53 protein-coding genes, 1 tRNA gene and 1 riboswitch are annotated in these 51,501 nt (G+C 44.8%); of the genes, 25 read left to right on the forward strand and 29 right to left on the reverse strand.

Going from position 1 to position 51,501, the window contains the following annotated elements; genetic code table 11:
- The 3 genes from AB4161_RS13960 to AB4161_RS13970 form a co-directional block, all read right to left on the reverse strand.
- Nucleotides 1-374 (reverse strand): DUF2796 domain-containing protein (locus tag AB4161_RS13960; RefSeq protein WP_372083493.1); only part of this gene is annotated, 374 nt, incomplete at its 3' end.
- A gap of 41 nt (nucleotides 375-415) precedes the next feature.
- Nucleotides 416-706, reverse strand: a complete 291-nt coding sequence (locus AB4161_RS13965) for a DUF2607 family protein (RefSeq protein WP_017063722.1) — start codon at nucleotides 704-706, stop codon at nucleotides 416-418.
- A gap of 90 nt (nucleotides 707-796) precedes the next feature.
- Nucleotides 797-1,348, reverse strand: a complete 552-nt coding sequence (locus AB4161_RS13970) for a YtfJ family protein (protein WP_048605931.1) — start codon at nucleotides 1,346-1,348, stop codon at nucleotides 797-799.
- A gap of 253 nt (nucleotides 1,349-1,601) precedes the next feature.
- Between AB4161_RS13970 and AB4161_RS13975 the strand changes: the two genes are divergently transcribed.
- Nucleotides 1,602-1,802, forward strand: coding sequence for a DUF1107 family protein (locus AB4161_RS13975; RefSeq protein ID WP_019821424.1), 201 nt, complete (start codon nucleotides 1,602-1,604; stop codon nucleotides 1,800-1,802).
- 113 nt (nucleotides 1,803-1,915) lie between these two features.
- Here AB4161_RS13975 and msrA read toward each other — a convergent pair whose 3' ends face one another.
- Nucleotides 1,916-2,545, reverse strand: a complete 630-nt coding sequence (msrA, locus tag AB4161_RS13980) for a peptide-methionine (S)-S-oxide reductase MsrA (RefSeq protein WP_048605928.1) — start codon at nucleotides 2,543-2,545, stop codon at nucleotides 1,916-1,918.
- Nucleotides 2,546-2,740: 195 nt separating this feature from the next.
- On the opposite strand from msrA, the gene AB4161_RS13985 reads away from it, so the two are divergent.
- From AB4161_RS13985 to AB4161_RS13995, 3 genes are read left to right on the forward strand one after another with little or no spacing between them, the layout of a single operon-like run.
- Nucleotides 2,741-4,453 carry an autotransporter assembly complex family protein gene (locus tag AB4161_RS13985; protein WP_372083494.1) on the forward strand — a complete coding sequence of 571 codons (1,713 nt, stop codon included), beginning with the start codon at nucleotides 2,741-2,743 and terminating at the stop codon, nucleotides 4,451-4,453.
- Nucleotides 4,450-8,208 (forward strand): translocation/assembly module TamB domain-containing protein, encoded by a 3,759-nt coding sequence (locus AB4161_RS13990; protein ID WP_372083495.1) that lies wholly within the window; start codon nucleotides 4,450-4,452, stop codon nucleotides 8,206-8,208. The genes AB4161_RS13985 and AB4161_RS13990 overlap by 4 nt, the downstream gene beginning before the upstream one ends.
- 18 nt (nucleotides 8,209-8,226) lie before the next feature.
- On the forward strand, nucleotides 8,227-8,583 hold the full coding sequence (locus AB4161_RS13995) for a gamma-glutamylcyclotransferase (RefSeq protein WP_017069403.1): 357 nt from the start codon (nucleotides 8,227-8,229) through the stop codon (nucleotides 8,581-8,583).
- A gap of 87 nt (nucleotides 8,584-8,670) precedes the next feature.
- On the opposite strand, the gene fbp is transcribed toward AB4161_RS13995, so the two are convergent.
- Complete coding sequence (gene fbp / locus AB4161_RS14000) at nucleotides 8,671-9,681, reverse strand: class 1 fructose-bisphosphatase (protein WP_017063728.1); 1,011 nt, start codon at nucleotides 9,679-9,681, stop codon at nucleotides 8,671-8,673.
- Between the two features lie 270 nt (nucleotides 9,682-9,951).
- Between fbp and mpl the strand changes: the two genes are divergently transcribed.
- From mpl to thiQ, 5 genes are all read left to right on the forward strand, one after another.
- Nucleotides 9,952-11,310, forward strand: a complete 1,359-nt coding sequence (mpl, locus tag AB4161_RS14005; protein WP_017071296.1) for a UDP-N-acetylmuramate:L-alanyl-gamma-D-glutamyl-meso-diaminopimelate ligase — start codon at nucleotides 9,952-9,954, stop codon at nucleotides 11,308-11,310.
- A gap of 38 nt (nucleotides 11,311-11,348) precedes the next feature.
- Complete coding sequence (locus AB4161_RS14010) at nucleotides 11,349-11,972, forward strand: flavin prenyltransferase UbiX (RefSeq protein WP_016787846.1); 624 nt, start codon at nucleotides 11,349-11,351, stop codon at nucleotides 11,970-11,972.
- 43 nt (nucleotides 11,973-12,015) lie between these two features.
- Nucleotides 12,016-12,135: riboswitch (TPP riboswitch) on the forward strand.
- Nucleotides 12,136-12,188: 53 nt separating this feature from the next.
- A complete protein-coding gene (gene thiB, locus AB4161_RS14015; RefSeq protein WP_102320274.1) occupies nucleotides 12,189-13,181 on the forward strand; it encodes a thiamine ABC transporter substrate binding subunit in 993 nt (330 codons plus the stop codon).
- 92 nt (nucleotides 13,182-13,273) lie between these two features.
- Complete coding sequence (gene thiP / locus AB4161_RS14020; protein WP_017058907.1) at nucleotides 13,274-14,887, forward strand: thiamine/thiamine pyrophosphate ABC transporter permease ThiP; 1,614 nt, start codon at nucleotides 13,274-13,276, stop codon at nucleotides 14,885-14,887.
- The gene (thiQ, locus tag AB4161_RS14025; RefSeq protein ID WP_017071293.1) at nucleotides 14,887-15,591 is read left to right on the forward strand and encodes a thiamine ABC transporter ATP-binding protein; all 705 of its coding nucleotides are present in this window, start codon (nucleotides 14,887-14,889) and stop codon (nucleotides 15,589-15,591) included. Before thiP ends, thiQ begins: the two co-directional genes overlap by 1 nt.
- A 125-nt stretch (nucleotides 15,592-15,716) precedes the next feature.
- Here the strand turns inward: thiQ and yjgA are convergent, their stop codons facing one another.
- Entirely contained in the window at nucleotides 15,717-16,241 is a 525-nt protein-coding gene (gene yjgA, locus AB4161_RS14030) for a ribosome biogenesis factor YjgA (protein ID WP_102394283.1), read from the reverse strand.
- Nucleotides 16,242-16,359: 118 nt separating this feature from the next.
- Here yjgA and pmbA point away from each other — a divergent pair, with 118 nt between their 5' ends.
- Nucleotides 16,360-17,703 carry a metalloprotease PmbA gene (gene pmbA / locus AB4161_RS14035; RefSeq protein WP_017058910.1) on the forward strand — a complete coding sequence of 448 codons (1,344 nt, stop codon included), beginning with the start codon at nucleotides 16,360-16,362 and terminating at the stop codon, nucleotides 17,701-17,703.
- Nucleotides 17,704-17,798: 95 nt separating this feature from the next.
- On the opposite strand, the gene mgtE is transcribed toward pmbA, so the two are convergent.
- From mgtE to AB4161_RS14095, 12 genes are all read right to left on the reverse strand, one after another.
- Nucleotides 17,799-19,154, reverse strand: a complete 1,356-nt coding sequence (gene mgtE, locus AB4161_RS14040) for a magnesium transporter (RefSeq protein WP_017058911.1) — start codon at nucleotides 19,152-19,154, stop codon at nucleotides 17,799-17,801.
- A 148-nt stretch (nucleotides 19,155-19,302) separates the two neighbouring features.
- Nucleotides 19,303-19,578 carry an HPr family phosphocarrier protein gene (locus AB4161_RS14045; RefSeq protein ID WP_017066670.1) on the reverse strand — a complete coding sequence of 92 codons (276 nt, stop codon included), beginning with the start codon at nucleotides 19,576-19,578 and terminating at the stop codon, nucleotides 19,303-19,305.
- Nucleotides 19,579-19,580: 2 nt separating this feature from the next.
- Nucleotides 19,581-20,450, reverse strand: a complete 870-nt coding sequence (gene rapZ, locus AB4161_RS14050; protein WP_017063735.1) for an RNase adapter RapZ — start codon at nucleotides 20,448-20,450, stop codon at nucleotides 19,581-19,583.
- A gap of 1 nt (nucleotide 20,451) precedes the next feature.
- Nucleotides 20,452-20,913, reverse strand: coding sequence for a PTS IIA-like nitrogen regulatory protein PtsN (gene ptsN, locus AB4161_RS14055; RefSeq protein WP_004738707.1), 462 nt, complete (start codon nucleotides 20,911-20,913; stop codon nucleotides 20,452-20,454).
- A gap of 1 nt (nucleotide 20,914) precedes the next feature.
- Nucleotides 20,915-21,202 carry a ribosome hibernation promoting factor gene (gene hpf, locus AB4161_RS14060; protein ID WP_009847742.1) on the reverse strand — a complete coding sequence of 96 codons (288 nt, stop codon included), beginning with the start codon at nucleotides 21,200-21,202 and terminating at the stop codon, nucleotides 20,915-20,917.
- Nucleotides 21,203-21,264: 62 nt separating this feature from the next.
- Nucleotides 21,265-22,725, reverse strand: a complete 1,461-nt coding sequence (locus AB4161_RS14065) for an RNA polymerase factor sigma-54 (RefSeq protein WP_017058913.1) — start codon at nucleotides 22,723-22,725, stop codon at nucleotides 21,265-21,267.
- Nucleotides 22,726-22,779: 54 nt separating this feature from the next.
- A complete protein-coding gene (gene lptB / locus AB4161_RS14070; RefSeq protein WP_004735304.1) occupies nucleotides 22,780-23,505 on the reverse strand; it encodes an LPS export ABC transporter ATP-binding protein in 726 nt (241 codons plus the stop codon).
- A gap of 2 nt (nucleotides 23,506-23,507) precedes the next feature.
- Nucleotides 23,508-24,002 carry a lipopolysaccharide transport periplasmic protein LptA gene (gene lptA / locus AB4161_RS14075; RefSeq protein WP_017058914.1) on the reverse strand — a complete coding sequence of 165 codons (495 nt, stop codon included), beginning with the start codon at nucleotides 24,000-24,002 and terminating at the stop codon, nucleotides 23,508-23,510.
- Complete coding sequence (gene lptC / locus AB4161_RS14080) at nucleotides 23,983-24,546, reverse strand: LPS export ABC transporter periplasmic protein LptC (RefSeq protein ID WP_004735306.1); 564 nt, start codon at nucleotides 24,544-24,546, stop codon at nucleotides 23,983-23,985. Before lptC ends, lptA begins: the two co-directional genes overlap by 20 nt.
- Nucleotides 24,543-25,100 (reverse strand): 3-deoxy-manno-octulosonate-8-phosphatase KdsC, encoded by a 558-nt coding sequence (gene kdsC, locus AB4161_RS14085; protein ID WP_017058916.1) that lies wholly within the window; start codon nucleotides 25,098-25,100, stop codon nucleotides 24,543-24,545. The genes lptC and kdsC overlap by 4 nt, the downstream gene beginning before the upstream one ends.
- Nucleotides 25,100-26,071, reverse strand: a complete 972-nt coding sequence (kdsD, locus tag AB4161_RS14090; RefSeq protein WP_017058917.1) for an arabinose-5-phosphate isomerase KdsD — start codon at nucleotides 26,069-26,071, stop codon at nucleotides 25,100-25,102. The genes kdsC and kdsD overlap by 1 nt, the downstream gene beginning before the upstream one ends.
- A gap of 34 nt (nucleotides 26,072-26,105) precedes the next feature.
- A complete protein-coding gene (locus AB4161_RS14095) occupies nucleotides 26,106-27,071 on the reverse strand; it encodes a calcium/sodium antiporter (RefSeq protein WP_017063737.1) in 966 nt (321 codons plus the stop codon).
- 264 nt (nucleotides 27,072-27,335) lie between these two features.
- Between AB4161_RS14095 and mlaF the strand changes: the two genes are divergently transcribed.
- From mlaF to AB4161_RS14135, 8 genes are all read left to right on the forward strand, one after another.
- Nucleotides 27,336-28,130 carry a phospholipid ABC transporter ATP-binding protein MlaF gene (mlaF, locus tag AB4161_RS14100; protein WP_017058919.1) on the forward strand — a complete coding sequence of 265 codons (795 nt, stop codon included), beginning with the start codon at nucleotides 27,336-27,338 and terminating at the stop codon, nucleotides 28,128-28,130.
- Between the two features lies 1 nt (nucleotide 28,131).
- On the forward strand, nucleotides 28,132-28,911 hold the full coding sequence (gene mlaE, locus AB4161_RS14105) for a lipid asymmetry maintenance ABC transporter permease subunit MlaE (protein ID WP_017058920.1): 780 nt from the start codon (nucleotides 28,132-28,134) through the stop codon (nucleotides 28,909-28,911).
- 2 nt (nucleotides 28,912-28,913) lie between these two features.
- Nucleotides 28,914-29,405, forward strand: a complete 492-nt coding sequence (gene mlaD, locus AB4161_RS14110; protein ID WP_017058921.1) for an outer membrane lipid asymmetry maintenance protein MlaD — start codon at nucleotides 28,914-28,916, stop codon at nucleotides 29,403-29,405.
- Between the two features lie 52 nt (nucleotides 29,406-29,457).
- Nucleotides 29,458-30,087 carry a phospholipid-binding protein MlaC gene (locus AB4161_RS14115; RefSeq protein WP_120459707.1) on the forward strand — a complete coding sequence of 210 codons (630 nt, stop codon included), beginning with the start codon at nucleotides 29,458-29,460 and terminating at the stop codon, nucleotides 30,085-30,087.
- A complete protein-coding gene (locus tag AB4161_RS14120; protein WP_017058923.1) occupies nucleotides 30,087-30,395 on the forward strand; it encodes a lipid asymmetry maintenance protein MlaB in 309 nt (102 codons plus the stop codon). Before AB4161_RS14115 ends, AB4161_RS14120 begins: the two co-directional genes overlap by 1 nt.
- Before the next feature lie 13 nt (nucleotides 30,396-30,408).
- Nucleotides 30,409-30,663: a BolA family iron metabolism protein IbaG gene (ibaG, locus tag AB4161_RS14125; protein ID WP_017058924.1), complete on the forward strand. Its 255-nt coding sequence runs from the start codon at nucleotides 30,409-30,411 to the stop codon at nucleotides 30,661-30,663.
- An 8-nt stretch (nucleotides 30,664-30,671) separates the two neighbouring features.
- On the forward strand, nucleotides 30,672-31,937 hold the full coding sequence (gene murA, locus AB4161_RS14130; RefSeq protein ID WP_372083497.1) for a UDP-N-acetylglucosamine 1-carboxyvinyltransferase: 1,266 nt from the start codon (nucleotides 30,672-30,674) through the stop codon (nucleotides 31,935-31,937).
- 152 nt (nucleotides 31,938-32,089) lie between these two features.
- Complete coding sequence (locus AB4161_RS14135) at nucleotides 32,090-32,815, forward strand: 1-acylglycerol-3-phosphate O-acyltransferase (RefSeq protein WP_017058926.1); 726 nt, start codon at nucleotides 32,090-32,092, stop codon at nucleotides 32,813-32,815.
- A 125-nt stretch (nucleotides 32,816-32,940) separates the two neighbouring features.
- Here the strand turns inward: AB4161_RS14135 and AB4161_RS14140 are convergent, their stop codons facing one another.
- From AB4161_RS14140 to arcA, 5 genes are all read right to left on the reverse strand, one after another.
- Nucleotides 32,941-33,330, reverse strand: coding sequence for a RidA family protein (locus AB4161_RS14140; RefSeq protein ID WP_004735319.1), 390 nt, complete (start codon nucleotides 33,328-33,330; stop codon nucleotides 32,941-32,943).
- 136 nt (nucleotides 33,331-33,466) lie between these two features.
- On the reverse strand, nucleotides 33,467-33,928 hold the full coding sequence (pyrI, locus tag AB4161_RS14145) for an aspartate carbamoyltransferase regulatory subunit (protein ID WP_017058927.1): 462 nt from the start codon (nucleotides 33,926-33,928) through the stop codon (nucleotides 33,467-33,469).
- Nucleotides 33,929-33,940: 12 nt separating this feature from the next.
- Nucleotides 33,941-34,870, reverse strand: a complete 930-nt coding sequence (gene pyrB, locus AB4161_RS14150) for an aspartate carbamoyltransferase (RefSeq protein WP_012604860.1) — start codon at nucleotides 34,868-34,870, stop codon at nucleotides 33,941-33,943.
- 287 nt (nucleotides 34,871-35,157) lie between these two features.
- The gene (locus AB4161_RS14155; RefSeq protein ID WP_017058928.1) at nucleotides 35,158-36,162 is read right to left on the reverse strand and encodes an ornithine carbamoyltransferase; all 1,005 of its coding nucleotides are present in this window, start codon (nucleotides 36,160-36,162) and stop codon (nucleotides 35,158-35,160) included.
- A 157-nt stretch (nucleotides 36,163-36,319) separates the two neighbouring features.
- Nucleotides 36,320-37,540, reverse strand: coding sequence for an arginine deiminase (arcA, locus tag AB4161_RS14160; RefSeq protein ID WP_017069412.1), 1,221 nt, complete (start codon nucleotides 37,538-37,540; stop codon nucleotides 36,320-36,322).
- Between the two features lie 576 nt (nucleotides 37,541-38,116).
- Here arcA and rraB point away from each other — a divergent pair.
- Together rraB and AB4161_RS14170 are read left to right on the forward strand one after the other, a co-directional pair.
- Nucleotides 38,117-38,533, forward strand: a complete 417-nt coding sequence (gene rraB, locus AB4161_RS14165; protein WP_017058930.1) for a ribonuclease E inhibitor RraB — start codon at nucleotides 38,117-38,119, stop codon at nucleotides 38,531-38,533.
- Between the two features lie 125 nt (nucleotides 38,534-38,658).
- Entirely contained in the window at nucleotides 38,659-39,453 is a 795-nt protein-coding gene (locus tag AB4161_RS14170; protein WP_017058931.1) for a glycosyl hydrolase 2 galactose-binding domain-containing protein, read from the forward strand.
- A gap of 49 nt (nucleotides 39,454-39,502) precedes the next feature.
- On the opposite strand, the gene AB4161_RS14175 is transcribed toward AB4161_RS14170, so the two are convergent.
- The 5 genes from AB4161_RS14175 to pepA form a co-directional block, all read right to left on the reverse strand.
- Nucleotides 39,503-39,997 carry a GNAT family N-acetyltransferase gene (locus AB4161_RS14175; RefSeq protein WP_372083498.1) on the reverse strand — a complete coding sequence of 165 codons (495 nt, stop codon included), beginning with the start codon at nucleotides 39,995-39,997 and terminating at the stop codon, nucleotides 39,503-39,505.
- 47 nt (nucleotides 39,998-40,044) lie between these two features.
- Nucleotides 40,045-40,449, reverse strand: a complete 405-nt coding sequence (locus tag AB4161_RS14180; RefSeq protein WP_017058933.1) for a DUF2061 domain-containing protein — start codon at nucleotides 40,447-40,449, stop codon at nucleotides 40,045-40,047.
- Between the two features lie 228 nt (nucleotides 40,450-40,677).
- Complete coding sequence (locus tag AB4161_RS14185) at nucleotides 40,678-43,551, reverse strand: valine--tRNA ligase (RefSeq protein WP_017063742.1); 2,874 nt, start codon at nucleotides 43,549-43,551, stop codon at nucleotides 40,678-40,680.
- A gap of 102 nt (nucleotides 43,552-43,653) precedes the next feature.
- The gene (locus AB4161_RS14190; protein WP_017066664.1) at nucleotides 43,654-44,103 is read right to left on the reverse strand and encodes a DNA polymerase III subunit chi; all 450 of its coding nucleotides are present in this window, start codon (nucleotides 44,101-44,103) and stop codon (nucleotides 43,654-43,656) included.
- Nucleotides 44,104-44,202: 99 nt separating this feature from the next.
- Entirely contained in the window at nucleotides 44,203-45,723 is a 1,521-nt protein-coding gene (gene pepA / locus AB4161_RS14195; protein WP_017058936.1) for a leucyl aminopeptidase, read from the reverse strand.
- A gap of 192 nt (nucleotides 45,724-45,915) precedes the next feature.
- Between pepA and lptF the strand changes: the two genes are divergently transcribed.
- A complete protein-coding gene (gene lptF, locus AB4161_RS14200; RefSeq protein WP_017058937.1) occupies nucleotides 45,916-47,016 on the forward strand; it encodes an LPS export ABC transporter permease LptF in 1,101 nt (366 codons plus the stop codon).
- Nucleotides 47,017-47,019: 3 nt separating this feature from the next.
- A complete protein-coding gene (gene lptG, locus AB4161_RS14205; protein WP_017058938.1) occupies nucleotides 47,020-48,090 on the forward strand; it encodes an LPS export ABC transporter permease LptG in 1,071 nt (356 codons plus the stop codon).
- 64 nt (nucleotides 48,091-48,154) lie between these two features.
- Here lptG and AB4161_RS14210 read toward each other — a convergent pair whose 3' ends face one another.
- Complete coding sequence (locus tag AB4161_RS14210) at nucleotides 48,155-48,631, reverse strand: RDD family protein (RefSeq protein ID WP_248385016.1); 477 nt, start codon at nucleotides 48,629-48,631, stop codon at nucleotides 48,155-48,157.
- A gap of 194 nt (nucleotides 48,632-48,825) precedes the next feature.
- On the opposite strand from AB4161_RS14210, the gene AB4161_RS14215 reads away from it, so the two are divergent.
- The 3 genes from AB4161_RS14215 to AB4161_RS14225 all read left to right on the forward strand — a co-directional run bounded on the left by AB4161_RS14215 (nucleotide 48,826) and on the right by AB4161_RS14225 (nucleotide 51,241).
- Nucleotides 48,826-48,910, forward strand: a tRNA-Leu gene (locus AB4161_RS14215).
- Nucleotides 48,911-49,496: 586 nt separating this feature from the next.
- Nucleotides 49,497-49,904, forward strand: a complete 408-nt coding sequence (locus AB4161_RS14220; protein WP_017055297.1) for a VOC family protein — start codon at nucleotides 49,497-49,499, stop codon at nucleotides 49,902-49,904.
- 83 nt (nucleotides 49,905-49,987) lie between these two features.
- Complete coding sequence (locus AB4161_RS14225) at nucleotides 49,988-51,241, forward strand: HD-GYP domain-containing protein (RefSeq protein ID WP_372083500.1); 1,254 nt, start codon at nucleotides 49,988-49,990, stop codon at nucleotides 51,239-51,241.
- Nucleotides 51,242-51,501 lie beyond the last annotated feature (260 nt).

Here is a 51,501-nt window from a genome sequence, read left to right on the forward strand (position 1 = left end):
TGGTCGTCATGACCGTGTTCTGCATGGTCATGGCCTTCATGGTCGTCATGATCGCCTTCTAAGGTGTTTGCCACTGACTTGAACTTCAGAGTACAACTCGCATTGTTAAAACTAAACAGCTCTTCTGGCTTGTTTAATTGTGCGATAGCCTGCTCAAACACTTTCTTCTGTTCTGCAGTTTCTGGAGCATGTTCAAACCCAACCACATCCGCGCCTGGAGCTGTTACTTCAACAAGCAGTTCTTGCCCATCTTGCGCGATGTTTACTTCAACTTGACCATGTACGTGTGCATCATGAGAGCGGAACTCTTCGTTAGCTAGAACATTTGTAGAGACAGTCATGCCGATAACAACGGCTAAAATAGTAGGTTTCATGTTTTTTTCCTGAATAAAGGTTAATTAAAAAGTAGTGGTAATTAAGCGATATTTACAGGAGGTGAGCGTGCCAAATAAGCGAAATATAGCCGCTGTAGTGAAGTTACTGACTCTGTGATAGCGACAGTAAATTCCGAATGGAACTCTGGAATCTGTGGTAGTGAGTGCGCTGTGATGAACTGATTAAGCGAAAACAGCTCACAATGGTGTGAGGTGTGGTGCTCTGGTGCGATATCCACGATGTGTGTTGCGGCTAACACGCTTAACATGAGCATAAGCCCAAGCAAGAAGCCTGTTTTTCGTTTCACATTGTTGGGTGTGTTTTGCCACATCAGGATGATTAACCACAGAATTAAAAAAGGATACTGTTATAATATAACAATATCCTTTGGTTAGGTCTCGAAAAAGACGCGAATATCTTATTAAAGACTCGCTTTAATCAACTCAATGACTTGAGTGACTTCTGATTCGTTTAATGCACCTTCTTTTACAAACAAGATTTTACCTTGCTTGTCTTGAACGATAATCGCTGAACTTTCTTCTTTTAGAGCCCATGATGACGCAACGGCGCCGTCTTCATCTAGGACCATAGAAGACCATGGAAATTCTTCTTTGCTGCTTTCGGCTGATGACTTAACAAAAGACCCAGTCCCCCAAATCGCATCATCTTGGTTGATGATGGTGGTGGTTTGGTAGCTGTCTTCTGAGAACTTCGATGCGGTAATGGCTGCCATCAGTGGTGCGTTGAGCTCTTTAGAGCTGCTGCGGCCAGCGATAGCTTGAACGACGCGAACTTTACCTAGAAGATCATTGGTTGCCCAAGCTTGATATCCAGTATTTCCGTCGTTTAGAACAATCTCACCATAGTTACTCACATCGACGGCAGGCAGGGTAGCGCCTACTGATAGGTTGTGAGCATTGGCGAAGAGTGGAGAGGCTGCGGCTAGAAAAGCCAGTAGAGTTTTGTTTTTCATTATATTTTTGTTCCGCTTATTGGTTTGCACAGGAAGTATAATATGAAATTTGAAAAATGCCTCTTTAACTTTTTTATCGTACGACGTAGAAAGAAGTTGCAGGCTTGTTACCAAAAGGTATAATGCATCAATATCGAGATGAACAATAGATTATCTTGCTGTTTGCTAAAGGAATTAGCGATTAAATGTGCTTTGAACAGCGACGCTGTTCAGGTATGTGACTGTAGTACTCAAATGGAATTGAGGTTGTATTATGTTAAGAAAATTTTCTACTTACCGTCCACATCAGGTGGCGCGTTTCGTTAAAGTCCTGTTCAAAGGCCAATTTGCTATTGAAGGTGTTGGAGAGTTTCGCTTCGACCAAGGCAAGGTGCTTCTTCCTGAAGTTTCAGACAAACAAAAGCTCACTATTTTTAAAGAAGTTAACGGCACGATTGCAGCGTTGCCGGTGTAACTGCGCTTTATCGATTTGTTTGCACTGAATAGATTAACAATGAAAAGGGCTTCCTAATTAATGGAAGCCCTTTTTTAATGCGTGTCGTTCTCGCTGGTATGTCGAACGGCACTTTATTGTGGAGGGAAGCAGACACCTGTTCCACCCAACCCGCAATACCCATTCGGATTTTTAGCCAGGTATTGCTGGTGGTAGGTTTCTGCGAAAAAATATTTTCCAGCAGGCAGAACTTCCGTCGTGATCTCGTTGCCTAAAGATTCAGTCATTGCTCGTTGATATTCACGTTTAGAGTGCTCAGCGATAGATTGTTGTTCTTCACTGAAGGTGTAAATCGCAGAACGGTACTGAGTTCCTAAATCGTTGCCTTGGCGCATTCCTTGAGTTGGGTCATGACGCTCCCAAAAGGTCTCAAGTATTCGAGCTAGAGAGGTTTGTTCACTATCAAATATGACACGAACGACTTCGGTATGGCCGGTTTGCCCAGTACATACTTGTTCATAAGTGGGATTAACTGTGTATCCGCCAGAGTAACCAACGGATGTTGAAATAACGCCATCCAATTGCCAAAACAAACGCTCAGCTCCCCAGAAGCATCCCATACCAAACAGGACTTCTTGTTGAGAGTCCGTAGGCGCATCGAGCAGGTCGGTTTGATTGACGAAATGGCGCTCAGTGATTCGAATTGGGTCAGCATTTCCCGGTAGTGCGGTTGCTGCAGAAACCAGTTGTTGTTTGTTTAGCATGTTATATTCCTTTTCGCATACGTTTACCGCGCTGGCTTTTATTTAACGTGGGTTCATATTAACTGTTGGTCAATATTGAATAAGTCTTTAAATTAGACCGTGTTATTCCAGGATTTATTACAGACTCAATGCCTATTTAGCGGTATTATTTCTTTTCACTTATTAACGTATTGATAACTTCTTCACCAATTAAACATGATAAGAAAAACTTTACCAGTTCTGATTGGCACTCTATTGTCATCGACGCTCGCTTTCGCTGACGTTTCCCTTGAAATCAAAGGGCTAGATGGAGCGCTTGAGGATAATGTTGATGCTTATCTGAGTGCGATCCCTGAAGAAGAGTATTCGGTTTCACTAAGATTCCAATCCCGCTTGGAATCTATGATTAAAGAAGCTCTGAATGCGTTAGGCTACTACCACCCTAAAATCACATTTACTCACTCCGAAGATGATACCGAAATGACCGTTACGGTTGAGCCGGGAGAGCCTGTTGTTATTTATACTTCAGATATCGTTCTGACGGGTGAAGCCAAAGATGACCCAGACTTTTTAGCCTTGATAGCGAAGAGTAGCTTGTCTAAAGGTTCGACTCTGAATCATGGTAATTATGACTCTTTGAAATCGTCGATCCGCAACCTTGGCTTAGCGAAAGGCTACTTCGATGGTGCTTATGATCTTAGTAAGCTAGAAGTCGCTCCTGAATTGAACCGCGCTTATGTTCGTCTTCATTATAACAGTGGTATCCGCTATCACTTTGGTACTACTCAGGTTACTGGTAGCCAGATAGAAGAAGATAAGGTGCAGTCACTTAAACCATTTGAGGATGGCGAACCTTACTCAATCACCAAAGTCGGTGAGTACAACCAAAACCTGTCCAATACGGATTGGTTCTCCTCGGTATTTGTTGAACCAGATTTAAGCCAGTTAGGCGAAGGCCGAGAGATCCCGATGAAGGTTAGCCTTGCTCCGCAAGCTCGTAACCAAATCGAAACTGGTATCGGTGTATCCACCGACCTTGGCGTAAAAGGCACTCTGAAGTGGAAAAAACCTTGGGTTAATGAACAAGGCCATAGCTTCAATAGCAGCCTGTCGATTTCTAAACCTGAACAGACGATTACCGCTACCTATAAAATCCCTCTGGATGACGTACTGAACGACTACTATCAAGTTAAGTACGGTATGAAAAACTTGGATAATCGTGATACCAAGAGTTTGGAGTCAAACTTAGCGCTAGAAAGATATTGGCGACTGGATAACGGTTGGCAACGCACGGTCTTCATTCGATACTTGGTCGAAAACTATGAGCAAGGTTTGCAGGATGATTTAGCGCAATTTGTGCTGCCGGGTATCTCTTTCTCACGCACTCGAACGCGAGGCGGTTCGATGCCGATGTGGGGCGATAAACAAACCATTATGGTTGAAGCGGGTGATGATACCTTGTTATCTGAAACTAAGGTTGTTCGTTTTCAAGGTCAAACCGCTTGGATTCGAAGCATTGGCGACAATCACCGAGGCTTAACTCGACTTCAATTTGGCGGCAACTTTGCCGATGAGTTTGATAAGCTATCTCCCTCCCTAAGATTCTTTGCTGGTGGTGACAATAGCATTCGTGGTTATGGTTATGAGTCGATCTCTCCTCGAGATGAAAGTGGCGCACTAACGGGTGCCAAATTCATTGCAACCAGCTCGTTTGAATACCAATACCGCTTGGTTGGAAACTGGTGGGGCACAGCATTCTACGACATTGGTGATGCCTTCAATGATAAACCTGAATGGAAACATGGTACCGGCGTCGGGGTTCGTTGGGCGTCGCCCGTCGGCCCTGTGAGCTTAGATTTTGCTTGGGGTCTAGATGCAGCAAAAGGTGATGAGTTCCAGTTACACTTTAGTTTAGGGCCAGAATTATGATCAAAGTGATGGGCAAGTGCATCAAGTGGACGTCGATCTCATTGACGTCTATTTTGCTGTTGTTGATAGCCTTGCTAGGTTTTGTTTTGTTCACCAATCCAGGGTTGAACACTGTGTTGTGGGGCGCTGAAAAAGCGTTGCCACAGCTTAAAGTGGAAAGCACTAAAGGGGCTCTGTTCCCGAGCTTTACGCTTAATAATGTTCAGTTTAAAGATGACAGCCTGCATATAGACACCAAAGTTCAAAAGCTGAACTTGGCGATTAATCCTCGCTGTCTGCTCGACCCTAAGTTGTGTGTCGATCGTTTAGCGATTCAAGGATTGGACTTCGCATTTACTGAACTGCCTCCGGCCTCTACAGAAGAAACAGAACCTACTCCGCCCGTAACATCGGTAAAAACACCGTTGCCAATCGTAATCAACCGTATCGCTTTGTCTGATATCAAGTTGAATATCTTAGGGCATGAAATTGAATGGAGCTTGTTCTCTACGGCTTTGAGTATGCAGGGCGAAAAGCTAACTGTATCGCCAACCTTATTCAATGATCTTAAGGTTAAACTCGCTGAGTCGACAGAAGAACCGCAAGCAGAAAAGGTTGAGCCAAAAGCTGCCGTTAAAACGGCTATCGAATTGCCGGAAGTCTGGATTCCTCTGCAGGTTGTGTTGGAGCGTTTTGACCTCAACCGTTTCACCTTAGAACAAGAAACACCAATCGTTGTTAACCACCTTGGGCTAGAAGCTCGCGCGGGCAAACACACGGTTGATGTTTCAACTCTCGAACTCGATATGCCACAAGCAAGCGCCAATCTAACCACGAAGGTTGAGCTCAAGGGCGGTTACCCGCTAGAACTTTCTTTGGATGCGTTGGTGAAAGAAACCGACCTTGTTGGGCAGAAGTTGTCTCTGAAAGCACAAGGCAGCGTGGCTAAGCTAAACCTAGACTCCCAATTTTCTGAGCTGATTGAGGCAAAGTTGTCTGGGGATATTCACCCCTTAGAACCGACTCTGCCATTTGACCTTCTTTTAGAGGGCGGACAAGCACAGTGGCCCCTTACCGGAAAAAGCGATTACCAAGCGACAATTGAGCAATTTAAAGCTGATGGCTCACTAGATGGTTTTAATGTTCTTCTTAAAGGTGAAGCCGATGGTAAGGAAATCCCTGAATTAGCCATCGATCTACAGGGTAAAGGCACGACGGAACAAATTGTTCTCGAGCGTCTAAAGCTCAACACGCTAGGCGGTGAGCTTAACGGTGTCGTTAAAGCGAACTGGAAGAGTCTCGTTAACTGGCAAGCTGACGTGACACTCAAAGATATTCAACCGGGTCTGCAGTGGCCAGAAGCTGAGGGCAACATTAGTGGAAACATCGTCACCTCAGGTGAGTTGACTGAAGCGGGCGGCTGGGCGATTGAACTGCCTAAATTGGATATTGAAGGGATCTTGCGAGAATACCCTCTGGATATCGAAGGTCAGTTGTCAGCGTCGGATCGCAGCGCGAGCGGTGAACCAAAACTGAAAACCAGTGGTTTGAGCTTAGCTCACGGTGTTAACTCGATTAAGGCTCAGGGTGAGCTTGATAAGAAATGGGACATGGGTGTTGAGATTCACTTCCCTGAGCTTGTAAAAAGCGTCCCTGATTTGAAAGGTAAAGTGATTGGTAACATCCAGCTCAGTGGTCCAACGAAAAAGCCTGAAGTCGATCTCGCTCTAAATGTGGATAAGGTAGATTGGAATAACGAAGCAACACTAGAATCCTTGTCGCTTAATGGTTCTGTGGTTCCTCTGCCATTGCCTGAAGCTCAAGCTGATCTTGAATTAAAAGCTAACAACCTAACCTATCAAGATCAGAGCGTAAAAAGCATTGATCTCACGGTGAGTGGTGGTGAGAAGAAACACACAGTGACACTTGATGTGATATCCGACATCGTGTCTACAAGCTTAGCTATTTCCGGAGAGTTGATTCAAAAGCCTTCTCTTATTTGGTATGGATCGTTAGACAGAGTCAAAATCACCACTCAGCAAGGCCCTTGGGTGTTAGATCAACCTGTCGCGATAAATGCGGATGTTGATAAACAGTTTGCCGATGTTCAAGCGCACTGTTGGAAACAATCGGGTTCGAGCGTGTGTTTGGATGAAGACGTTCGTGTCGGAAAATCGGGTGAGGCCAAGGTAGCCATCAATCAATTCGATTTCGAGCAGATTAAAGCCTTTGTGCCTAAAGAGACGCAATTACAGGGCTTAGTCAATGCGACTGCTCATGCAAAGTGGTCTGAACAAGATGAGCCTGAAGTCACGGTAAGCGTTGATATGCCGAAAGGTCAGGTTGTTCAACAAGTGGGTGAGCCAATCACACTGGGTTGGGAAAGCGTTGCATTGAATGCCCAACTGAAAGACAACAAACTGGATGCCGATTTTAAGTTGGATGTTTCCGACAATGGTGACCTGTCTGGCACGGTGTCGTTACCGGATATTCTTGCCGAAGACAAAATGGTCGATGCGGCAATTAAGCTGACCACGTTCCATCTTGATTTCTTACAACCAATTCTAGGTGAATACAGCTTATTGAAAGCCGACCTTGAGAGTGATCTTCAAGTTAAAGGCTCTCTGATGCACCCTCAAGTCTTTGGTCAATTCTCTGTTGATGGTATTCAAGTCAAAGGCGATGTTACGCCTGTTGATGTGAAAGATGGCCGCATCGACCTCGACTTTGATGGTTATAGTGCAAAACTGGATGCGAATGTCGAAACACCTGATGGTCACCTTGATATTGAGGGAACCGGAGATTGGCAAGATCTTAAAGCATGGCATTCGAACGTTAGAGTTTTCGCTGATGAGTTGATGGTTGATATCCCACCGATGGTTAAGGTGAAGGTCGTACCTGATATGACTATTGATGTCACACCAGATCTGGCGAAAATCACCGGTGATATTGCATTACCATGGGGACGAATTGTTGTTGAAGATTTACCACCGTCAGCGGTTGGCGTCTCTTCTGATCAGGTTATTTTGAATAAAGATCTAGAGCCAGAAAACGAAGATACGAATCCATTCAATGTGATGACGAATATTAATATCTCCATTGGTGATGACTTTAAACTGTCTGCCTTCGGTCTTGAAGGTGATTTGGTCGGTAAGCTCAACGTGGCTCAAAAAGACCAAGGTCCATTTATTACAGGTGAAGTGAACATCGTCGATGGTACTTATCAATCATTCGGGCAAGACCTCTTGATTGAAGAGGGTAAGATCCTAATGAATGGACCACCGGATCAGCCATACGTAGCCATCAACGCGATTCGTAATCCTGATAATACTCAGGATGACGTGACCGCTGGTATTCGAGTGACTGGCCCTGCGACAGAGCCTACCATCGAGATTTATTCTGACCCAGCGATGCCACAAGCGAACGCACTGTCTTATATTTTGCGTGGCCAAGATATCGACGGTGAGTCGAGCGGTTCGATGACAACGACTTTAATCGGTTTGAGTTTAGCGAAGAGTGGTAAGGTTGTTGGTGAAATCGGTGAAGCCTTTGGTGTAAAGGACTTGCAACTGGATACTGCAGGCTCTGGCGATGACTCTCAAGTGACGGTAAGTGGTTACATCCTGCCTGGCTTACAGGTGAAGTATGGTGTGGGTATCTTTAACTCGTTAGGTGAGTTTACCGTTCGTTATAGATTGATGCAGGATCTCTATGTTGAAGCTGTTTCTGGCCTAGACAGTGCTGTGGATCTTCTCTATCAATTTGAGTTCGAGTAGAGCCGTATGGGAGGGCATATGCAGCATCTTGTTTTTGTCTATGGAACCTTGAGGCAAGGTCAGTCCAATCACCATTATTTGCAGGGCTGCGATTTATTAGGGCAGTTTGATACACCTAAGGAATACGCACTTTTTGATTTAGGTGCCTATCCGGCGATGATTTTGGGAAAGAAAAGTGTCGCTGGTGAGGTCTATATCATTAACGACGAAATTTTAGAGTCGCTCGATCGGCTAGAAGATGTTCCTGTTGAGTATCGTCGCGAGCAAATAGAGACTATATTTGGATTAGCATGGGTATATTTGTATCAGCTTGATCTAACAGCTAATAAAGAAATACTTTCGGGTAACTGGTGTCAGCGGAACAATGATTCCTAACTAGTTAATCACCTTACGAGACAACAAAAAGCCAGCACTGAGGTGCTGGCTTTTTAATAGCGTTAGTTTGAGAATGAAATGAGAGGGTTACTCAGGGTTCAGCTCAAGAAACTCTTCTACTTTACGTACCATTTTTGTTGAACCAACGAAGAAAGGCACACGTTGGTGTAGCTCAGTTGGTTTGATATCCATGATACGCTGTGCACCGTCTGATGCAATACCGCCAGCTTGCTCCATAAGGAAAGCAATAGGGTTGCACTCGTAAAGCAGACGCAGTTTACCTTGAGGGTGACTTTGCGTGCTTGGGTACAAATAGATGCCGCCTTTCAAAAGGTTACGGTGGAAATCTGATACTAGAGAACCGATGTAACGTGATGTGTAAGGGCGGTTGTCGCTTGGCTCATTTTCTTGGCAGTACTTGATGTACTTCTTAACACCCGTAGGGAAGCGGATGTAATTACCTTCGTTGATTGAGTAAATCTTACCTTCGTCTGGAATCATCATGTTTTCATGAGATAGGCAGAAGGTACCCAGTGATGGGTCGTAGGTGAAGCCATTTACGCCAGCACCTGTTGTGTATACAAGCATGGTTGAAGAACCGTAAATCACGTAACCCGCGGCTACTTGCTTGTGTCCTGGCTGTAAGAAATCTTCTTGTGTTGGTGGTGTACCGATCGGTGATACTCGACGGTAGATAGAGAAAATTGTACCAACCGATACATTTACATCGATGTTTGATGAGCCATCTAGTGGATCCATCAGTACAACGTATTTTGCGTTTTTGTTGAGCTCTTTATTGAAGGCGACAGCTTCGTCTTCTTCTTCACTTGCAACACCACAAACTTGGTCACGGGCTTCTAGAGCCGCTTTAAATTTGTCGTTCGCGTAAAGGTCTAGCTTTTGCTGCTCTTCACCTTGCACGTTGTCTGTACCAACAGCGCCAGTGATGTCGACTAGGCCAGCCTTGTTGATCTCACGGTTAACAATTTTTGCAGCAAGTCGAATAGACGACAAAAGGGATGATAGATCACCGCTTGCATGGGGGAAGTCACTCTGTTTCTCAACAATGAACTCACCAAGGGTGCGCATCTCAGACATGTTATTTCCTTAAACTTCTCTCAATATTAGGGGGGATTTGAGCACTGTAGATTCGGCCTCTTGAGTGGGCTTTATTCATCTAGACGCTTACCTAAATTCTAAAGGTTAGATCTTTTTAATGGTAATGAACTAAGCGACACAGATCTCACTTACTATGTCGACTCAATTTGTTTTGCATTGCTGCTCGCTTTTAATCGCCATTTAATGATAATGAGTGCAAGCCGTTTTAATTAGGCACTGTTTATTTAGCCAAGCGTTTGGAAGCAATTTATGCATATTCATATCTTAGGAATTTGTGGCACCTTCATGGGTGGTGCTGCGGTATTGGCTCGTCAATTAGGTCACAAGGTTACGGGTAGCGACGCGAATGTTTACCCACCAATGAGCACCTTGTTGGAATCACAAGGGATTGAAATTATTGAAGGGTTCGACCCTAGCCAATTAGAACCAAGGCCAGATCTCGTGGTTATCGGTAACGCAATGAGCCGCGGTAATCCGTGTGTTGAGTATGTGTTGGATAACAACCTTAGATACACCTCTGGTCCTCAGTGGTTGCAAGAGTTCTTACTGCATGACCGTTGGGTGTTAGCGGTATCGGGAACGCACGGTAAGACCACGACATCAAGCATGTTGGCTTGGATCTTGGAAGACTGTGGCTATGCACCGGGCTTCTTAGTTGGCGGAGTGTTGGGTAACTTTGGTATCTCTGCTCGCCTTGGTGAAAGCATGTTCTTCGTGGTAGAAGCCGACGAATACGACAGTGCTTTTTTCGATAAACGATCTAAGTTCGTTCATTACCACCCAAGAACCTTAGTGATGAATAACCTAGAGTTTGATCATGCGGACATCTTTGACGATCTTGAAGCGATTAAGCGACAATTTCATCATTTGGTGCGTACTGTGCCAAGCAATGGTCGCATTTTCTCACCTAAGCAAGACAGCGCTATTGAAGATGTTCTAGCTCGCGGTTGCTGGAGTGAAACTGAATCGAGTGGCGAGCAAGGCGACTGGGATGCCAAGAAACTGGTCAAAGATGGCTCTCAATTTGAGGTTTACTTCCAAAATGAATGTGTTGGAACCGTAAATTGGGATTTAGTGGGCGACCACAACGTAAATAATGCTTTGATGGCGATTGCAGCTGCACGTCATGTGGGCGTGACACCTGACCTTGCTTGTGAATCACTAGCTACCTTTATTAATACTAAGCGCCGTTTGGAGTTTAAAGGCGAGGTGGCAGGTGTGTCTGTTTATGATGATTTTGCTCATCACCCAACGGCGATTGAACTTACGCTCGGCGGCTTACGTAATAAGGTCGACTCGAAAAAAATCATTGCCGTTTTAGAGCCTCGTTCCGCCACCATGAAACGTGGTGTGCATAAAGAAACCTTGGCTGATTCGCTTAAACAAGCGGATTCTACCTACTTATTCCAACCGGATAACATTGATTGGTCAGTTCAAGATGTTGCAGACGCTTGTCACCAACCGGCACACGTGAGTGATGACATGGATGCATTCGTTGCTAAAATTGTCTCAGAGGCACAAGCTGGCGACCAAATTTTGGTAATGAGTAATGGTGGCTTTGGTGGCATTCATCAAAAACTGTTGGATGGATTGGCACTCAAAGGCTAACGGCATCCACGACCTTATAATTTGAAGTAATTGAGAACATGACAAAACACGATAAAGCGATAACCCTTGCTTTCACTGGCGCATCCGGTGCGCCTTATGGCCTGCGTTTACTTGAATGCCTTTTGGCAGCCGATTATCAGGTCTACTTGCTGATTTCATCGGCAGCGCGAGTGGTATTGGCGACCGAGCATGAACTTAAGTTACCTGCTGGGCCAGATGCGGCGAAACAAGCTTTGGTTAAACATCTTGGCTGCGACCCTGAAAAGCTGGTGGTGTGTGGCAAAGATGATTGGTTCTCGCCGGTTGCCTCTGGTTCAGCAGCACCTAAACAGATGGTCGTTTGTCCATGTTCAGCGGGAAGCTTGGCTTCGATTGCTCATGGTCTATCAGATAACCTGATTGAGCGAGCAGCAGACGTAGTCATGAAAGAGCGAGGCCAATTGTTGTTGGTGGTTCGCGAGACGCCATTTTCGACGCTTCATCTCGAGAACATGCACAAACTTTCGACCATGGGCGTAACGATCATGCCTGCAGCTCCGGGTTTTTATCATCAACCCAAGTCAATTGAAGATCTGGTCGACTTTATGGTGGCGCGTATTCTAGATCACCTTGGTATCGAACAAGGTTTAGTGCCACGTTGGGGTTACGATCAACGTAATTGATCCAAACTTGATAGCTTATTGTTAAAAATCAAATTACAATTCTGAACACTCATCGGGGAGCGAACCATTCAAATAATGAATGCGAGCTGAGATCAAGCAGGTGCTTGGGACCCGTAAACCTGAACCAGATAATGCTGGCGTAGGAATTGAGTTAGGAACAACCTCTACCGTTCTCCTCCCTCAAACCTGTGCCGCTCAGACCATGGAGAGCGTCCAGTGAAATTCACATTAACTACCCTTGCTGTTACTACAGCTATTTCTTTTTCTGCCTTTGCCGCAGACAACACTTTGACTATATACACCTATGACTCTTTTGCTGCGGATTGGGGCCCTCGTCCTGCCGTTGAAAAAGCATTCGAAGAGAAGTGTGGTTGTGATGTGAATTTTGTCGCTCTAGAAGATGGCGTGTCTATTCTGAACCGTTTACGTCTTGAGGGCGGCAACAGCAAAGCCGATATCTTGCTAGGTCTCGACAACAACCTGATGGCTGAAGCGAAAGCGACGGGCTTATTGGCTGAGCATAATGTTGATACGTCATCGGTAACGCTTCCTAATGGTTGGAACGACAGCACTTTTGTACCCTATGACTTTGGCTACTTTGCTTTTGTTTACAATAAAGAGAAACTGGAAAACCCGCCGAAGAGCTTGAAAGAACTGGTTGAGCAGCGTGATGATCTTAAGGTCATCTACCAAGATCCACGTACATCAACACCAGGCCAAGGCATGATGCTTTGGATGAAATCAGTATACGGTGATGAAGCGACAGCAGCATGGAAGAAGCTTGCTCAGAAAACAGTGACTGTAACCAAAGGCTGGTCTGAAGCTTATTCTATGTTCCTAGAAGGCGAGTCGGATTTAGTGTTGTCTTATACAACGTCTCCGGCTTACCACATTATTGCAGAGAGCGATTCTAAGTATGCAGCAGCAAGCTTCGAAGAAGGGCATTACACTCAAGTGGAAGTGGCCGCTAAGGTTAAAGGCAGCAAGAACGAAAAGCTTGCTGATGAGTTTATGGCGTTTATCCTAAGTGATGAATTCCAATCGGCGATGCCAACAGGCAACTGGATGTACCCAGTGACCGATATTGAGCTTCCAAAAGGGTTCGAGCAACTTACGGTTCCTCAGAAAGCGCTAAGCTTTACGCCCGAAGAAATTGCAGCTAAGCGTAAGCCATGGATTCGTGAATGGCAGAGTGCACTTACTTTTTAATTTGCTTTTAAAAAATTAGCTTTCTAACTTTCTGTATTTAAAGGTTTGTTCGATGTTAACTGAGCGAACCATTTACGGTAAAAAATCAATCTATGATAAAGAAAACACCTAAGGTTGGGATTTGGGTAGCGATACTCATTACCGCCTTCGTGGTTTCAGCAGTTGGGGCATTGCTTAGCAATGCCCCTTCTCTTGATATCAGCCAAGTATGGTCCGATCCCTACTATTGGCATGTAACGAAATTCAGTTTTTATCAGGCGACACTCTCAACGGTGCTGAGTGTTGGCTTTGCTATACCTATTGCTCATGCGCTGTGTCGTAGACAATTTTTTGGACGCGCTTTGTTGTTAAGGCTGTTCGCGTCGACCTTAGTCCTGCCAGTGTTAGTGGGTGTATTTGGCTTACTTGCGATCTATGGCAATAGTGGTTGGTTAGCTAAGTTTTTGGCGAACTTCGATATTGAATTGCCATTTTCCATATACGGATTGAATGGTATTTTGCTGGCGCACGTTTTCTTCAACTTGCCTTATGCCAGTCGCTTACTTCTGCAAGCGTTAGATACCGTGCCTGCCGAGCAACACAAGCTTTGTGCTCACTTGGGTATGAGTCATTGGAACAAATTCAGATGGGTTGAATGGCCTCGCTTAAGACAGCAATTACCACATGTGTGTGGCTTAGTCTTCATGTTGTGTTTTACCAGCTTTGCTACCGTGATGGCGCTAGGCGGTGGACCTAAATCAACCACTATCGAGCTCGCTATTTATCAGGCGATTAAATTCGACTTTGACCTTCAAGCTGGTGCCTTGCTCGCGATATGGCAAATGCTGCTGTGTGGTGTGCTAGCGGTGAGCATTCAACGCCTATCGAAGCCTATTTCAGTGACGGCCAGTCAGCTGTCGGAAGAGAAATATTTGGTTAAGGACAGCTGGTGGTCAAAAGCTTGGGATAGCTTTTGGATCATCATAGTCTCAATGCTGGTATTGCCGCCATTAGCTATGGTTATCGTCAGTGGAATTAACTCACAGGCATTAACCGTACTCAGCAGCGAGCCGTTTTGGGCGGCGTTAATGACCTCGGTTAAAGTCGCGTCATTAGCAAGTGTTATCGCAGTTGGTATTGGTATCGCCATACTGCTGACTAGCCGAGCATGGCGTTTACAGAACAAGAATTTTCGAGCCGATAAAATCGAGCTGATTGGCACTATTATCTTAGTGACTCCGGGGCTGGTGATCAGTACGGGTATCTTCTTATTACTGCGTTCATTCACCGATGTATTCAGTTTAGCTTTCTTTATCGTGATTGCCGTCAACAGCTTAATGGCGCTGCCTTACGTAATTAAAACCCTAGCTCAACCTATGCTGCATTTGTCTCAGCAGTACCAGTATGTGTGTGCAAGCTTGGGTATGACAGGTTTCACGCGTTTTAGGTTAGTGGAGTGGCGAGCATTGCGTAAGCCGATGGCGCAAGCCTTCTCGATTAGCTTTATGTTGGCGATGGGTGACTTAAGCGCGATTGCTTTGTTTGGTAGCCAAGATTTTAGAACTCTGCCTTTGTACCTATTCCAATTGTTAGGCAGCTATCAAATGGAAGCGGCGGCGGTAGTTTCTGTGAGCTTACTGTTACTGAGTGTCGGCAGTTTTAGCTTAATAGAATTCTTATTTACTCGAAGATCTAAGCTCGATGCTAAAGAATTAAGGAACCGATGATGTTAGTGATGAAAGATGTGGATTACCATTATCACAGAGAGTTGTTTAGCTTTGATTTTCAAGCTGAGCAGGGCGATATTGTTGCGCTTATGGGGCCGAGTGGTGCGGGTAAGTCTACACTGTTGGCGCTAGTTGCTGGTTTCATCGAGCCTACATCGGGTGAGATATCAGTGGCTGGGCAGTCGCTTATTGGTAAAGAAGCACATCAGCGTCCGTTGGCGATGTTGTTTCAAGAGCACAACCTGTTTGCTCACCTTACGGTGCGAGAAAATATTGGTTTAGGTCTGCATCCAGGTTTAAAGCTTACTGCAACCCAAAAGCAAGCTGTGGAGCAAGCCGCAGCGCAAGTTGGCGTCGCTGAGTATTTGGATAGGTTGCCTGAGCACTTATCCGGTGGTCAACGCCAGCGTGTCGCGTTAGCGCGTTGTTTTGTCCAACCTCATGATATTTGGCTGCTTGATGAACCTTTCTCTGCGCTTGATCCTTTGCTGCGTGAAGAGATGCTTAGCTTAGTGAAGCGATTAGCGGCAGAGCGAAATATTACGGTCTTGATGGTGACTCACCATTTAGGTGACGCACGCAGTATCGCGAATAAGTTTGTGTTTGTGGCGCTAGGTAAGGTGTTGGTTGAAGACTCGATAGAGGCACTGACGGCGGATCATCCACAGACAGAATTAAGCTCATTTGTTAAAGCGGGTGAGTGACGACTCATCACTCCTGTGAGTATTTATTGATATTGAGTGCTTCTTGATATCGAGTACGTCAAAAACAAAAAGACCTAGCATGTGCTAGGTCTTTTATTCACTCTATGAGTAAAGCGAGATAACGATTAGTCTTCTAGCTTTAGCTCTTTTAAGATTTGGAAGATTTCACGAGAAGCCTTTGCTGGCTTGTTCGCTGATTTCTCTTTGTTAGCTTGGCGAGCTAGCTGACGAAGACGCTGACGGTCTGCTTCAGGGTACATTTCCATTACTTCTGAAATAGCCGCATCACCTTCAGCAACAACACGATCACGCAGTTGCTCAAGCTTGTGCAGTTCAGCGGTTGCTTGCGAGTGCTTGTTACGTACTTTATCCAAAGCCGCTTGAATTGGCTCAGGATCAACATTGCGCATTACTTTACCAATGTATTGAAGTTGACGGCGCTTCGCTTCATTTTTAAAGCGTTGTGCATCTTTAATCGCTTGTGCCAAATCTTCAGACAGAGGAAACTTGTCTAATACAGAAGGCTTCAGGGAAACAAGTTCTTCCCCCAGTTTTTGTAGCGCTTCCATGTCGGTTTTCATTTCTGTCTTACTTACCCAGATGATTTCTTCTTCTGGTTCCCATGGGGCTTTTTGGTTTTTGCGAGCCATCTTTTCTGCCTATGTCACTATCTCAAACGAATATATTGCCTATTTTAGCAAGAATCTTGGGGAGAAAGCGAAATTCTTGTTATCCTACGTAATATTGACCTACAAAATTAGAATAGATATGGATGTAAAACAGCAAGTCGCCCAGCAAAGAGTTGAGCTAGAAGCCGCAGTAGCAAAAGCGTTGGACATGGCCTCTGTGAGTGCCGACGCCGCTGAAGTTGCTATTACTAAGTCAACGGGTTTAAGTGTTTCAACACGTATGTGTGAAGTGGAAAACGTTGAATTTAATAGTGATGGTGCACTTGGTATTACTGTTTATCGCGGCCAGAAAAAAGGCAGCGCATCTACATCTGACCTGAGTGAGAAGGCGATTGCTCAAACCGTCGCGGCCGCACTTGATATCGCTCAGTACACTTCTGAAGACCCATTTGCCGGTCCTGCGGCAAAAGAATACATGGTAAAAGAAATTCCAGATTTGGATCTTTTTCACCCTGATGAACCAAACCCTGACTATGCCGCTGAGATTGCGATTGCTGCTGAGAAGCAAGCGTTAGCTTATAGCGATAAGATCAAACAGAGTGATGGCGCAAGCTACGACAGCCACTATGGCGTTAAGGTTTATGGTAACAGCCATGGCTTACTAGCAAGCTATGCTTCTAGTCGTCATAGCACGAGCTGCTGTGTAATTGGACAAGGCGCTAACGGTGAGATGGAGCGTGACTACAGCTACACCGTTGCACGTCACCGTGACGAGCTGTGGACGCCTGAGCGTGTAGGTCAAGAAGCTGCAGAAAAGACCATTAGCCGTTTGGATGCGAAAAAGCTACCAACAGGCCAGTACCCAATTATGTTCGCTAATGATGTGGCAACTGGCTTGATTGGTCACCTTGTTATGGCGATCAGTGGCGGTAACCTTTACCGCAAGTCGTCATTCCTATTGGATCATCTCGGTCAGAAAATCCTACCTGACTGGTTTAACATTTCTGAGCGACCACATATCTTGCGTGGTTTGGCTTCAAGCCCATTCGATAGCGAAGGTGTGTTCACTCAAGATCGTGAAATCATCACTGACGGTGTGCTAGCAACTTACCTACTAACGAGCTATGCCGCACGTAAGATGGATATGACGCCAACCGGTCATGCTGGTGGTATTCATAACTGGTTCGTTAAATCGACCGGTCAAAACTTTGAGCAGATGCTAAAAGAGTTGGGTACTGGCTTCCTAGTCACTGAAGTGATGGGCCAAGGCGTAAACACCGTAACGGGTGATTATTCACGTGGCGCTGCAGGTTTCTGGGTTGAAAACGGAGAGATCCAATACCCAGTATCAGAAGTAACAATCGCAGGTAACCTAAAAGACATGTTTACTCAGATTGTTGCTGTGGGTAACGACGTAGAAACACGTTCGCAAATTCAAACGGGTTCTATCCTGCTTGAGTCGATGAAAGTCGCGGGTGAGTAATTCAATTAAAGCGAATCTGATGAATTAAAAAAGGGAGCCGTGGCTCCCTTTTTGTTTTCTGTATTTCGCCAAAATTGGCTAACTGCTTATGCTAACTAGATCAGTATGGTCGCTAAGCCTAGGAACACCGATAGGCCAATAACATCGGTTACTGTGGTCAGTGCCATACCGCCAGCAAGGGCTGGATCGATATTCATCTTCTTCAACATCACTGGGATAGTTACACCAGCAATACCTGCGACAATCAAGTTGGTCATCATCGCCGCTGAGATGATGCCTCCCAGTATCCAGTTACCTTTCCAAGCCACCACGATACCACCAATGATAACGGCCCATAGAACGCCGTTTAGGAAGCCGATGGCTGCCTCTTTGAGTAGCAGTTCGCGTTTGTTACTGTCACCGATATGACCGAGTGCCAAACCACGAATCACCAGAGCAACGGTTTGGTTACCCGCAACACCCCCCATCGAAGGCACGATAGTCATCAGAACCGCAATCGCTGCCATTTGATCGAGCGTTGCTTCAAACATGTTTGATACAGATGCTGCCGCCAGTGCTGCGAGTACGTTAGCACCAAGCCACACACTACGACGACGAGCAGATTTTACGACCGGTGCGAAGGTATCTTCGTCATCGTCCATACCCGCCATACTCATCATTGAGTGTTCGGCATCTTCACGGATAACATCAACCACGTCATCGATGGTGATACGACCAACAAGGTGCTGGTTACTATCGATGACAGGCGCAGAAACCCAGTTACGACGTTCAAACAGGCTCGCGATATCTGACGCACTGGTTTCTACCGCGATCGCTTCGTCGGCATCATCCATCACTTCTGAAACAGGGACATCAGGTTGAGTCGTTACTAGCGTGGTAAGTGATAGGTTACCGATAAGACGTTCTTCTTCATCAATAACATACAGAGCATCAGTTGCATCCGGCAGTTCGCCACGCATACGCATGTAGCGCAATACAACGTCAACATCGACATCACCACGAATCGTGATTACGTCGGTGTTCATGATCGCACCCGCTGAATCTTCAGGGTACGACAGGGCAGTTTCAACTAATGCACGATCGACGGAGTCCATTTGAGAAAGGACTTCGCGAGAAACATCGTCGGGTAGGCTTCGAAGTACGTACGCGACGTCATCGGTTTCCATACCTTCGGTTGCTTCTGCCAAGGTCTCAGGTGCCATTTTCGACACAAGAGCATCTTTGACGTCTTCGTTTAGTTCATCAAGAATTTCACCGTAGTCTTCAGGATCGGTGAGTTGCCAGAGTACGTCACGACTTTTGCGAGGGGAGGCTTCTAAAAGGTGTGCAATATCTTCAGGCTCCATGTCCTGAAGTTGTCGGCGTACGTGAACAAATCGGCCGTTTTCTAGGGCTTCGCTGACTTCTTGGAGGGTTTGGTGAGCTTGGTCGAATTCTAATTGCTCTGCCATATTTTCCTCCTATCTCATTATTCTAACAATGGTTGGAATAGTAACTTAATTCTGGGGCTTATTTAAATCATAAACTTAGATAGAACTAAGATTTAATATTGGTTGGTTCGTTGTTTGAGTCTTAGGCGTTGTGAGTGAAGCGTTTTCGCTACTCACCCTCATCAAACTTGTCTTCAATGAGATGACAGACGGCATCCAGTGCTTGCTGTGAATCGGTACCTGCAGCTTGAATCGTAATATGTTGCCCTTGCGCTGATTCCAGCATAAGTAACCCCATTACGCTGTCTGCTGTTGCTGTTTTATCTTCTTCGCTATGGATAGTGATGGTTGCATCAAAGCTTTGTGCAAGCTCAACCAACTTTACGGCTGCTCTAGCGTGAAGACCCAAGCGATTTTGGATCAGTACAGTTCGAGTTAATTCCATGGTTAGCCCTGTTGGTGCTTCTCTAGGGAGGCGTGTCTGATTTGAACTTGATGGCCAAGTTGCTCAAAGTACTCACCAATTTTCTGGGTTAGATAAACCGAGCGGTGTTTGCCGCCAGTACAGCCAATCGCGACCGTTAGGTAACTGCGATTGTTCTTCTCTAACATTGGTAACCACTGTTCAACAAAGCCTTGGATCTGTTGCTTGAGTTCCAGAACTTCTGAGTGTTCTTCTAGAAAGGAGTGAATTGGTGCATCTAGCCCGGTTAGTGGTCGTAGTGCAGGTTCCCAGTGAGGGTTCGGCAAAAAGCGAACATCAAACACGTAGTCGGCATCACTTGGCAAGCCATACTTAAAACCGAAAGATTGAAAGACGATGATCAGCTCTTGCTTCTCTTTGCCTTCAACTTTAAATCGAACCTTTTCACTCAATTCGTAGAGGTTGCAGTCACTGCTGTCGATCACAATGCTGGCGTGCTCTGCGAGAGGTGTCAGAAGTGTCTTCTCTAAATCAATCGCTTGCTCAAGAGATAGCTTTTCTTGGCCAATTGATAAAGGGTGGATTCTGCGGGTTTCGCTGTAGCGCTTAAGGAGTGTCTGCTTGCTGGCATCGAGGAACAATACATCAACATCGATGTTTGTAGCTGACTCGAGTTGCTCGAGCGTGTCGGTGACTAACTGAGGCTCTTTCGGTAGGTTACGTATATCAATACTTACCGCAACGTTTTGGTTGCTTTCGCGTACCGATTCGACAAAGTTGTTGAGCAGGTTTACTGGTAGATTATCGACACAGTAATACCCCAAGTCTTCTAGGACTCGTAACGCAACACTTTTACCGGCCCCTGATTGGCCACTAACCACGATTAATCGCATGTTATTGCTCGCAAGTTGGCACTTGAATCATGATGTCGTAAAGCTCTTGATCGCTCTGAGCATTACGCAGCTGTTTAAGAGTCTGCTTGTCGTTTAGTCGTTCTGCCATACAAGAAAGGGTTTTTAGATGCTCTTTGCATTGTTCGCTAGGAACAAGCAGGGCAAATAGTAGGTCGACAGGACGATTATCAATCGCATCAAATTCGATAGGATCTTGGCATTGCAGTAATACAGCTATCGCTTTATCACTGACATTCATACGAGCATGGGGAATCGCGATACCATTACCAATACCGGTACTGCCCATCTTCTCACGGCTCAACATACACTCAAATAGCTCTGTTGAATCTTGACCGCAGCTCTCAGCTGCTATCTGGCTGATGAGCTCAAGGGCTCTTTTTTTGCTTGTGCATTGGACTGCACTTTTGGTGCAGTCCAATGAAAGTACTTCGCTTAATTGCATGTTAGTGACTACTTAGCTTTTCTTTGTGCTTGTTGAGTTGGCGGACGAGTTTATCAACCAATGAATCAATCGCGGCATACATGCTTTCATCTGTTGCTGTCGCATGGATTTCCCCCTGATTTATATGCAGGGTAGCTTCTGCGATTTGATTGATTTTCTCAACTTTTAAAACAACCTGAACGCTATTGATATGATCAAAGAAGCGCTCAAGTTTGTCGAATTTGGTGTGAACATAGTCTTGCATTGAATCGGTAAGATCAACGTGATGGCCTTGAATATTGATTTGCATAGACTTTCCTTTTCAGTTGGTTGCCTGATCATAGTTGCTAAGTAACTAGCGACTAAATGAGCTTATAGCAGGCGTTTACGCTGACTCGATGGGGCAATGCCCAGAGACTCACGGTATTTCGCTATGGTACGTCTAGCTACCTGAATTCCTTGGTCAGCCAGTAAAGCAGCAATCTTACTATCACTTAGAGGCTTCGCGGTATTTTCCGCTGCGACAAGCTTCTTGATGAGTGCGCGAATTGCTGTAGATGAACATTCACCGCCATTGTCAGTGCTGACATGGCTTGAGAAAAAGTATTTGAGCTCGAAGATGCCACGTGGCGTATGCATGAATTTTTGAGTCGTCACACGAGAGATCGTGGATTCGTGCATATCAACAGCTAACGCAACATCATTAAGAACCATTGGCTTCATCGCTTCTTCGCCATGTTCGAAGAAATCACGCTGATGTTCAACAATGCATCGCGCAACTTTGAGTAGCGTCTCATTTCGGCTCTCTAGGCTTTTAATTAACCACTTTGCTTCTTGCAAATTTGAGCGGATGTATTGATTGTCGGCGCTGTTGCCTTTACTGCCCAGATCAGCGTACTGCTGATTCACTTTCAACTTAGGCACGCTATCAGGGTTAATGGTCACTAACCATTTGCCAAGGTCTTTGAAGACAGATACATCTGGAACCACATACTCAGTTTCATCCGGAGTAATCTTACTGCCAGGACGAGGGTCCAGCTGTTGAATCAGTTGCAAAACTTCACGTAGTTCTGCTTCTTTCAACTTGGTCTCTTTGATAACCAGTTTGTAATCGCGATTGCCGAGTTGGTCGATATGGCTAGTAAGTACTAACTTAGCTTCGTTAAGCCAAGGCGTATCTTGGGGAAAGGTTGCCAGTTGCAGTAACAAGCAATCTTGCAGGTTGACTGAACCGACACCTAGCGGATCAAACTGCTGAATTCGTTTACGTACCGCTTCAATTTCATCAAGCTCGATCTCTTCATTGTCGAAGTTTTCAAGGATGTCTTCACAAGTTACAGTGAGGTAGCCGTAGTCGTCGATGGCATCGATTAATGCAAAAGCGATGCTTCGGTCGGTGTCAGTGAATGGCGTTAAGTCGAGTTGCCAAAGCAGGTAATCGTGCAGGCTTTGAGTGGTTTCGCCTTGATAAACCGGCATGTCGTCATCAATCGCAATACCCGTGTTACCGGTGTTCGCGCTGTAGACGTCTTCCCAAGTTGTGTCGATTTCTAGTTCGTTGCCAATCTCTGATTTTTCGATTAAGTCTGAGCTATCAGGTAAGTCTTGCTCTGTGGCTTCAACAGTTTCTTTTTCGTCACTGCTAGGTTTTTCTTCCGATGTTGGCGTATCTTCATTGCCTTCTTCGACATCGAGTAGTGGGTTAGATTCAAGTGCTTCTTGAATCTCTTGCTGCAAATCTAAAGTAGACAATTGCAACAAACGAATCGCTTGCTGCAATTGAGGAGTCATTGCTAACTGTTGGCCTAGCTTAAGTTGTAATGAGGGTTTCATTCAGTGTGACTTACCTAGTTATTATTCTTAGAACTCTCGATACTCTCTATATAATCATAGACGGAATTGTTCGCCTAGATAAACTTGTTTAACTTGTTCGTTATTGAGAACATCTTCAGGAGTACCCTCAGCGATCAGGTGTCCTTGGCTTACGATGTAAGCTTTTTCACACACGTCTAATGTTTCACGAACGTTGTGGTCGGTAATCAAAACGCCCAAGCCGCGATCACGCAGGTGAACAATGATTTTTTTGATATCGATTACTGAGATCGGGTCAACACCGGCGAATGGTTCATCCAATAGAATGAACTGCGGGTTTGCTGCTAGTGCACGAGCAATCTCTACACGACGACGCTCACCACCCGACAGAGCCATACCATTGCTGGTGCGGATATGTTGGATGTGGAACTCTTCTAGCAGGTCTTCCAGCTTATCTTGGCGTTGTTCGTTGGTCATTTCATCACGGGTTTGTAAAACCGCCATGATGTTGTTCTCTACGGACAACTTACGGAAAATCGATGCTTCTTGAGGCAGGTAACCGATACCAAGACGAGAGCGGCTGTGCATTGGTAAGATACTGATGTCTCGGTCATCAATGCTGATGGTACCTTCATCACGCGCCACCAAACCAACTATCATATAGAAAGATGTGGTTTTACCTGCACCGTTAGGCCCAAGCAGACCGACGATCTGGCCTGACTCTACCTGTAAGCTTACATCGGTAACAACCTTACGTTTACTGTAGGTTTTCGCTAGGTTTTTTGCTTTAAGAACAGCCATCGTTACTTATTCACTTCCGTTGGTTGTAAAACCGTTGACACTCGTTTGTTTTCACCACTGTCAGCGACTAATTTCTGAGAACCGATCTGGTAAGTGATCTTAGAACCGCGAATGATGCTGCCATCTTGAGATAACATCGCATTCTTAGTCATGATCAGTCGGTCGGCAACAAGCTGGTAGTGCAGGTCGTCAGCTTCACCGTAGAGTGTCTTACCGTCGTCAGTAAGCTGAGAGAAGGTTGCTGGCTTACCGAAGCCTTGAATTTCTTCAATCTCACCGTTTACGGCGTTACGAGTAACAATAACCTTATCGGCATTGATATTGATGCTGCCTTGTTTAAGGTTCACATCACCAAGGAAAGTCACTTGGTTACTTTTCATATCCAATTGCTGGCTGTCTGAGTCAATGTAGACAGGTTGCTCACTATCCGAAGACAGAGCATAGACATTAGGTGCCGCAAGGGTCAAAGCGAATAAACTAAGGTGTAAGAGTTTCATATCTACCTTGAACAGAATTAAAGAGGGTTGCATTGTTGGTACCGAAGTTACCTTTCATTGCTTGTCCCTCAGTTTCAAAAAATGTACCGATCATATGGACCGGAGTCTCTGAATAAAAATCTCGGCTAGGCAGCTCAACAACCATTTTATCTGTGGTCATTGTATCGAAGCTGGCTTCTGGCAACAGGTTCTTTGCCACGACGTTGTCATAAAACGTGACAACTTGATTCTCATCCATAATCGCGCGATCAGCGGTGACTTGCCATTCAATCGTGTGGCCTTCACGGAATACCGAAAGAACTGGGTTTTGAAAGTGCGTATCGCCAACTACTGAGTAGTGTTCTAAATACGTCGATTCAACCTGATAGCTGCGAATACCGCTTTCGTCGTAGCTAATGTTGTTCAGGCTTTTGCCACTAAACGCGGGCAGCTCCAAATTTGGAGCCACTTGTATCGTTGATGTTTGCTCTTTGTCGTACAAGTAATAGGTCGACCAAGAGGCAATAAATATGAGTATTAAATAGATAATACGAGTAAAACTCATATGCTTAAACCTTTATGCACGTCGAGTTCATTTCTTGCTTGTAAAATAAGGTCACAGACTTCACGTACCGCGCCATGACCACCGTTAATGGTTGTCACGTAGTTTGCACGCTTTGCAAGTAGCGGGTGCCCATCTGCCACACAGACCTTCAAGCCAACTTTTTCCATTACAGGCCAGTCAATCAGATCGTCTCCGATGTAACCTGTATTTTCGGGGTTTACAGAAAGCTTATCGCAAATATCTTGGTATGCCTTAACTTTATCGTCTTGACCTTGATAAATCAGCTTAATGCCTAGAGCGGTCATACGATTCTCAACAATTTGAGATTTGCGACCCGTGATGATCGCGATTTCAATGCCTGCGTTCATCAGTGATTTGATACCGTAACCGTCACGAGTGTGGAAGGTTTTCAGCTCTTCACCGTTGTTGCCCATGTAGATGCGACCATCAGAGAAGACACCATCGACATCGCAAATCAGCAGTTTGATCTCTTTTGCAATTGCAAATACATCTGAATTAACAGTGCCGTATAGAGTTTCGACTGTCTGTGTCATTACATTACTCCTGCTTTCAGTAAGTCATGCATGTTTAACGCTCCGACTAATTTACCTTCTTGGCATAACATCAGGCCATTGATGCTCTTCGCTTGCATCAAGTTTAAGCCCTCAACCGCGAGCATGTTTGGCTCGGCTACCGTCGGGTTTAGCGTCATCACATCACCGATCTGCGTGTTATGGATATCAACGCGTTTGTCTAAGATACGGCGTAAATCACCATCGGTAAAAATACCGGCCATTTGGCCATCTTCACCAACGATTGCTGTCATGCCTAAGCCTTTCTGAGATATCTCTAGTAGAGCGTCTCTTACTAGTGCGTCGGGTGCTACAACAGGAAGTGAATCGCCTGTGTGCATGATGTCGTCGAGCTTCAACAGCAGCTGACGACCTAAAGCGCCACCAGGATGAGACAGGGCAAAGTCTTGAGCGGTGAAGCCTCGAGCCTGCAAAAGTGCAACGGCTAATGCATCACCCATGACCAAAGTCGCCGTGGTACTTGTTGTTGGTGCTAAGCCCAGCGGACAAGCTTCTTCCGGTACTGAAATTTGTAAATGGATATCAGACAGGGTTGCCATGTTTGATGCTGGCTTGCCTGTCATGCTGATGATCTTGATGCTCAGACGCTTTAACACAGGAAATAGGCTGAGGATTTCTCCCGATTCGCCGGAGTTGGATATTGCAATCACAATATCACCAGGTTCGATCATGCCTAAGTCGCCATGCGCCGCTTCGCCTGGGTGAACAAAGAAAGCCGATGTCCCGGTACTTGCCAATGTTGCTGCGATTTTGTTGCCAATGTGGCCTGATTTACCCATGCCCATCACAACGACTTTGCCTTTGTTGTTCAGGATAAGGTCGCAAGCTTTACAAAAATCATCATTAAAATATTGGTCTAATTGAGTGAGACCTGCAACTTCGGTTTCCAAAACTTGTTTTGCAACGCTGCGGTAATCAAATGGCTGAGACATCAAATACTCCAAGTACGGGAAGTTAAATCAACAATTAAGCCGACATGTTCATTAATAGGTAACTTTGGTAGGCCACGAACGTCACAATTAACACGCCGCCTTCAATACGATTCACACTACGAGATTTTCCTAGTGCCATCACAACAAGTAGTAGCGATACGCCTAGCATTACCCAGAAGTCACGACCCATAGCGAACTCGCTCAAGATCGAAGGGTTTAGGATGCCCGGGATACCCATAACAGCAAGGATGTTGAATACGTTTGAACCAATGATATTACCTACAGCCATATCATCTTCACCCTTCATAACGCCGGCTAGTGATGCTGCAAGTTCAGGAAGGCTAGTACCAACAGCAATGATGGTTAAACCAATGACAAGGTCGCTCATGCCGAAGAACTTCGCGATGATCACAGCGTTATCTACCAGCATATCAGCAGCTAAAGGTAGGACGATTAGACCAATCACGACCCACATTGCAGCCTTAGGGTTACTTACGCCTTCAGGGATCTCTGATTCTTGCTCATCAAGGAAAGCATCGCCGTTCTTTTTCTCGCTGCGGCTGATTTGCAACATAGCAAACAAAAACGCGGCAAAAAGAACAAACAACAACACGCCTTCATAGAAGCCTAAATGGTTATCCCACAATAGGGCGCCCGCTAGCAGAGTGACACCGATCATTAATGGTAGTTCACGACGAATCACGCCTGAGCTAATCGATAACGGTTTGATAAGGGCTGTAATACCTAAAATCAGCGCGATGTTGGCGATGTTAGAGCCCAGTACGTTGCCTACAGCTGTATCTGTTTTGCCATCAAGGGCTGCTGTCGCAGAAACCATCATTTCAGGAGCCGAAGACCCCATTGCTAAGATCGTCATACCGATAACTAGTGGTGAAATACCGAAGTTGCGAGCAAGAGCAGCGGCACCGTAAACCAGCTTATCTGCACTCCACACCAAAAAACCTAGACCGATAATAAGAAACGCAATCGCTTCAAGCATGATGATTCCTAAAAAATTAATAAAAACGGAGAATTAACCGCTAATTTTGACCTGTTGCTAGATAAAAGGGAAGTCACTCGGCAAATTAATTACCAGTTAGCAGGCAAGAAAGAGAGATCAATAGATAATTTCCTAATGCTTTCAAATCCCTGCATAGATTCCTGTTTAATATGAATTAATTGAACAGTGCTTTTAATTCTAAAGTAGACTCATTATTATTGCAGCCATAATTGGCGTTTTTTAAAGCAAGGAAACAACAAAAATATGTTGAACACTGAGCTTGTGAAAGTTAAGAACCTCAGCTTCTCACGCGGTGACCGCGTTATCTTTGATGACATCAGTTTAGAGGTGCCTCAAGGCAAGATAACCGCCATCATGGGGCCGTCTGGGATCGGCAAAACGACTTTACTGCGTTTGATCGGTGGGCAACTGCCGCCAGATGAAGGCGAAGTTTGGTTTGATGGTGACAATATCCCTGCATTATCACGTCGAAAGCTATATCAAGCACGTAAGAAAATGAGCATGCTATTCCAATCGGGTGCGCTTTTTACGGATCTCAATGTCTTTGATAATGTGGCGTTTCCGCTGCGAGAGCACACTGAACTTAATGAAAAATTCATTCGTACCATCGTATTACTTAAGCTTGAAGCGGTAGGATTACGTGGTGCTGCGCAATTGATGCCGAGTGAGTTGTCTGGCGGAATGGCTAGGCGTGCCGCACTGGCGCGCGCAATCGCACTGGATCCAGAACTTATCATGTACGATGAGCCGTTTGTTGGCCAAGATCCCATCACCATGGGCGTATTGGTTGAATTGATACGAAATCTCAATCAAGCCTTGGGCTTAACCTCGATTGTTGTTTCTCACGATGTGCCAGAGGTGATGAGTATTGCTGATTGGGTTTACCTCATGGCAGATAGCAAGATTATTGCCGCTGGAACACCTGATGAGTTGTACAACAATAGCGATCCGAGAGTGCAGCAATTTTTGCAAGGCGAAGCCGATGGTCCAGTACCATTTAGATTCCCTGCGAAGAGCTTAGAAAAGGATTTGTTTTAATATGATTGTTAAAACTATTGCGGGTGTCGGTAAGCGTACACTTGCGAGCTGTGAGTCATTTGGTCGAGCAAGCCTGATGTTATTTGGGGCTTTGTTTGGCATCCCGCGACTAAAAAACTTCCCCTTATTAGTAAAACAACTTTATAGCGTTGGCGTTCAGTCATTGGCTATTATTTTAGTTTCGGGTCTGTTTATCGGCATGGTGCTCAGCCTGCAGGGCTATGTCGTGTTAATTGACTACGGCGCTGAGGGAAACCTTGGTCAAATGGTCGCGCTTTCACTGTTGCGTGAGTTGGGGCCTGTGGTGACTGCGTTATTATTTGCAGGTCGAGCCGGTTCAGCACTCACGGCAGAGATTGGTTTAATGAAGGCAACAGAGCAGATCTCAAGCCTTGAGATGATGGCCGTTGACCCTCTTAAACGCATTATTGCACCACGTCTTTGGGCCGGGCTTATCTCAATGCCATTGCTTGCTATGATTTTTATGGCGGTAGGTATTTGGGGCGGTCAACTGGTTGGTGTTGATTGGAAAGGCATTGATCACGGCAGTTTCTGGTCTGCGATGCAGTCTTCAGTAGAACTTGGCCGAGATATTGGTAACAGCATGATCAAATGTATGGTCTTCGCTATCACCGTAACTTGGATCGCACTTTTCAATGGTTATGACGCAGTACCGACTTCAGAAGGTATCAGTCAGGCAACCACACGCACTGTAGTGCACTCTTCTCTAGCGGTACTAGGGCTAGATTTTGTTCTTACCGCATTGATGTTTGGGAATTAATCATGCAACAAACTCGAAAATTAGAATTATGGGTCGGCACCTTTGTTATTGCCGGAATTTGCGCAATCTTAATCATGATCTTTCAAGTCGCTGACGTAAAAGGCATAGGTTCGAACCATACTTACAATCTAAAAGCGACCTTTGACAACATTGGCAGCCTAAAAGTTCGTTCTCCAGTGAAAGTGGGTGGCGTCGTTGTTGGACGAGTTAAAAGCATTGAGCTTGATACCGAGAGCTACCTTCCTGTCGTTGAACTGTCTATTGACGGGAAGTACTCACAATTTCCAGATACCTCTAGTGCTCAAATTTTAACATCTGGCTTAATTGGTGAGCAGTACATTAGTCTGGTTCCAGGCTTCATTTTTGATGATGAAGAGATGTTGGTCGATGGTGATTCAATTGAAGACACTAAGTCAGCGTTGGTACTAGAAGATTTGATTGGCCAAGTGCTGTATAGCGTTGGTGGTTCTAATGACAGCGAAGCTAAGGAATAAGATAATGTTGAAAACTATTAGTTATTTAAAAGCTATTGGTTACTTGAAATCAATGTTTATGGCGGCAATGGCGTTGCTTATTTCTACCCAAGCCTTTGCTGCAGAATCGATTGACCGTACTCAGCCTTACCAGATGATGACTCAAGTTGCCGAAGTGGCATTTGAGCGTTTGAAGAGTGAACAAGACAACATCCACCAAGATCCAGAGTTATTGAAGGTCATCGTGGAAGAAGAGTTGATGCCTTATGTGAATGCACAATATGCAGCTCTTAAGTTACTTGGACCAAACTTGAAAGGCGCGGATAGAAAAGACGTGGGCGTGTTTATCGATTCATTCCGTAAATACCTTGTTTCTTCTTATGCCCAAGTGCTGACTCAATACACAGATCAGACGATTGAATTTGGTCCAGAACCAAAAATCAAAGCGGATAGCCGCATTACCAGTATCAAGGTCGACATCATCGATACGCCGCGACCAAACATTAAGCTTGAATTTAAGCTTCGCAAAGACAAGAAATCTGGCGAGTGGAAAGCATTTGATATGGTTGCCGAAGGTATTAGCTTGTTGTCGAGCAAGCAATCGGAGTGGAATACTAAGATTCGTCAAGAAGGCATCTTACAAGTTGCAGACGAACTAGAGAAATTAGCCGCACAACCGATTCGTTTTGAGAGTAACAAATAATGAGCCATTCTCAATGGCAAGCACTAAGCTCTAAAGAGTATCAACTGTTCGGTGATTTAGACCGAGACAGTGTCCCTGCAATCTGGCGTATATTGGAAAAGTGGCAAACGACGGAATCGAGCGTTGAAATTGACCTTAGCCATATAAATCGAGTCGATTCAGCAGGAATGGTGATGCTAATTCACTTATTAGAGCATGCAAAAAATCAAAACTGTCATATAATGCTCAGTTTCGTGCCAGAACAATTACGAACGTTGTTCCAATTGAGCAATATCCAGCCAATGATGGCAGAACACATAAAAAATTAGGCAGGAGCTATTTGTGGACAGCACAAAAGTACAAGAATTATTAGCAGAAGCACTGAACCTTCAGGAAATTTTCGTGAAAGGGGAAGGCAGTCATTACGAAGTTGTTGCGGTTGATCCATGTTTTGACGGCATGAATCGAGTTAAGAAGCAGCAACTAATCTACGGCCCACTAATGGAATACATTCAACGCAATGACATCCATGCTCTTTCTATTAAGGCTTTCACGCCGGAAGAGTGGGAACGTGATAAGAAACTGATGTCACTTTAAGGTTTATGATGGAAAAGTTTCGAGTTATTGGATCGGATAAGCCGCTAAGCGGTGAAGTGACGATCTCAGGCGCAAAAAATGCAGCGCTACCTATCTTATTTGCTTCAATTCTTGCTGAAGAGCCAGTGGAAGTAAGTAACGTTCCTCACCTACGTGACATCGATACTACGATGGAACTGCTTAAGCGTTTAGGCGCAAAAGTATCGCGTAATGGTAGTGTTCATGTTGATGGCAGCGAAATTAATGAATTTTGTGCGCCTTACGATTTAGTGAAAACAATGCGTGCTTCTATCTGGGCTTTAGGTCCTCTAGTCGCTCGTTTTGGTGAAGGCCAAGTGTCACTTCCAGGCGGTTGTGCAATTGGTGCTCGACCTGTTGATCTGCATATCCACGGCCTAGAGCAACTAGGTGCGACCATTAAGTTGGAAGATGGTTATGTGAAAGCAAGTGTTGATGGCCGTCTGAAAGGCGCGCACATCGTGATGGATAAAGTAAGTGTGGGTGCCACCATTACTATCATGTGTGCAGCAACGCTAGCGGAAGGAACAACAGTACTTGATAACTCAGCGCGTGAGCCTGAGATTGTTGATACGGCTGACTTCCTAAACAAACTGGGTGCTAAAATTTCTGGCGCAGGTACAGATACGATTATTATCGAAGGCGTTGAACGTCTTGGTGGTGGCCAACACTCTGTGGTTGCTGACCGTATTGAAACAGGTACTTTCCTGGTTGCTGCTGCTGTTTCTGGCGGTAAAGTGGTTTGTCGCAACACCAACGCTCATCTTCTTGAAGCTGCCTTAGCGAAGCTTGAAGAAGCGGGTGCGAAGGTTGAAACGGGCGAAGACTGGATCAGCCTTGATATGACAGGTCGTGAGCTGAAAGCGGTGAAAATCGTAACAGCACCTCATCCTGGCTTCCCAACCGACATGCAAGCACAGTTTACTCTGCTTAACATGATGGCGAAGGGCAGTGGTGTTATCACTGAGACTATCTTTGAAAACCGCTTTATGCACATTCCTGAGTTACAGCGAATGGGTGCAAAAGCCGAAATCGAAGGCAACACGGCTATCTGTGGTGAAACGGAAAAACTGAGCGGCGCTCAAGTAATGGCAACGGACCTTCGCGCATCTGCGAGCCTTGTTATTGCTGGCTGTATTGCTCAAGGTGAAACCATCGTTGACCGTATTTATCACATCGATCGTGGCTACGATAAGATTGAAGATAAATTGTCAGCCTTAGGCGCAAACATTACACGATTTAGTGAGTCGAACTAACCTAGGTTAGTGGATTCATGAATCAGTAAGATGAAAACATAAAAGTCGGAACCTTGGTTTCGGCTTTTTTATAGTTGTATTTACCGCGAGTAAATCTATTGCTCATTTTTGCGCGAATAGATGAATCAACTTGGCGGTCGGTGAGGAACAAAATGATAGCAATATTACGTATTTTCGCAGTGGCGATATTTGCGATTCTTATGTTTGTATTTGGTTGTGGTTACTGCCTATTAAGTCCACGCAACCCGAAACACGTATTTACCTTTGGCCGTTATTTCGGTCGCATGTCGAAGATCTTCGGCATGAAGTTAGAGCTTCGCATCCCAGAAGATGCCTACTCTCGCGGCCAACATGTTTATGTGGCGAACCACCAAAACAGCTGGGATCTATTCACGATTTCATCAGCGGTAACGCCAAAAGTGGTAACTGTTGGTAAGAAAAGCCTAGTGTGGATGCCTCTATTTGGTCAGCTTTACTGGTTGACGGGTAACATCCTAATTGACCGTGCTAACCGTAGCAAAGCGGTAGGTACGATTGATCAGGTCGTGACGAGTCTAAAAGAGAGCGATGTTTCAGTTTGGATGTTCCCTGAAGGCACTCGTTCTCGTGGCCGTGGTCTGCTGCCATTCAAAACAGGTGCATTCCATGCTGCGATTGGTGCTGGCTTGCCTATCATCCCTATCGTGTGTAGCTCAACCGGTGGCGTGAAGCTAAACCGTTGGAACAATGGTCACGTGATTGTTGAAATGCTGCCACCAATCAGCACTGAAGGCTACGACAAGTCTAATGTTCGTGAACTGGCTAACCTAGCTCGTGAGCAGATGGCTGCGAAACTTGAAGAGTTAGACAAAGAAGTGGTTGAGCTTAATAAAAAGTAATTATCTAAGCGAAACGATGAACAATAAAAAAGGTTGCCAACTGGGCAACCTTTTTTTGTATCTAATAAACACCCAGTATTACGCTAAGTCGTTTATTAGAAGGTGTTTAATCTAAAGATTAAAACCTATTTGCGAACCGCAATAGCTTCGATCTCGATACCTACATCTTTTGGCAGACGAGCTACTTCAACACATGAACGTGCAGGGTAGTTTGCAACGCCGTGCTCATCGAAGAATTTACCGTAAACTTCGTTTACTGTGCCGAAGTCGTTTAGGTCTTTAACGAATACCGTTAGTTTTACGATGTCTTTTACAGTCAGGCCTGAAGCTTCAACAACCGCTTGAACGTTGTCTAGAGATTGGCGAGCTTGCTCTGCGATATCAGCAGATACTTCACCAGTTGCTGGATTTACTGGGATTTGACCAGAAGTCAGTACCATGTTGCCAAGGTCAACGCCTTGTACGTATGGGCCGATTGCAGCTGGAGCAGATTCTGTGTGAAGTACTTTAGTCATTGGTTTATTCCATCAGTTATTAGATAAAAATCAATTTTCAGTGTGCCTTCAAACTTTGGATAGGTAAAGCGCAAAATACCCCGCACAGGCGAGGTATTTGATAGTTTTTACATTCGGTCTTCTTTGCAGTATGACGTTATCTTTCTGTCACGATCTCGCGAGAGAAGACTTTTTCGCAATACTTACACTTCAATCGAATATCTTCTTTCTTTTCAAAGATCTTAAAGCTGCTTTCAACCGGTTCATTGTGAGTAATACAGTTAGTATTTGGACACTCGAACACATCGTTGATTTGCTCAGGAAGTTCTAGTGGTAGCTTCTTAACTACTTCGTAATCTTCTATTTGGTTCACTGTTGCATGAGGCGCATAAAGTGCCAGCTTGCTCGCCTGTTCTTCTGTGATAAACACATTCTCAATCTTGAGCAGGTCTTTTCCGCCCAGTGCAGAAGACGGTAGATTCAGGCCAATCGTCACGCGCTGATGAGAGTTGTGCATGTCGAACAGTTTTAGCACCTTGATCCCGATATTGGCTGGGATATGGTCGATAACAGTACCGTTTCTGATTGCTTCAACTTTTAATTGAGTCTCTTTAGACATGATATCTCTCCTCTACAGCGTTTCGTTAAGAACAAGGGCTAGCAATGCTTCACGGGCGTAAACACCATTCTCTGCTTGCTGGAAGTAGTAAGCGTAAGGTGTTTTATCGACATCGACAGTAATTTCATCAACGCGAGGAAGAGGGTGCAGAACCTTCAGGTTATCGCGTGCATTTTCCAGCATCGAAGCGGTCAGGATGTATGCGGATTTTATGTGCGCGTATTCTGACTCATCGAAGCGCTCTTTTTGAACTCGAGTCATGTACAAGACATCGAGCTCAGGAATCACATCTTCCATGTCCGTCAATAGTTGGTACTTGATGCCCGCTTCATCAAGCTCTTCGCAAATGTAGTCTGGCATCGCTAGAGCTTCTGGAGCCACGAAGTAGAAACAGATGTTGTCGAACTTCGCTAGTGCTTGAGTCAATGAGTGAACCGTACGGCCGTACTTAAGGTCACCAACGAATGCAACGTTTAGGTTGTCGAGGCGGCCTTGTGTCTCAGCGATAGAGAATAGGTCTAGTAACGTTTGTGTTGGGTGTTGGTTTGCGCCGTCACCTGCGTTAATAACAGGTACACCGTTTGAGAACTCAGAAGCCAGACGCGCTGCGCCTTCTTGAGGGTGACGCATCACGTAAGCGTCAACGTATGAAGAGATAACCTGTACCGAGTCCGCTAGCGTTTCGCCTTTCTTTGCCAAAGAAGTGTTACCACCACTGTCGAAACCAATCACATCACCACCGATGCGTTGAATCGCAGTTTCAAAAGAGAGACGAGTTCGTGTAGAAGGTTCGAAGAAGCAGCTGGCAACAACTTTGTTCTTGATGAGTTCTGGGTTTGGTTCAGCCTTTAGCTGACCTGCCGTTTGAACAATTAATTCTAGCTCTTCACGAGAAAGCTCTGGAATTGAGATGATGTGCTTTTGATAGAGCGAGTTCGCCATGATCTTCTTCCCCACAATAATGTATTGGCCATAAAAAAGCCCCCCATAATGGGAGGCTTTAAAAAAGTGCTGAAAAGCAGAATAGACGGCCTGGTAAGCATCTTAGCTTACGAGCAATATTTGGTGTTTTCACAATATTACTATGTGTTTTCACAATATCATTATGTTTTATCACAACATTGCTTGGCGTCATTTTCATTACTCTCAGACAAATTGCCGAGAATTATACGCTTTCAATTTGTGAGCGCAAGCGATTACATCAAGCTTTTGTTTACTTTCAGTATTCGCTATTGACCCAGTGTCGCAACCATTACCGCTTTGATGGTATGCATGCGATTCTCAGCTTCATCAAACACAATTGAGTAATCCGATTCAAAGACTTCATCAGTAACTTCTAAACCGTTCATTCCATACTTATCTGCGACTTGCTGGCCGATCACGGTTTCATTGTTATGGAAAGCGGGTAGGCAGTGCATGAATTTCACTTGAGGATTGCCAGTGAGCTTAATGACATCCATATTCACTTGGTATGGTCTCATTACCGCTACACGTTCGTCCCAAGCTTCAGGGGCCTCGCCCATTGAAACCCAAACATCGGTATAAAGGAAATCACAGCCTTGAACACCTTCAGCAACGTCTTCTGTCAGCGTGATGTTGGCACCTGTGCTTTGCGCGATAGCTTGGCACTCTTCAACAAGCTGCTCTTCTGGCCAGAATGCTTTAGGCGCGACAAGGCGAATATCCATGCCCATCTTCGCGGCTCCGACTAACAGAGAGTTACCCATGTTATTGCGTGCATCGCCTAGATAAGCAAAGCTGATTTGGTGTAGATGCTTCCCGCGGCCATGCTCAAGCATAGTGAGGAAATCAGCCAAGATCTGAGTAGGGTGGAACTCATCGGTTAAGCCATTCCAAACCGGCACGCCCGCATAAGCGCCTAAGTCTTCAACGATACTCTGACCAAAGCCACGATACTCGATGCCATCGTACATGCGTCCCAATACACGCGCCGTATCTTTCATTGATTCTTTTTGACCAATCTGAGAACCAGAAGGGCCAAGGTAAGAGACTTGAGCACCTTGATCAAAGGCGGCCACTTCAAACGCACATCGTGTTCGAGTTGATGCTTTCTCGAAGATCAAAGCAATGTTTTTGCCGTTGAGTTTCTTCTGCTCAGTGCCTGCATACTTAGCTTTTTTTAGGTCAGCAGACAGGTCGAGTAAAAACTGAATCTCTTTAGGAGTAAAGTCGAGAAGTTTTAGAAAGTTACGATTGCGAAGATTAAAGGCCATCTCTCGCTCCTTGCGTATATAGAATCAATGAAGAACTTAGTTAAACATAAAAATGCTATATTTGTGAATATTTATTTTATTAATTTGATAAAAAAGGCCAGTAAATGAATACTGGCCTAGATAAGACTATTGAGTCTGTTTAACTGAGCTCTTTGACTTAGATACCGTCTCTTTCGATAGGGCAACTCATACAGCGCGCGCCGCCACGACCACGGCCTAGCTCGTTGCCAGGAATCGTTAGAACTTCGATACCCGCTTTGTCGTATTTCTCATTGGTGTAAACATTACGCTCATAACCAATCACGGTACCAGGTTTCACTGTCAGTACGTTGTTAGCGTCATTCCACTGTTCACGCTCAGCTTCGTAGTTATCACCGCCGGTAGTGATGATCTTCAGTTGATCAAGGCCTAGTGCGCCTTCAATCGCTGACAGGTAGTTTTCAGCTTTCTCGACACGCATTTCGCCGTTTTCTTTTGGCGTTAAGCGCCAAGTGTCGAGGTCTTTACGAACGATCTCTGGATAGACAGAGAACGTGTCGATATCCATGTGTGTCATCACCGTATCAAGGTGCATACAAGAGCGGTGTTTTGGTAGATCGATCGCAATCACTTCGCTCGCTTGGCCTGATCTAAATAGGCTAGCCGCTAGGTTTTCGACACCTTGTGGTTTCGTACGCTCTGAAATACCAACCAGTACCGCACCTTTACCGATAACCAGTACGTCACCGCCTTCAATGTTAGCGTTGTCGTAGTGAAGGTCTTCGTCACCAAAGTACTTAATGAAATCTTGGCCTGCGAACACTGGGTGCCAGCGGTAGATAGCACGCAGGTGGTTCGTTTCACGTTGACGTGCAGGCTTCATCATTGGGTTAAGCGATACACCACCGTAAACCCAGCAAGAAGTATCTCGCGTAAATAGGTGGTTAGGCAGTGGCTCGATAACGAAATCGAGTGGTCGATGCATTTTAGGCAGCATCGATGATGATTTGATAGGAAGCTCAGAGTAGGCCAAGCCACCGAGTAAGATCGTTGCTAGATGCTCATTATCCATTTGAGCAAGGTAGTTTCTTAAGTCACGGGCGAAAGTCGGCCCATAACGGAAATCTGAGATTTGAGTATTCAGCAACCACTCACGAGCCTGAGATACGGCAAGCGTTTCTACTAGCAGGTCATGCAGCAGTAGTACTTCTACGTCTTGGCTGCGCAGCGTTTCTGCAAAGGCATCATGTTCTTCACCAGCGGCTTCAACGGCAAGTACATCATCAAATAGAAGATCATGACAGTTTGAAGGGGTGAGGTGGGTGAGTGCTCTTTCAGGTCTATTTAGGAGAACTCGTCTCAATTGACCGACTTCGGAGCCAACGTACAGCTTACTCATTTTGCATCCTTACTATTAATCCAGCGTCTATTTATGACAAGCTTGTCCGTAATATGCAAGTTTTGTAGATTGAGTTAATACAAGGTATTTGGGTAATAATTGGTCATAAAACCTGTGATTTTTAAGTTTATACAGATTAAATTCCAACTAACTGGCTATCGAACGGAACAACGTTTTTGAGGATCTATGCTCAATTCGTGGCTTGTTAGAATTGAATTTTGCTTATTAATCGTGATTTTTTATTCACTATTATGCACTTTTTGATAACAAGCTGAGGATTTATGCACCCCAAAAGCGGTTTAGCGTATGCACCTAACGTGACTAATCACGCAAGTTTTATTCAATAAGCCCTAAAGTGGCCACAAAAACGAAATGCTAAAATACGGCGCAGTTAATAAAATGTTGAAAATTTGTTTCTGTGATTTTGATTTCACTTTTGAATTGATATTGGCGCTGCGATCTCGCGATAAACTTACCTTTCTAGGCCTGATCTGGGTGGCTTTTCTGGACGATCCGTGCCATATTTCGTGGCAATCAAATTTGATCTTTTCATAGTCAACACTCTGGAGCAGACACATGTCTCACGAAGATGAATATCTATCAGTAGCGGAATTAATTGAATTTCAAAAGGAAGAGACTCGCGACATCATTACAGCATTAATTGAAGATGGTAGCGATCCTGAAGCTCTATACGATATCGAGCATCACCTATTTGCTGAAGATTTCGATGTGCTTGAGAAAGCGGTTGTTGAAGCATTCAAAATGGGCTTTGAAGTGCTTGAAGCTGAAGAGACAGAAGACGAAGATGGCAATAAGCTACTTTGTTGTGATGCAACGATGCAATGTACTCTGAATGCAGAAGCGATTGATGAGCAAGTTGAGAAGCTTGTAAACCTTGCAGAGAAGTTTGACATTATCTACGACGGTTGGGGCACTTACTACGAAGGTGAAGATGCTATCTACCCAGACGAAGATGATGAAGGCGAAGAGTAATTCTTTCCCAATTTTAAAAAATGCCAGCCTCGAGCTGGCATTTTTTTACCCTCAGAAAAATAAATGTCTTTATATGCATTCATTCATTATAATGCAGTCAAAATTGATCTAGCTCAAGGAATGATATGCGGTTGCTTCTCGATGGTCTTTGGCAAATTTCGCCACTGACGGATCTCTCTATCCCACAAGATGACATCACCTTTCCGGCTCCGTTAAGCTCAAAGCTCCCTGATAGCTTGAGTGAAAGTCAAATTGCAGAGCAAGAGTGGCACCTGATGCACGACATCGAAGTGGATGACGCTATGTTAGCGTGTCCATTTGTTGAGTTAGTGATGGCTGGAGTCGATTATTTTGCTGAAGTTCGACTTAATGGTGTGGCTGTTTTTGATTGTGATGGTAGCCAAGCTGAATACCGTAAAGATATCCGTCCTTATATGCAGTCCGGCCGAAACCGTTTCGAGATCCTTTTCCTTGAAGAAGAGGAGAGCCTATTGCTTGAAGAAGACATGGATGACTCTGTATCTTCACAGGCTATCGCTAAATCTGATTCACGCATCGGGATTTGGCAAGCGCCATACCTGCAGTTCGTTCGAAACGTCAAGCTAGAGCAAGTTGTCACAGAGCAGATCTGGCACCACGGTGGTGGCTGTGAGTTTAAAGTGGATGTTATCTATCAAACGCTAAAGGCGGGGTTAGTATCGGCATCCATCAAGTTTAATGGTATGACTCTCGTGATGCCGATTGATGTACGCGCTGAACATACTGGCGTCGTGTTCCAGGTCGAAGCTCCTATCATTTTTGATATTGAGAATCCTAACCCCAAGTATCTATACCCATTAGAAGTGGTACTTGATGGGCAAGAAGAGAGTTCTTTTGTTGCCTTGAACCCAACTTCTTGCGTCAGTAACTTTCTACGTTAACTCCGTATATTTTAGCGTTATCTTCTTTCGCTATAGCGGCGCATTCTGCTTATAACGACTTGGCCATGACAACCTCACAAGCGTCGTGGCCTGTTTCTCCCCAAGCTGACTCAAGATGCTCAAACCCAAGCTTCTCATAGAGTTTGACCGCAGCACCCAAGCACTTCGTCGTTTCTAAATACATGTGTTGATACCCAACTTGCTTGGCTTGCTTTAAGCTCAAAGCGACAATTCGCTTGGCTAGGCCATGCCCTCGAGTTTGCGGTAAGAAGTACATCTTTTGTAGCTCACACACATTGGGTTTACCTGCTAGAGGGGCAAAGCCACCGCCTCCGACGATCTTTCCGTTGTGTTCGATAACCCAGTACATTGCATTCGCTTGGCTATAGACAGAGTACATATCATCGAGTGTTGGGTCGGCTACGCCATAACCTTTATCTTCTGTGAGTCCATGCTCAGCCGAAACTTGGCGAATGATTTGTGCGATGCTTGGGTTGTCTTGCGGTGTAATGGGTCTAAGGGTGAACTCAGCAATTTGTTCCATGATCTGCCTATGAAAGGGTCACTAATATGTGACCCAATATATGGTGACTAAGCATGTTGGTGCAAACAGAATTGTTGTTGTGCCATTTGGTCGCCTGATTTACGTAACCAGACTTTCTCGTGGAAGTAGTAAGCAACGGTATTTAAAGTTGGCTCTAGCAAAGCCATCACGCCGCCTATGAAAGCATCTCCAGTCAACAAGTAGACAACGGTAAAGGCAACACTAAAGTGGATGGTAGCAAAGCTTGCTGTTTTTAATTTGGTCATCCACTGGCGAGCTTTAAGAGCTGGAACTTGAGCCCACGCCTTTTCATGAAAATAGAAGGCAACAGTATTCACAGAGGGCTCAATCATAGCGATTAAGCTACCAATTAAGATGTCGCCTGTTAGTACATAAGCGACACTAAATGCGATAGTAAAATGTAATGCAGCAAAGGTTAGTGTCTTTTTCATGATAATTACTCAGTCGTTGTGTTGTTTTGATAGGTCTATTATTGAGAATTATTATCATTAAGTATAATGGGAAGTAGAGATTAATTTGATAGATGAAACCTATCAATCAGTGCGGCTAGAGTGAGAAGCATTGGAATATTGGAATCAGGGACATAAAAAAAGGCTGGTCACCAAGACCAACCTTTCTATTTAGACCGAGAAGTTTGAAGCCTTCTCGTTCACTCGGTTTTAAAGCGCAGCGATTGTCGCTTTTTGCTCTTCAAGCTTAACAAGAGTTTCCTTGTAGCCTTCAAGCTTTTCACGCTCTTTCGCGATAACTGCTTCTGGTGCTTTAGCAACGAAACCTTCGTTACCTAGCTTACCTTCGATACGTTTAATCTCGCCGTGAGTCTTAGCGACTTCTTTATCTAGACGAGCAAGCTCTGCATCTTTGTCGATAAGACCCGCCATTGGGATCATCAACTCAGATTTGCCAACCAGTTTAGTTGCACAAGCAGGAGTCTCTTCACCATCAGCTAGAACTTTAATATCGTCTAGCTTAGCTAGAGAAGTAAGAACGATCTTGTTCGCTTCGATACGAGCGGCATCTTTCTCATCAGCAACCTTGATCATTACTTCTAAGCCTTGGCTTGGTGCAATGTCGTATTCCGCACGTAGGTTACGGATAGCAGTGATGAAAGTCTTAACCCATTCGATGTCGTCAACGATCTCAGCATTGAAGTTAGCTTCATTAAACTGAGGAAGCGCTTGAGTCATGATTGTCTCGCCTTCAACGCCGTCTACTAGCGGCTTAACGCTCTGCCAGATAGATTCAGTGATGTAAGGAAGAACAGGGTGAGCAAGACGCAGAGTCTTCTCAAGAACCGTGATAAGCGTGTAACGAGTCGCTTGTTGTTGAGCTTCAGTACCTTTCCAAAGAACAGGTTTAGTTAGCTCTAAATACCAGTCACAGAATTGGTTCCAGATGAATTCGTAAAGCGTGTTTGCTGCCATGTCTAGACGGTAGTTGTCTAGGTGAGCATTAAACTCTTTCGCTGCAACTTCAAACTGAGACTCAATCCACTTATCGGCTAGAGAGAATTCCATGTTTGCACGGTCTTCTACAGACAGTGACATGCCACAGTCGTGCTCTTCTGTGTTCATCAGTACGTAACGGCTTGCGTTCCATAGCTTGTTACAGAAGTTACGGTAACCTTCAAGACGCTTCATGTCCCAGTTGATGTCACGGCCAGTTGAAGCCATAGCAGCAAGAGTGAAACGCAGTGCGTCAGTACCGTAGGGTTCGATACCGTTTTCGAATGTTTTACGTGTGTTCTTTTCGATCTTAGCAGCCAGTTTAGGTTGCATCATGTTGCCACAACGCTTCTCTACTAGCTCTTCAAGGCCGATGCCGTCAATCATGTCGATTGGGTCAAGTACGTTACCTTTCGACTTAGACATCTTATCGCCGTTTTCATCACGGATAAGACCTGTCATGTAAACAGTTTTGAAAGGTACTTGAGCCTTGCCATCTTCGTCTTTCACGAAGTGCATGGTCATCATGATCATACGAGCAACCCAGAAGAAGATAATATCAAAACCAGATACTAGTACTTCAGATGGGTGGAATGTTTTCAGTGCTTCAGTATCTTCAGGCCAGCCTTGTGTGCCGAACGTCCAAAGTGCAGAAGAGAACCAAGTATCCAGTACGTCGTCGTCTTGCTTAAGCACAACAACAGGCGCTAGGTTGTTCTTTTCACGAACTTCTTCTTCAGTGCGACCTACGTAAACTTTACCATCGTTGTCGTACCATGCTGGGATACGGTGGCCCCACCAAAGTTGACGAGAGATACACCAGTCTTGCACGTCACGCATCCACGCGAAGTACATGTTTTCGTACTGCTTAGGTACGAATTGGATTTGACCATCTTCAACCGCTTTAACTGCAGGTTCTGCAAGAGGCGCTGTGCGCACGTACCATTGGTCAGTCAGCATTGGTTCGATAACCACGCCACCACGGTCGCCGTAAGGGACAGTCAGGTCGTGATCTTTGATCTCTTCAAGAAGACCAAGCTCATCGAATTCAGCAACGATAGCTTTACGTGCAGCAAAACGCTCCATACCTTGGTACTTAGCAGGGATACCTGTTGAGTAAACATCGCTTTCTTCGCCGTTAGTCGTGAAGACTTCAGCAGCATCACGGATATCAGCATTGAACGTTAGGATGTTGATCATCGGTAGGTTGTTGCGCTTACCCACTTCGTAATCGTTAAAGTCATGAGCTGGAGTGATCTTCACACAACCCGTGCCTTTTTCCATGTCTGCGTGCTCATCGCCTACGATAGGGATAAGACGGTTTACAACAGGAAGTAGGATTTCTTTGCCGATAAGATCTTTGTAACGAGGATCTTCTGGGTTAACAGCAACACCAGTATCGCCAAGCATGGTTTCAGGACGAGTAGTCGCAACAACGATGTAGTCTTTACCATCTGCCGTTTTAACACCGTTCGCTAGCGGGTAGCGGAAGTGCCACATGAAACCTTTTTTGTCTTTGTTTTCAACTTCAAGATCCGAGATTGCAGTGTGCAGTTTAGGATCCCAGTTTACTAGACGTTTACCACGGTAGATTAGGTCTTCTTCGTATAGACGAACAAACACTTCTTGAGTCGCAGCCGATAGGCCGTCATCCATAGTGAATCGTTCACGATCCCAATCTACAGATGCACCAAGACGACGAAGTTGTTGAGTGATCGTGCCACCTGATTCGCCTTTCCATTCCCAGATCTTGTCGATGAAAGCTTCACGGCCGTAGTCGTGTTTTGTTTTGCCTTCTTCGGCAGCAATCTTACGCTCAACAACCATTTGAGTTGCGATACCTGCGTGGTCAGTACCCACTTGCCAAAGCGTGTTTTTGCCTTTCATACGTTGAGCACGGATAAGCGTATCCATGATCGTATCTTGGAACGCGTGACCCATGTGTAGGCTGCCAGTGACGTTCGGTGGCGGGATCATGATGCTGTAAGCTTCTTTTGATGTGTCACCGTGTGGCTTAAAGTAGCCTTTCTCTTCCCAAGTCTTATACAGAGCTTGTTCGATTGATGTTGGGTTGTATGTCTTTTCCATAGTGCTCTTAAACGGATACTGTGAATGGTTAATCGTGGTCAAACTTCATAAGTGAAGCTTCTTGAATCTAAATCCAAAGATAGCTTTAACTATGAGGTTTGACTATGGATGTTGAATCTCGATAGTTTGTAGCTGATATCTAGCTTGACGGTAAATTTTATACCTTTCTCGAGCGAGTTGCTTAGCTTTTTCTTCGCAAGGGACGAAGTCTATCACCTGAGCAAAGGCGTTCGCAAAGGTTGTATGATTATCGGCCAGATTAATTACTAGCTGACGATTCCAATTATGTTTTACGCCTTGATAGCCAATTTCGATGTTGGTTGAATACTTCGGGCCTTCGCCAACCAAGTTGTGCGCAATAAAATCACAGGGTTCGACTTGCCAGAAAACTTCAGCAATACGCTCGGCATGCTCTTTGTCATTACAGTTGAGATAAAGTTTAGCGCCTTGTTTTGCAAAGTGCTGAGCAAGAAACAGCACATAGTGAGCAAAACCATCTTCGCTGGCTTGCGGGCTGTCTGAAGGCACAATGTAAAATGTAGCAGTCTGCATACTTAATACTCGAACTGAAAATCGTGGATATCAATGTTACTTGGTTAACAGGGTCTAACAAATAGCGCTTATTAAAAAAGGGCCCGTAGGCCCTTTTTATTATTTTGAAGATTGCTCTTCAGTCTCTTGGCCGCTGCGGTTCAATAAGAATTGGACTAGCATTGAGACAGGACGACCTGTCGAGCCTTTCGCTGCGCCTGACTTCCAAGCTGTACCAGCACTGTCGATGTGTGCCCAGTGGTACTTCTTAGTGAATTTAGACAGGAAACAACCAGCAGTGATTGTGCCGCCAGGACGGCCACCGATGTTCGCCATATCAGCGAATGGGCTGTTTAGCTGCTCATGGTACTCGTCTGCCATTGGTAGACGCCATGCACGGTCACTTGCTTGCTCTGAAGCATTAACAAGTTCGTGAGAAAGTGGGTTGTGGTTCGATAGAACGCCACTGATGTGGTGACCTAGAGCGATAACACATGCGCCAGTTAGCGTAGCAACATCGACAACACAGTCAGGTTCAAAACGCTCAACGTAAGTTAGAGCATCACATAGAACCAAGCGACCTTCAGCATCAGTGTTGAGTACTTCAACCGTTTGGCCTGACATTGTCGTTAGGATATCACCTGGACGGTAAGCATTGCTGCCCGGCATGTTTTCACAACCGGCTAGGATACCAACCACGTTAATAGGCAGGTTCAGCTTAGCCAGTGCTTTCATTGTACCGAATACAGACGCCGCACCACACATGTCGTACTTCATCTCATCCATGCCTTCACCAGGCTTAAGCGAGATACCGCCTGAATCGAAAGTCAGACCTTTACCTACTAATACAATCGGCTTCGCATCTGGATCCGGAGCGCCTTTGTATTCCATGATAGACATCATCGATTCATTTTTAGAGCCACGGCCAACTGCTAGGTATGATGTCATACCCAGTTTTTCCATCTCTTCTTCGCCAATGATCTTAGTCTTCACTGTCTCGTAATCGTCGGCTAAACGACGAGCTTGAGAAGCAAGGTAAGCAGGGTTTGCGATGTTTGGTGGCATGTTGCCTAGATCTTTAGACGCTTTTACACCTGAAGCAATAGCAAGGCCGTGAGAGATTGCTTTCTCACCCAGGCTCAATTCGCGACGTGTTGGTACATTGAATACCAATTTACGTAGTGGGCGACGAGTCTCTGGCTTGTTGCTCTTGAATTGGTCAAATGTGTAAAGACCATCTTTAGTCGCTTCTACCGCTTGGCGAACTTTCCAATAAGTGTCGCGACCTTTAACGTGAAGTTCTGTAAGGAAACATACAGCTTCCATAGAACCTGTTTCGTTTAGTGTACTGATGGTTTTTTGGATAATTTCTTTGTATTGACGCTCGCCTAGCTCACGTTCTTTACCACAGCCTACCAGTAGAACACGTTCTGAAAGTACACCAGGTACTTGATGCAGTAGTAGCATCTGGCCAGGTTTACCCTCTAGATCACCGCGACGAAGCAGTGAACTAATGTAGCCATCGCTAATCTTATCTAATTGCTCGGCGACTGGAGAAAGGCGGCGCGGTTCGAATACACCGACAACGATACATGCGCTGCGCTGTTTCTCTGGGCTGCCACTTTTTACACTGAACTCCATGCGTACTCCTACATCCTGAAGACAAATCGAACTAAATGTTAGATAATGGGTTCTTACTTGTTGGATCCTATAATGGAACTAACCTTAAAGAAGAACGCTAACACTTAGCTAAAAATTTAAAAAAATAAAAGGTTCAACGGGAAATTATAGTGATTCAATCAAAAAAACAAGTTTTGTATAGGTAATTTGAGCGTGATTATTGTTAGATATTTGATCCGCGAGACAATCAAGAGCCAATTTGCGATCTTTTTTGTTCTCTTTCTCGTGTTTCTCAGCCAAAAATTCATCAGTGTTTTAGCGGATGCCTCTGATGGTGATATTCCTGCGAGTCTTATATTGTCGATTGTTGGCTTAAATATGCCAGCGATGGGCCTATTGATGCTTCCACTCAGTATCTATATTGGTATTTTGCTTACTTTTGGCCGCCTTTACGCTGAAAGTGAAATAGTGGTCATGAACGCCACCGGTATCGGTAATAAATTCCTGATCCAATCTGCGCTTTACCTCGCTTTAATTACGGCATCTGTTGCAGCCTTTAACTCATTTTGGTTATCTCCTTGGTCACAAGACAAAGTTGAACAAATGTATGAAGAAGTAGCTGCAGAGAACAGCGTTGATTTGCTACCAAAAGGTAAGTTTGAAGGTACGCCGGATGGCTCTTCTGTCGTGTTTATTGATGATATCGACGGTAATAAGTTAGAAAACGTGTTCGTAGCTCAAATGCGTCCGCGTGATTCTGTACTGCCAAGTGTGATGTTCTCGAAGTCAGGTGATGTAAAAGAGCTCAGTGATGGTCGCCAAGTGATCGTAATGTACGATGGTACTCGTCATGAAGGCATTCCGACTCGCCTCGACTACAGGGTGACGCACTTTGAAGAATACGAAGGCCTGATTGGTCAGCGTGAAGTTGAGAAGAAAGGTCGAGACTGGGAAGCGATCCCTACGCTTGAACTGATTGGTAACTCAAATAATAGTGCGAAAGCAGAGTTGCAGTGGCGTATTTCTTTGGTACTTTGTATTCCATTGTTGACCATGCTTGTCGTGCCACTGTCTGCGGTAAACCCTCGACAAGGTCGTTTTGCGAAAATCGGCCCAGCAATACTGATTTATCTCACCTATTTCTTAGCAATCAGTGCAACCAAGTCTTCAATCGAAGAGGGGAGCATTCCTGCGGTAATCGGCATGTGGCCAATCAATGCGTTATTGTTATTTGTCGCGATTGGTGCCAACTTTATGGATAGCGTGCCAGTAAGGCGTTTGAAAGAAAAATTCAAGAATAAGAGGTTGGCTTAAGCCGTGTTTAAGATTCTCGATTTATATATAGGCAGAACCATCATCGCAACGACGTCACTGGTATTGGTGACGTTTGTTGGTCTCTCTGGGATCATCAAATATGTAGAACAGCTAAGAAAAGTTGGCCGTGGTACATACGATCTATTACAAGCGCTGTATTTCGTTTTATTGAGTATCCCTCGTGATATCGAAATGTTCTTTCCAATGGCTGCATTGCTTGGCGCATTGATAGGGCTTGGTATGCTTGCTGCAAGTTCTGAGCTTGTCGTTATGCAGGCAGCTGGTTTCTCTAAGTTAGATATCGGCCTATCAGTACTTAAAACAGCTATTCCACTGATGATCGTGGTGACATTGCTTGGTCAATGGGGAGCACCGCAAGCGCAGAAAATGGCTCGTGATTTAAGAACTATCTCGATTGCTGGTGGTAATATTATTTCGACGCAAAGTGGTGTCTGGGCTCGTGATGCCAATGACTTCATCTTCATTGTCAAAATCGATGACCAGAAGCTATATGGAATGAACATGTGGCGCTTTGATGAAAACAAGGCACTTAAAACCGCTATTTATTCTGACGAAGTTGATTACGTTGGAGACAACGTGTGGACGATGAAGGATGTAGAGATCACGTCTTTTGAAAACGAACTTCAAATTACTAAAGAAAGTTTACCGACTTACTCTTGGGAAACGTCATTAGCTCCAGATAAGTTGGCGATAGTAACGGTTAAACCAGAAGAGCTATCGTTAAGTGGGTTGTATGATTATGTTTCTTATCTGAAGGCGTCAGAGCAAGATGCATCACGCTATGAATTGGCGCTGTGGAGAAAGATAACCCAGCCAATTTCGATCGCGGTTATGATGTTGATGGCACTGTCGTTTATCTTTGGTCCTTTGCGTAGTGTGACCATGGGTGCGAGGATTTTGTCAGGTGTTATTGCTGGCTTTACCTTCTATATATCCAGTGAGTTCTTTGGCCCAGTGAGTTTGGTTTATCAAATACCACCCGCCTTTGGCGCAATAGCCCCGAGCGTGGTGTTCCTTGGAATTGCCATCATGCTCTTGAGGCGGAAACTGTAAATAGTAAAAAGGAAGGCATAACGCCTTCCTTTTTTGATCTTGATTGGAGCTAACTTAAATCACATTATCGTGCTTGTGGTAACACAACGACTTCGGTCTTTGCCCAGATATCGTGAAAGCCACGTTTTTCAGGATCGAATGGAACACATAGGTTTGCCAGTCCAAAACCTGAAGTACCTAAACGAATCAGCGCCTGAGTTACTGTGATCGCTGAGCCATCTTTGTTTTGAACGCGCAGCTTCCAAGCTCTCATGCCGAGAGTTTGACCAGCTCTAGTCCAGAAGAACACGAAGAAATATACCCAAACGACGACTAAGTAAAAGGTATATGCAGGGCTCCAAATCGGATGGTTGGTTAAGAAGTCACTAACATCGGCATAACCGCTGTGGTTAAAAATGCCGAGAGCCATGAGCGCGTGCAGTAGAGCGACAATGACGCCAGCCGCCAACATTTCAATAGCGATTACGATCAGAGCGTCGTAGAACAAGGCACCAAATCGGCGCATGACTCCTGCTGGTGGCAGAGTATTTGTTGATGTCATGTGTTATTACTTCTTTAAAAATTGAGGCGTCAGAATATAGTTTAAGGCTTAGCCTGAAAAGAGACATGACGCACAGCTTATGACTTAGTGGCGAAATTATCGGCAAACACACATGAATTCAAGTTTTTATACTTGCCACATCAGTTCGCATACGTATAATGCCAAACATCGAAAGGGCAATGCCCCAAGATAATGCCGGTATGGTGAAATTGGTATACACGACGGATTCAAAATCCGTTGCCTTCGGGCGTGGCGGTTCAAGTCCGCCTACCGGTACCATATTTAAATGACAAAGCCTCGACGAAAGTCGGGGCTTTGTTGTATCTGGGATATAGGAAGCGTTGCCTTCGCGGTGGCGGCAGGAATGCCTGTCCAATCAGTCCGCCTACCGGTACCAAACATAGAAAGGTCGCTTTTATAGCGACCTTTCGTCGTTTTGGGCGTTTGTGAATTTTAAATCCAGCGTGTCGGCTTGGATGCAAGCCCAGTCAAGTCACCTACCGGCACCATATTTAAATGACAAAGCCTAGATGAAAATCGGGGCTTTGTTGTATCTGGGGTATAGGAAGCATTGCCTTCACGGTGGCGGCAAGAATGCCTGTCCAATCAGTCCGCCTATCGGTACCAAACATAGAAAGGTCGCTATAAAAGCGACCTTTCTATGTTTTGGACGTATGTGAATTTGAAATCCGGCGTGTCGTTGCAGTTGCTCTTCAATCAGACAGATCTTGATGTTTCACTCATAAATCTCATAATTTCCCTTCGCTATTCGATCTGATAATGAATTAATTATCTTAAATCATGATGTTACCTGTCATTCTCTTTTCTATTGTCTATGTTTAAAGGACTAACAGAGGAGATAGATATGCTGACAGTAACCCCTTACTTGTTTTTTGATGGTCGTTGTAATGAAGCGTTGGATTTTTATCACAAGTGCTTTGGTGGTGTGGTTTTATCTAAGCAGCTTTTTAGTGATGCACCACAGGTAATCGAGGGCGCTCAACCTGATTGGGTTATGCATGCTGAGTTCGAAGCGTTTGGTATGAAGCTGATGATGTCTGATGGTGTTAAGGCAAAAGAACTTGAAGGCAACAATCTCGCTCTCTCTCTTGTGACTGAAGATACCGCGACTCAAGAACAAATCTTTGAAAAGCTCAAGAAGGGAGGGCGGATAATGACTCCACTCGCAGATACTTTTTGGGGGGCTCGATTTGGCAAAGTAGAAGATAAATTCGGTATACGCTGGATGGTGCACTGCGACTCTTTAAGTTGAGCCTGTGAAATTGGATAGTGAAATTGCTGCTTGGTTTTATTAGAATTATAAATAGAGATTAATCATCAATATTATATATAAAAATGGGCAGCATAAAGATTACCGTAGATCGCATTCAGCCCGGTCTGCATATACGACTCCCCGTAAAATGGAATGAACACCCATTTTTATTCAACAGCTTTAAAATCAAAGATGACGCTCAAGTAAAAGTAATTCGACATCTTGGGATTAAGCACGTCTATATAAACCTGAGTCAAAGTGATACCTCACCTTTACCTGTTAATCACGTAGGTGAACAAGAAGTCGATATTGATTCACAGGTAAGCCTTGAAACGGAAAGAATGTGGAAAGATAAGCATGAGCGTATCGAAACCCTTAGCTCTTACCGCCGCAGGGTGAGTCATTGTGAGAGAGAGTTTGAACGTTCGCTTGCTCGAATGCGATCTGTGATGACCAAGATCCGTAACAGACCTTTAGATGCGGTAGGGGAGGTTAAGGCTCTTGTTGATGATATCGTTGAAACTCTAGTGAGCGATGATAACGTCACCTTGCACCTTATGAATGCTAAAGCAGATTTCGAAGATTTTTACTTTCATACTCTAAATGTTTCGGTTGTTGCACTGATGATAGGAAAGGCCAAAGGCTATAACACACAGCAATTGAAAGACCTCTCATTCGCAGCGTTGTTTCACGATGTAGGCAAGATCAAAATACCAGTCGCGATACTAAGAAAGCAGAGTGCACTAACGGTGCCAGAAGAGAACTACCTGAAGCTTCATACTAAATACGGTGCGGATATTGTATCGGCAATTGATGACTTTCCTGAAAGTGCTAAAAAGGTGATCGCTCAACATCATGAGATGAATGATGGTTCTGGCTACCCCGAGGGCTTAAAAGAACATGAGATTGATGAATTTGCCAAGATAGTCGCCGTGGCTAATGCATTTGATAACCTTTGCCATGGTAAAACGCAATCTCAACAAATGATCCCGTATTTGGCACTGTCCCACCTATATAAGAGCTGCAAGCATCTATATAGCCAAGATAACTTGGGGCTGTTAGTTAAGTTCATGGGAGTCTATCCACCAGGAACTGTAGTACAGCTTTCAAATGACTCGATTGGGATTGTGATATCCGTTAACGCTAAACATATGCTTTATCCAAATGTACTTATCTATGATCCTAGCGTGCCAAGAACCCAAGCTCCGATCATTGACCTCTTTATTAAAGAGATCAAAATTGTTAATGCCGTTCATCCAAGCAAATTACCTGAACAAGTTCGAGAGTATCTAAACCCTAGGGCTCGTTTATCTTACTTTTTTGATAGTGGAGAGTAGTTATCCACAGGTCGTTGTGGGTAATTTGTTCGAAACTTGGGGTGAAAGTGGTATAAATAAGCCCTTGGTTGAAATGTCTTCGCTTAACCTCTTTTTTTAATAAAAAACGCATTTATTGCTTGCCAATATGAGCGGCATCTCTATAATGCCGCCTCACTGACACGGCAGACGCCACAAGGCTTCAGCGAGAAATGTTAGTAAGGCAACTAGCTTTAAGCGATGATTCGCTTCTACTTTTAGAAAGTAGGAATTAATTCCAA

The organism is Vibrio sp. 10N.286.51.E5, assembly GCF_041469125.1.
GTDB lineage: Bacteria > Pseudomonadota > Gammaproteobacteria > Enterobacterales > Vibrionaceae > Vibrio > Vibrio crassostreae_C.

Bases quoted from the DNA above. Each gene is read 5' to 3' on its own strand.
- AB4161_RS13965 (WP_017063722.1), bottom strand. From the start codon at position 706: ATGTGGCAAAACACACCCAACAATGTGAAACGAAAAACAGGCTTCTTG.
- AB4161_RS13970 (WP_048605931.1), bottom strand. From the start codon at position 1,348: ATGAAAAACAAAACTCTACTGGCTTTTCTAGCCGCAGCCTCTCCACTC.
- AB4161_RS13975 (WP_019821424.1), top strand. From the start codon at position 1,602: ATGTTAAGAAAATTTTCTACTTACCGTCCACATCAGGTGGCGCGTTTC.
- msrA (WP_048605928.1), bottom strand. From the start codon at position 2,545: ATGCTAAACAAACAACAACTGGTTTCTGCAGCAACCGCACTACCGGGA.
- AB4161_RS13985 (WP_372083494.1), top strand. From the start codon at position 2,741: ATGATAAGAAAAACTTTACCAGTTCTGATTGGCACTCTATTGTCATCG.
- AB4161_RS13990 (WP_372083495.1), top strand. From the start codon at position 4,450: ATGATCAAAGTGATGGGCAAGTGCATCAAGTGGACGTCGATCTCATTG.
- AB4161_RS13995 (WP_017069403.1), top strand. From the start codon at position 8,227: ATGCAGCATCTTGTTTTTGTCTATGGAACCTTGAGGCAAGGTCAGTCC.
- fbp (WP_017063728.1), bottom strand. From the start codon at position 9,681: ATGTCTGAGATGCGCACCCTTGGTGAGTTCATTGTTGAGAAACAGAGT.
- mpl (WP_017071296.1), top strand. From the start codon at position 9,952: ATGCATATTCATATCTTAGGAATTTGTGGCACCTTCATGGGTGGTGCT.
- AB4161_RS14010 (WP_016787846.1), top strand. From the start codon at position 11,349: ATGACAAAACACGATAAAGCGATAACCCTTGCTTTCACTGGCGCATCC.
- thiP (WP_017058907.1), top strand. From the start codon at position 13,274: ATGATAAAGAAAACACCTAAGGTTGGGATTTGGGTAGCGATACTCATT.
- thiQ (WP_017071293.1), top strand. From the start codon at position 14,887: ATGTTAGTGATGAAAGATGTGGATTACCATTATCACAGAGAGTTGTTT.
- yjgA (WP_102394283.1), bottom strand. From the start codon at position 16,241: ATGGCTCGCAAAAACCAAAAAGCCCCATGGGAACCAGAAGAAGAAATC.
- pmbA (WP_017058910.1), top strand. From the start codon at position 16,360: ATGGATGTAAAACAGCAAGTCGCCCAGCAAAGAGTTGAGCTAGAAGCC.
- mgtE (WP_017058911.1), bottom strand. From the start codon at position 19,154: ATGGCAGAGCAATTAGAATTCGACCAAGCTCACCAAACCCTCCAAGAA.
- AB4161_RS14045 (WP_017066670.1), bottom strand. From the start codon at position 19,578: ATGGAATTAACTCGAACTGTACTGATCCAAAATCGCTTGGGTCTTCAC.
- rapZ (WP_017063735.1), bottom strand. From the start codon at position 20,450: ATGCGATTAATCGTGGTTAGTGGCCAATCAGGGGCCGGTAAAAGTGTT.
- ptsN (WP_004738707.1), bottom strand. From the start codon at position 20,913: ATGCAATTAAGCGAAGTACTTTCATTGGACTGCACCAAAAGTGCAGTC.
- hpf (WP_009847742.1), bottom strand. From the start codon at position 21,202: ATGCAAATCAATATTCAAGGCCATCACGTTGATCTTACCGATTCAATG.
- AB4161_RS14065 (WP_017058913.1), bottom strand. From the start codon at position 22,725: ATGAAACCCTCATTACAACTTAAGCTAGGCCAACAGTTAGCAATGACT.
- lptB (WP_004735304.1), bottom strand. From the start codon at position 23,505: ATGGCTGTTCTTAAAGCAAAAAACCTAGCGAAAACCTACAGTAAACGT.
- lptA (WP_017058914.1), bottom strand. From the start codon at position 24,002: ATGAAACTCTTACACCTTAGTTTATTCGCTTTGACCCTTGCGGCACCT.
- lptC (WP_004735306.1), bottom strand. From the start codon at position 24,546: ATGAGTTTTACTCGTATTATCTATTTAATACTCATATTTATTGCCTCT.
- kdsC (WP_017058916.1), bottom strand. From the start codon at position 25,100: ATGACACAGACAGTCGAAACTCTATACGGCACTGTTAATTCAGATGTA.
- kdsD (WP_017058917.1), bottom strand. From the start codon at position 26,071: ATGTCTCAGCCATTTGATTACCGCAGCGTTGCAAAACAAGTTTTGGAA.
- AB4161_RS14095 (WP_017063737.1), bottom strand. From the start codon at position 27,071: ATGCTTGAAGCGATTGCGTTTCTTATTATCGGTCTAGGTTTTTTGGTG.
- mlaF (WP_017058919.1), top strand. From the start codon at position 27,336: ATGTTGAACACTGAGCTTGTGAAAGTTAAGAACCTCAGCTTCTCACGC.
- mlaE (WP_017058920.1), top strand. From the start codon at position 28,132: ATGATTGTTAAAACTATTGCGGGTGTCGGTAAGCGTACACTTGCGAGC.
- mlaD (WP_017058921.1), top strand. From the start codon at position 28,914: ATGCAACAAACTCGAAAATTAGAATTATGGGTCGGCACCTTTGTTATT.
- AB4161_RS14115 (WP_120459707.1), top strand. From the start codon at position 29,458: ATGTTTATGGCGGCAATGGCGTTGCTTATTTCTACCCAAGCCTTTGCT.
- AB4161_RS14120 (WP_017058923.1), top strand. From the start codon at position 30,087: ATGAGCCATTCTCAATGGCAAGCACTAAGCTCTAAAGAGTATCAACTG.
- murA (WP_372083497.1), top strand. From the start codon at position 30,672: ATGGAAAAGTTTCGAGTTATTGGATCGGATAAGCCGCTAAGCGGTGAA.
- AB4161_RS14135 (WP_017058926.1), top strand. From the start codon at position 32,090: ATGATAGCAATATTACGTATTTTCGCAGTGGCGATATTTGCGATTCTT.
- AB4161_RS14140 (WP_004735319.1), bottom strand. From the start codon at position 33,330: ATGACTAAAGTACTTCACACAGAATCTGCTCCAGCTGCAATCGGCCCA.
- pyrI (WP_017058927.1), bottom strand. From the start codon at position 33,928: ATGTCTAAAGAGACTCAATTAAAAGTTGAAGCAATCAGAAACGGTACT.
- pyrB (WP_012604860.1), bottom strand. From the start codon at position 34,870: ATGGCGAACTCGCTCTATCAAAAGCACATCATCTCAATTCCAGAGCTT.
- AB4161_RS14155 (WP_017058928.1), bottom strand. From the start codon at position 36,162: ATGGCCTTTAATCTTCGCAATCGTAACTTTCTAAAACTTCTCGACTTT.
- arcA (WP_017069412.1), bottom strand. From the start codon at position 37,540: ATGAGTAAGCTGTACGTTGGCTCCGAAGTCGGTCAATTGAGACGAGTT.
- rraB (WP_017058930.1), top strand. From the start codon at position 38,117: ATGTCTCACGAAGATGAATATCTATCAGTAGCGGAATTAATTGAATTT.
- AB4161_RS14170 (WP_017058931.1), top strand. From the start codon at position 38,659: ATGCGGTTGCTTCTCGATGGTCTTTGGCAAATTTCGCCACTGACGGAT.
- AB4161_RS14175 (WP_372083498.1), bottom strand. From the start codon at position 39,997: ATGGAACAAATTGCTGAGTTCACCCTTAGACCCATTACACCGCAAGAC.
- AB4161_RS14180 (WP_017058933.1), bottom strand. From the start codon at position 40,449: ATGAAAAAGACACTAACCTTTGCTGCATTACATTTTACTATCGCATTT.
- AB4161_RS14185 (WP_017063742.1), bottom strand. From the start codon at position 43,551: ATGGAAAAGACATACAACCCAACATCAATCGAACAAGCTCTGTATAAG.
- AB4161_RS14190 (WP_017066664.1), bottom strand. From the start codon at position 44,103: ATGCAGACTGCTACATTTTACATTGTGCCTTCAGACAGCCCGCAAGCC.
- pepA (WP_017058936.1), bottom strand. From the start codon at position 45,723: ATGGAGTTCAGTGTAAAAAGTGGCAGCCCAGAGAAACAGCGCAGCGCA.
- AB4161_RS14210 (WP_248385016.1), bottom strand. From the start codon at position 48,631: ATGACATCAACAAATACTCTGCCACCAGCAGGAGTCATGCGCCGATTT.
- AB4161_RS14220 (WP_017055297.1), top strand. From the start codon at position 49,497: ATGCTGACAGTAACCCCTTACTTGTTTTTTGATGGTCGTTGTAATGAA.
- AB4161_RS14225 (WP_372083500.1), top strand. From the start codon at position 49,988: ATGGGCAGCATAAAGATTACCGTAGATCGCATTCAGCCCGGTCTGCAT.